The organism is Saliphagus infecundisoli (genome assembly GCF_020177375.1).
Lineage (GTDB): Archaea > Halobacteriota > Halobacteria > Halobacteriales > Natrialbaceae > Saliphagus > Saliphagus infecundisoli.
In genome coordinates this window covers 1-49889 of record NZ_JAIWHV010000026.1, presented here as the reverse complement: position 1 = coordinate 49889, position 49889 = coordinate 1, and the positions used below count along the sequence as shown (strand labels likewise).

At 56.4% G+C, this 49889-nt stretch carries 44 protein-coding genes and 3 pseudogenes; 22 read left to right on the top strand and 25 right to left on the bottom strand.

Features of this window, described 5'->3' with window-relative positions:
* Positions 1-309: 309 nt before the first annotated feature.
* Together LCF40_RS18915 and LCF40_RS18910 are read left to right on the top strand one after the other, a co-directional pair.
* Positions 310-987 (top strand): PHP domain-containing protein, encoded by a 678-nt coding sequence (locus LCF40_RS18915; RefSeq protein ID WP_224829742.1) that lies wholly within the window; start codon positions 310-312, stop codon positions 985-987.
* Positions 984-1961 (top strand): lysylphosphatidylglycerol synthase transmembrane domain-containing protein, encoded by a 978-nt coding sequence (locus LCF40_RS18910; protein ID WP_224829741.1) that lies wholly within the window; start codon positions 984-986, stop codon positions 1959-1961. The genes LCF40_RS18915 and LCF40_RS18910 overlap by 4 nt, the downstream gene beginning before the upstream one ends.
* A gap of 126 nt (positions 1962-2087) precedes the next feature.
* On the opposite strand, the gene LCF40_RS18905 is transcribed toward LCF40_RS18910, so the two are convergent.
* Complete coding sequence (locus LCF40_RS18905; RefSeq protein WP_224829740.1) at positions 2088-3347, bottom strand: RNA-guided endonuclease InsQ/TnpB family protein; 1260 nt, start codon at positions 3345-3347, stop codon at positions 2088-2090.
* A 226-nt stretch (positions 3348-3573) separates the two neighbouring features.
* Here LCF40_RS18905 and LCF40_RS18900 point away from each other — a divergent pair, with 226 nt between their 5' ends.
* Positions 3574-5076: a glycosyltransferase family 39 protein gene (locus LCF40_RS18900; protein WP_224829739.1), complete on the top strand. Its 1503-nt coding sequence runs from the start codon at positions 3574-3576 to the stop codon at positions 5074-5076.
* Between the two features lie 131 nt (positions 5077-5207).
* Here the strand turns inward: LCF40_RS18900 and LCF40_RS23330 are convergent, their stop codons facing one another.
* Complete coding sequence (locus LCF40_RS23330; protein WP_380682796.1) at positions 5208-5420, bottom strand: SDR family oxidoreductase; 213 nt, start codon at positions 5418-5420, stop codon at positions 5208-5210.
* Between the two features lie 254 nt (positions 5421-5674).
* Between LCF40_RS23330 and LCF40_RS18890 the strand changes: the two genes are divergently transcribed.
* A complete protein-coding gene (locus tag LCF40_RS18890) occupies positions 5675-6829 on the top strand; it encodes an enolase C-terminal domain-like protein (RefSeq protein WP_224829738.1) in 1155 nt (384 codons plus the stop codon).
* 169 nt (positions 6830-6998) lie between these two features.
* On the opposite strand, the gene LCF40_RS18885 is transcribed toward LCF40_RS18890, so the two are convergent.
* Both LCF40_RS18885 and LCF40_RS18880 read right to left on the bottom strand, forming a co-directional pair.
* Complete coding sequence (locus LCF40_RS18885) at positions 6999-7907, bottom strand: dihydrodipicolinate synthase family protein (protein WP_224829737.1); 909 nt, start codon at positions 7905-7907, stop codon at positions 6999-7001.
* A gap of 98 nt (positions 7908-8005) precedes the next feature.
* On the bottom strand, positions 8006-9451 hold the full coding sequence (locus LCF40_RS18880) for an MATE family efflux transporter (protein ID WP_224829745.1): 1446 nt from the start codon (positions 9449-9451) through the stop codon (positions 8006-8008).
* A 927-nt stretch (positions 9452-10378) separates the two neighbouring features.
* Between LCF40_RS18880 and LCF40_RS18875 the strand changes: the two are divergent.
* Positions 10379-10564: pseudogene (locus LCF40_RS18875) on the top strand (pyridoxamine 5'-phosphate oxidase family protein); the annotation flags it as partial.
* Between the two features lie 527 nt (positions 10565-11091).
* Here the strand turns inward: LCF40_RS18875 and LCF40_RS18870 are convergent.
* Positions 11092-11604, bottom strand: a complete 513-nt coding sequence (locus tag LCF40_RS18870; protein ID WP_224829736.1) for an SWIM zinc finger family protein — start codon at positions 11602-11604, stop codon at positions 11092-11094.
* Positions 11605-11720: 116 nt separating this feature from the next.
* Between LCF40_RS18870 and LCF40_RS18865 the strand changes: the two genes are divergently transcribed.
* Entirely contained in the window at positions 11721-11984 is a 264-nt protein-coding gene (locus tag LCF40_RS18865) for a type II toxin-antitoxin system VapC family toxin (RefSeq protein WP_343230312.1), read from the top strand.
* Positions 11985-12112: 128 nt separating this feature from the next.
* On the opposite strand, the gene LCF40_RS23840 is transcribed toward LCF40_RS18865, so the two are convergent.
* Positions 12113-13015 (bottom strand): DUF7351 domain-containing protein, encoded by a 903-nt coding sequence (locus tag LCF40_RS23840; protein WP_425504261.1) that lies wholly within the window; start codon positions 13013-13015, stop codon positions 12113-12115.
* Positions 13016-13143: 128 nt separating this feature from the next.
* Here LCF40_RS23840 and LCF40_RS18850 point away from each other — a divergent pair, with 128 nt between their 5' ends.
* From LCF40_RS18850 to LCF40_RS18830, 5 genes are all read left to right on the top strand, one after another.
* Positions 13144-13812: an HAD family hydrolase gene (locus LCF40_RS18850; protein WP_224829732.1), complete on the top strand. Its 669-nt coding sequence runs from the start codon at positions 13144-13146 to the stop codon at positions 13810-13812.
* Positions 13772-14419 (top strand): GNAT family N-acetyltransferase, encoded by a 648-nt coding sequence (locus LCF40_RS18845; protein ID WP_224829731.1) that lies wholly within the window; start codon positions 13772-13774, stop codon positions 14417-14419. Before LCF40_RS18850 ends, LCF40_RS18845 begins: the two co-directional genes overlap by 41 nt.
* The gene (locus tag LCF40_RS18840; RefSeq protein WP_224829730.1) at positions 14416-15012 is read left to right on the top strand and encodes a GNAT family N-acetyltransferase; all 597 of its coding nucleotides are present in this window, start codon (positions 14416-14418) and stop codon (positions 15010-15012) included. Before LCF40_RS18845 ends, LCF40_RS18840 begins: the two co-directional genes overlap by 4 nt.
* 61 nt (positions 15013-15073) lie before the next feature.
* Positions 15074-16105, top strand: a complete 1032-nt coding sequence (locus LCF40_RS18835; RefSeq protein ID WP_224829729.1) for an NAD(P)H-dependent flavin oxidoreductase — start codon at positions 15074-15076, stop codon at positions 16103-16105.
* Positions 16102-16509 (top strand): RidA family protein, encoded by a 408-nt coding sequence (locus LCF40_RS18830; protein WP_224829728.1) that lies wholly within the window; start codon positions 16102-16104, stop codon positions 16507-16509. The genes LCF40_RS18835 and LCF40_RS18830 overlap by 4 nt, the downstream gene beginning before the upstream one ends.
* Positions 16510-16919: 410 nt before the next feature.
* Here the strand turns inward: LCF40_RS18830 and LCF40_RS23835 are convergent, their stop codons facing one another.
* Positions 16920-17834: a winged helix-turn-helix domain-containing protein gene (locus LCF40_RS23835; protein WP_425504262.1), complete on the bottom strand. Its 915-nt coding sequence runs from the start codon at positions 17832-17834 to the stop codon at positions 16920-16922.
* A 131-nt stretch (positions 17835-17965) separates the two neighbouring features.
* Between LCF40_RS23835 and LCF40_RS18820 the strand changes: the two genes are divergently transcribed.
* Genes LCF40_RS18820 through LCF40_RS18810 form a run of 3 tightly spaced genes read left to right on the top strand, consistent with a single transcriptional unit; the run spans position 17966 to position 20087 of the window.
* Entirely contained in the window at positions 17966-18592 is a 627-nt protein-coding gene (locus LCF40_RS18820; RefSeq protein WP_224829726.1) for a GNAT family N-acetyltransferase, read from the top strand.
* The gene (locus LCF40_RS18815; RefSeq protein ID WP_224829725.1) at positions 18568-19401 is read left to right on the top strand and encodes an inositol monophosphatase family protein; all 834 of its coding nucleotides are present in this window, start codon (positions 18568-18570) and stop codon (positions 19399-19401) included. Before LCF40_RS18820 ends, LCF40_RS18815 begins: the two co-directional genes overlap by 25 nt.
* Positions 19398-20087, top strand: coding sequence for an HAD family hydrolase (locus LCF40_RS18810; RefSeq protein ID WP_224829724.1), 690 nt, complete (start codon positions 19398-19400; stop codon positions 20085-20087). Before LCF40_RS18815 ends, LCF40_RS18810 begins: the two co-directional genes overlap by 4 nt.
* Positions 20088-20358: 271 nt before the next feature.
* On the opposite strand, the gene LCF40_RS18805 is transcribed toward LCF40_RS18810, so the two are convergent.
* Positions 20359-21108 (bottom strand): SDR family NAD(P)-dependent oxidoreductase, encoded by a 750-nt coding sequence (locus LCF40_RS18805; protein ID WP_224829723.1) that lies wholly within the window; start codon positions 21106-21108, stop codon positions 20359-20361.
* Positions 21109-21227: 119 nt separating this feature from the next.
* On the opposite strand from LCF40_RS18805, the gene LCF40_RS18800 reads away from it, so the two are divergent.
* Together LCF40_RS18800 and LCF40_RS18795 are read left to right on the top strand one after the other, a co-directional pair.
* Positions 21228-21500, top strand: coding sequence for a WNWW family protein (locus tag LCF40_RS18800; RefSeq protein WP_224829722.1), 273 nt, complete (start codon positions 21228-21230; stop codon positions 21498-21500).
* A gap of 218 nt (positions 21501-21718) precedes the next feature.
* Complete coding sequence (locus LCF40_RS18795) at positions 21719-22177, top strand: hypothetical protein (RefSeq protein ID WP_224829721.1); 459 nt, start codon at positions 21719-21721, stop codon at positions 22175-22177.
* Positions 22178-22323: 146 nt separating this feature from the next.
* Here the strand turns inward: LCF40_RS18795 and LCF40_RS18790 are convergent, their stop codons facing one another.
* The gene (locus LCF40_RS18790) at positions 22324-23376 is read right to left on the bottom strand and encodes an NAD(P)-dependent alcohol dehydrogenase (protein ID WP_224829744.1); all 1053 of its coding nucleotides are present in this window, start codon (positions 23374-23376) and stop codon (positions 22324-22326) included.
* 247 nt (positions 23377-23623) lie between these two features.
* Between LCF40_RS18790 and LCF40_RS18785 the strand changes: the two genes are divergently transcribed.
* Entirely contained in the window at positions 23624-23881 is a 258-nt protein-coding gene (locus tag LCF40_RS18785; RefSeq protein WP_224829746.1) for a hypothetical protein, read from the top strand.
* Here LCF40_RS18785 and LCF40_RS23480 read toward each other — a convergent pair.
* The 10 genes and pseudogenes from LCF40_RS23480 to LCF40_RS18735 all read right to left on the bottom strand — a co-directional run bounded on the left by LCF40_RS23480 (position 23829) and on the right by LCF40_RS18735 (position 35423).
* Positions 23829-23963 (bottom strand): hypothetical protein, encoded by a 135-nt coding sequence (locus tag LCF40_RS23480; protein WP_224829720.1) that lies wholly within the window; start codon positions 23961-23963, stop codon positions 23829-23831. The two genes, LCF40_RS18785 and LCF40_RS23480, sit on opposite strands and share 53 nt — an antisense overlap.
* Before the next feature lie 20 nt (positions 23964-23983).
* Positions 23984-25258 (bottom strand): IS4 family transposase, encoded by a 1275-nt coding sequence (locus tag LCF40_RS18775; RefSeq protein WP_224829743.1) that lies wholly within the window; start codon positions 25256-25258, stop codon positions 23984-23986.
* A gap of 116 nt (positions 25259-25374) precedes the next feature.
* A pseudogene (locus LCF40_RS18770) lies at positions 25375-25602 on the bottom strand (tRNA-specific adenosine deaminase); the annotation flags it as partial.
* Between the two features lie 373 nt (positions 25603-25975).
* Positions 25976-26554 carry a PaaI family thioesterase gene (locus LCF40_RS18765; RefSeq protein WP_224829719.1) on the bottom strand — a complete coding sequence of 193 codons (579 nt, stop codon included), beginning with the start codon at positions 26552-26554 and terminating at the stop codon, positions 25976-25978.
* A 2-nt stretch (positions 26555-26556) separates the two neighbouring features.
* On the bottom strand, positions 26557-27099 hold the full coding sequence (locus LCF40_RS18760; RefSeq protein ID WP_224829718.1) for an OsmC family protein: 543 nt from the start codon (positions 27097-27099) through the stop codon (positions 26557-26559).
* Positions 27100-27347: 248 nt separating this feature from the next.
* Positions 27348-28124 (bottom strand): helix-turn-helix transcriptional regulator, encoded by a 777-nt coding sequence (locus LCF40_RS18755; RefSeq protein WP_224829717.1) that lies wholly within the window; start codon positions 28122-28124, stop codon positions 27348-27350.
* Positions 28125-28301: 177 nt separating this feature from the next.
* Positions 28302-31139, bottom strand: coding sequence for a UvrD-helicase domain-containing protein (locus LCF40_RS18750; RefSeq protein ID WP_224829716.1), 2838 nt, complete (start codon positions 31137-31139; stop codon positions 28302-28304).
* On the bottom strand, positions 31136-33769 hold the full coding sequence (locus tag LCF40_RS18745) for a PD-(D/E)XK nuclease family protein (RefSeq protein WP_224829715.1): 2634 nt from the start codon (positions 33767-33769) through the stop codon (positions 31136-31138). The genes LCF40_RS18750 and LCF40_RS18745 overlap by 4 nt, the downstream gene beginning before the upstream one ends.
* A gap of 138 nt (positions 33770-33907) precedes the next feature.
* The gene (locus LCF40_RS18740) at positions 33908-35167 is read right to left on the bottom strand and encodes an Nramp family divalent metal transporter (RefSeq protein ID WP_224829714.1); all 1260 of its coding nucleotides are present in this window, start codon (positions 35165-35167) and stop codon (positions 33908-33910) included.
* Positions 35168-35282: 115 nt separating this feature from the next.
* Positions 35283-35423 carry a hypothetical protein gene (locus LCF40_RS18735; RefSeq protein ID WP_224829713.1) on the bottom strand — a complete coding sequence of 47 codons (141 nt, stop codon included), beginning with the start codon at positions 35421-35423 and terminating at the stop codon, positions 35283-35285.
* A gap of 330 nt (positions 35424-35753) precedes the next feature.
* Here LCF40_RS18735 and LCF40_RS18730 point away from each other — a divergent pair, with 330 nt between their 5' ends.
* Positions 35754-36566, top strand: a complete 813-nt coding sequence (locus LCF40_RS18730; protein WP_224829712.1) for an aldo/keto reductase — start codon at positions 35754-35756, stop codon at positions 36564-36566.
* Positions 36567-36595: 29 nt separating this feature from the next.
* The gene (locus LCF40_RS18725; RefSeq protein ID WP_224829711.1) at positions 36596-37228 is read left to right on the top strand and encodes an HAD family hydrolase; all 633 of its coding nucleotides are present in this window, start codon (positions 36596-36598) and stop codon (positions 37226-37228) included.
* Between the two features lie 111 nt (positions 37229-37339).
* Here the strand turns inward: LCF40_RS18725 and LCF40_RS18720 are convergent, their stop codons facing one another.
* The gene (locus LCF40_RS18720; protein WP_224829710.1) at positions 37340-38725 is read right to left on the bottom strand and encodes an ATP-binding protein; all 1386 of its coding nucleotides are present in this window, start codon (positions 38723-38725) and stop codon (positions 37340-37342) included.
* A gap of 223 nt (positions 38726-38948) precedes the next feature.
* Between LCF40_RS18720 and LCF40_RS18715 the strand changes: the two genes are divergently transcribed.
* Positions 38949-40262 carry a hypothetical protein gene (locus LCF40_RS18715; RefSeq protein WP_224829709.1) on the top strand — a complete coding sequence of 438 codons (1314 nt, stop codon included), beginning with the start codon at positions 38949-38951 and terminating at the stop codon, positions 40260-40262.
* 144 nt (positions 40263-40406) lie between these two features.
* Here LCF40_RS18715 and LCF40_RS18710 read toward each other — a convergent pair.
* From LCF40_RS18710 to tnpA, 3 genes and pseudogenes are all read right to left on the bottom strand, one after another.
* Positions 40407-40772: pseudogene (locus LCF40_RS18710) on the bottom strand (hypothetical protein); the annotation flags it as partial.
* Between the two features lie 13 nt (positions 40773-40785).
* The gene (locus LCF40_RS18705; RefSeq protein WP_224829708.1) at positions 40786-41940 is read right to left on the bottom strand and encodes an RNA-guided endonuclease InsQ/TnpB family protein; all 1155 of its coding nucleotides are present in this window, start codon (positions 41938-41940) and stop codon (positions 40786-40788) included.
* 3 nt (positions 41941-41943) lie between these two features.
* Positions 41944-42333 carry an IS200/IS605 family transposase gene (gene tnpA, locus LCF40_RS18700; RefSeq protein ID WP_224829707.1) on the bottom strand — a complete coding sequence of 130 codons (390 nt, stop codon included), beginning with the start codon at positions 42331-42333 and terminating at the stop codon, positions 41944-41946.
* A 399-nt stretch (positions 42334-42732) separates the two neighbouring features.
* On the opposite strand from tnpA, the gene LCF40_RS18695 reads away from it, so the two are divergent.
* Both LCF40_RS18695 and LCF40_RS23980 read left to right on the top strand, forming a co-directional pair.
* Entirely contained in the window at positions 42733-46143 is a 3411-nt protein-coding gene (locus LCF40_RS18695) for a PAS domain S-box protein (protein WP_224829706.1), read from the top strand.
* A gap of 160 nt (positions 46144-46303) precedes the next feature.
* Positions 46304-46492: a DUF8172 family protein gene (locus tag LCF40_RS23980; RefSeq protein ID WP_484593364.1), complete on the top strand. Its 189-nt coding sequence runs from the start codon at positions 46304-46306 to the stop codon at positions 46490-46492.
* A 1311-nt stretch (positions 46493-47803) separates the two neighbouring features.
* On the opposite strand, the gene LCF40_RS18690 is transcribed toward LCF40_RS23980, so the two are convergent.
* Together LCF40_RS18690 and LCF40_RS18685 are read right to left on the bottom strand one after the other, a co-directional pair.
* Complete coding sequence (locus tag LCF40_RS18690) at positions 47804-48586, bottom strand: IclR family transcriptional regulator (protein ID WP_224829705.1); 783 nt, start codon at positions 48584-48586, stop codon at positions 47804-47806.
* 139 nt (positions 48587-48725) lie between these two features.
* A complete protein-coding gene (locus tag LCF40_RS18685) occupies positions 48726-49622 on the bottom strand; it encodes a DMT family transporter (RefSeq protein WP_224829704.1) in 897 nt (298 codons plus the stop codon).
* Positions 49623-49889: the final 267 nt, after the last annotated feature.

Genomic DNA, 49889 nt, shown 5'->3' with positions numbered 1-49889 from the left:
TACGGATCGCGGAATCTATCGATTCCGGCGATCCGCCAATCCCCAGCGCCACAGTTGGTTCACCATTGAGAGACCACTCATGAGACTGCTACGAAATCGGTCTGACGGAAGGTCGCTATCCAACTACCCATTTTCTTATTCATACCTCTCAGATGGGCTGTGATCCAAAGTTCCTCTTCAGTGACCCTCCGTTTCTCGCTAATCTCGCGATCTGGGGGCTCCTTGCTATCGCGGTCCTTTATCAAGTTCCGGTCCATTTCATCGAGATGATCACGTGACCGCTCTGTTTCGTTCCACGCCGGGATCACCATGATACGCCGATTCGATCTTCAAGTCCACACGAACGCTTCGCCTTGCTCGAGTACGCCACCCGAACGAGTCGTCGCTGCGGCGGTCGATGCCGGACTCGACGGAATCGCCATCACCGATCACGACACGGTGGCTAACGTCAAGGCCGTTCGAGAGGCTGCACCGGACGCCCTCGATGTAATCTCTGCAGTTGAAGTAACGACGACCGAAGGCCATCTCCTCGCGCTTGATATTGCGGAACCACCACCGCAGGCTGACCCATTGACGGTGGTTGATCATGTCCATGATCAGGGTGGCGCAGCTGTCCTTTCACACCCGTTCGACTCGCTGCGACAGTACTATCAGACGGATCTCAAAGCCCTAGCCGATGCCATCGATGGGGTAGAGACAGTCAATTCCCGGTGCATCCGTCGACGATTCAACGAACGCGCGGCGGCGTTTGCAACCGCCTACGACCTGCCGGCCACCGGCGGGAGCGACGCTCACTTCCCGATAGAAGTCGGGCGCGCGTACACCACGATCGAAGGCGACGGATCAATTGTGAACGCCGTGCGCGATGGACGTACACGACCAGAAGGACGTGGGCGGTACCTCTCGGGCCACGTTGCGACGAAACTCCATCAGTTCCGTACTGCTTCCAGTCACATCACGAATCTCGCGTCGGGGCGGTTCCCATGACGGCGAATGATAACGCTGTTGCCAGTCGGGGTCGAGAGATTATTCACAATCATGGACTCTGGCTGACGGCACTGCTCTCGGTCATTGTCTTTCTCGGGCTCGCCGCCTACACGGATCTGTCCGACGTGAAGAGCGCCCTTGCCGCCCTGAATCCAGAGACGTTTGGAGTTGTTCTCGGTCTGACAACAGTCGGTTACGGGTTTCGATTCGCTAAATGGCACTACTATCTTCGGTATCTTGACGTGACCGTCCCAATCGGTGCGAGTATGATTACCTTCTTCAGCGGCTTGATGATGGTCATCACGCCGGGAAAGGCCGGCGAGGTGTGGAAGGCTTGGTTCCTCCGGGACAAGCGAGGCGTTCCCGCAAGCAAGACAACCTCGGTCGTCGGTGCCGAACGCATCACGGACCTTATTGCACTCAGCGCAATGGCTGCACTCGGATTGGTCGTCTACAGCCGCTCGTCCCTTCCGATTCTCGTCATTCTCAGCATAATTGCGGCTGGGATCGGTCTGCTCCAGTGGCGACGCGGGTGTCTGGCGATCTTCCGACGGCTCGAATCAGCACCGATCATTGGCGAGTATGCGACCGAGCTAGAGCAGTTCTACGAGAATGCGTATCGCCTCTTCCAGTTTCGGCCATTGGCCGTCTCAACGCTATTCAGTCTCATGGCATGGGGATTCGAGGGTGTTGCGCTCTGGATAGTACTCGAAAGTTTCGGCGTTGAGGCCACCGTCGTGATCGGTTTGTTCGTCTTTGGCCTCGGATCGGTTATCGGTGCGGTGTCGATGCTTCCAGGAGGGCTTGCGGCGACCGAAGCATCAATGGTCGGCGTGCTTGTTACGTTCGGCTATCCCGAAGCCATCGCGGCGGCTGCAACAATTATTATTCGCGTGGGAACGCTATGGTATGCCGCAGTGCTCGGCACAGCGGTGTTCCTTACGTATAAGGCCACTCGATCAACGAAAAACTAAGCGAGGGAAGAGGTATGATTTCGTCTTGAGGGATCCTGTCGGCCCGAGCACGGAAGGGTGGAGTAGCTTACTCATTGACATCCTCCACGCCGTAAACGACGTGGAATCCCGACCGCCGTTGGGATATTACGGTTTACAGTCCACGACCTGTTCTCGCGGGGCGAAACGGCCCTCGCTCCAATCGAACAGATGGACTGAAGGCTGTGCCAACCAGCCGTTACTCCTATCCTGTGAAGGACTTGGAGTTACTTTTCGCCGAATGTTCTCCGCACCGTTCACGTCCGCGTTCGCCACCGTATCGCACTCCCCACAGACATACAACCCGCGCTCGACGCGCTGGTCGCCGTTTTTCGTCCCACAGGCGGAACACGTCTTTGAGGTATCGCGTTCGGACTCCACCGTCACGTCGATCCCCTCGACTTCCGCCTTGTAGTCGAGTATCGACGTGAAGCGGTCGAACGCCCACCCGTGAAGATCGAGGTTGCCGTGTTTGCCCCAATTGCGGGAGTCCCCGTTCTCGTCGTCTCGGATACCACCGAGGTCTCCTATGACGATCGTTCCGACACCTCTCTCGACGCACTCCGCAACGATGTGTTTTGAGAGCGTATGGAGGAAGTGCGTTCGACGTTCGGTACGCTTCCGATCCAGCCGAAGCCGCTCGTTCGATCGGCTATCGGCACATTTTGCCTTCTTTCGTCCGAAGTAGTATTCGTCCTCTTTCAGTGCGTTGCCGGGGAAGAGGATCGACTCACCGCCGAACGAAAGCGCGGCGACGTTCGAGATATCGAGGTCAATCCCGGCAGTCTCCTCACCGGGTGGTTCGGGATCAATCGACTTCCGGCAGACGAAGTGAAGCCGCCACTCATCGTACTTGTGGACGGCCCGGACCTGTTGAATGTCCCACTCGGAGAGGTCTACGTCGGGACGTAGCCCGTACTCGCACAGCACGAAGTCCGAGCGATGGTCCTTCAGGTTTCGTCCTTTCGAGAGGCGAACGCGGGTGAACTGTGCATCATGCTTGAAGCCAGCCGCTTTGAACGACACGGTAGAACGTGGGTGCGAATCGCCGCGTTTGCGGTACCCGGGCGGTCGGGCACGGCTCTCGCCGTTCCGACGCTTTCCGAACCAACCGTTGAACGCTTCAGCGAGTTCTTCGAGAACGCGCTGACTGGATTGAGAGTGAAGATCCGTATAGCGTTCGTGGCCTTTGAGCTCGGATTTGAGTTCCCCGTCATCGGGGATCTCGCCCGTCTCGTCCCACTGTTCGTGTGCGTAGTAGCGACCGACGTTCCAGAGTTTCGATGCAGCCCATCCAAGTTGACCGAGGTCGTCACTTACCTGCTGTGGGTTAGCGATCGACGCCTCGAATGTTCGGTGGATCCGCATCGATTTCTGGCTCCATAACTGGTTATGGACAACGAGAACATAATATCACCGATCCAGTATAGAATATCCGGCCACGCAATAGGCGGTGGATTGTTGCATCAATTGACGGCGCGTATCCACGCCCTGAAGGGCGTGGTATTGCGCCTGTTCAGTGTATAATCCGTGAGGCGCCCTCAAGGGCAAGCGATATGTATAGAGGAGTTTTGAACCACAGTTATTCTAACCCATGGTATTTGAGGCAGAGAGGAAACGTTTCTCGAGAGAAGACCTTGCTCAATTACTCGGAGTCTGTATAATCGGAGCGGCACTTCGGGTATACGATGTAACAGGCGAGCCGATCTGGCTTGATGAAGCATCCACGATCGAGCTTGTTGCTACTAGGTCTCTCTGGGAGATTGCAGTAGACCTCCCACAAAGCGACCCCCATCCACCACTCTACTATCTGTTCTTTGACCTCTGGATTTCAGCGTTCGGGACATCGGTAGCTGCAGTTCGGTCGCTGTCAGTACTGTTTTCTATCGGAACCTTGCCGATCGTGTATCTCCTCGGTCGTCGGCTCTTCAGCCATCGGACAGGCCTTATCGCAGTTGCTCTTCTCGCCGTCTCTCGATTCCATATTATCCACGCTCACGAAGCTCGGATGTATGCCCAACTTGCCTTCTTTGGCGCACTCTCGTTGTACTTTTTTCTCGTCTTCTCGCGTGAACAGGATAATTTGACACTCGCAGGGTATGCTGTGACGACTGCGCTGATGTGTTTTACACACGTGTATGGCCTTTTCGTTCTCGCTGCTCAGGGAATCTTTTGGACTGTAGCATTTCTTTTCCCTAATCGAACGGAGTTCTATCCAGGCTTTCGACGATGGGTAACTGCTCACGCAACCGTTGCGGTGCTGATCAGTCCCTGGATCGCGCTCTTGATACTCCGAATATTCGAGGGTTCTGCGACAACCTGGCTTACTCCTCCAGATCTTTCTCGTATATCTCGGACCTTCCGTTGGTTCATTTCCGAGCAAGGTGAGAGTTCGGGGAGGACTCTTCTCTACGTCTTTGGCAGCCTGGGTCTGTTATCTACCATACGTATAGATTGGGACCGTGACAATCTCTTGGATCGGGTATCGCTACGGTGGAGCGAGTTCGATCGGCTACTGCTCCTCTGTCTCTTAATCGGCGTTACAATCGGCGTTGCATTCGTTCTCTCTCATATATCCACTCCAATATATTACGAGAGATATATGACCGCTGCCTCTATTGGGCTCTTCATAATAGTCGCTCGAGGTATTGATAACCTCGTTGACCTCTCATGGCTCCCTGCTCTTCTCTCACTTCTCCTGGCTATGAGCCTCTTCTCAGTTCCTCTCTACGGGTATTATACGAACGACGTTCGCGAGTACTGGGATACATTGACGACTGACCTTGACGGTGAGCGAACAGGCGATGATCTCGTAGTCGTCATCGACAAATACATTATCAAACCGATGAACTACTACCGAGGCATCGAACCGGCTGATCTCAAGTCAAGTCCTGAGGGCTATCAGGCGATGCAGGCCAGTACGCCGCCTGATGAGATCATCGCACAAACAGAGGGGTATGACCGCATTTTCCTTGTGGTCGATAACACCGGCCGAGAAGATGAAAAAACGTTCGTTGAGACGCTTAGAGAAGATCGGACGCTTACTGATCAGTACAACTATAATGGACCGAGAGTCTATGTTTTCGAAGCTGATTGAATCTGCCATAGCATGTCATAGAATTCGTCTCACACCCTCTACTCGGCGATTATACGGCTTCCACATCGTGCCTGATTCCGTTGATCTCGGTAGTTGGGGGTTTCATTCAAATTATTCTCTTCGAACGGTAGCTATTGAGAACCATTGTATGACACGCTCACGTGCCAATTCTCTTCTGAGATCTCTTCGGTCGCTTCGAAAGTTCCCCCGATACCGGCGTTGTTGAACGCAATATCTAGTCCACCATATTCTGATGTTGCGGTCTCAACCAGTTCCTCAACGTCGTCGTCACTTGTGACGTCCGTCTTGAACGTTCCTACGTAGGAACCCCCAGCGCGAGGAATCCTCGTCCTTCAGGATGGGGAGGATGTCAATCGGCAGGAACTCCGCTTTTGATTGGTTCATGCTGTAAATTGGCCGTCATCGTCATCGTTGCGTATTCAGACGACACTGAACCGCTTCGTATCCAGCGATCGCGTTCGCTCGTACGGATCCTTTGCGCCCGCAGACTTAAGTCGGAGACTGCGAATCCCGATAGCGTGAATTATCGATTTCTGAACGTCGGCTCGTTCCACGAAGAAGAGTCGAGGGCGCCCCAATGAGAATTACGGAGGTGGAGGTCATCCCCTTCACACTCGAGCGCGAAGAATTCGAGGGTGGCGGGTCGACGACCACGGCGACTACGACCCAAACGCTGACGCGGATCGGCACGGAAGAAGGCGTCGACGGGTACTGCCTCGGTGGTGGCGTCCACGGTGATCGCGACGGGCTCTCCCCAACACAGCGGAAACGGGTAGAGCAAATCGTCGAGTCCCGACTCGTTGGCGAGAACCCGTTCGACCGCGAGAAATTCTGGCGATGGATGTGGGGGTTCAACCGTGACGAGACCACACTCAGCGTGATCGACATCGCACTGTGGGACCTACAGGGCCGCGCTCTCGACACCCCTGTCCACAAGCTGGCCGGCGGCTGCCGGGAGCGGGTCAGAGCCTACGCGAGTACGTTTCCCAATATGGGGTCACCCTCCGATTACGCCGACCACGCGGAAGCGTGCCAGCAGCAGGGATACACCGCGTACAAGATCCACCCGTACTATGGATGGGATCCCAAGACTGGGAGGTCCGCTCCTAGCCGGCCCTCTCACGTCGAACACGACCTCGAAGCCTGCCGGCGAGTCAATGAACGGGTCGGCGACGAAATGGATCTCCTCTATGACCCGTGGGGGACGTACGGGAGTTATGAGGAGGCATTGCAGGTCGGTCGAGAACTACAGGAGATGGGGTTCGCCTGGTACGAACACCCAATGAACGAGTACCAGGTCAGTTCTTACGAAAAACTCTCCGATGAACTCGACATCCCGATCCTCGCACCAGAGATTGCCGACGGAAGCATCTTCACCCGGGCCGATTGGATCACACGGGAAGCAGCCGACAGGGTCCGGATAGACGCGTTACGCGGCGGGATTACCGGCTGTCTCAAGATGGCCGCGATTTGTGAAGCGTACAACGTGCGATGTGAAATCCATATGAGTGGGTTCGCCAACCTCCAGGTTCTGGCGGCAACGAGTGCTGACACGTGTACGTATTACGAGCGGGGACTTCTCGCACCCACGATAGACTACGAAACCCCGCCGCCGTACTTAGAGGCGATACCGGACCCCCTTGATGACGACGGCTACGTGCATGTTCCACAGGAGTCTGGAATAGGATACGAACTTGATATGGAGTACATCAACGCCCACAGGACAGACTAGGGCCCTCACGAGACTGGAGCTCGGCCCGCTCGACTTTCAATCTACTCTCCGCGTTTTGGAGATAGTGCACTGGTAGATCAGAGCGATAATGATGAATATTTTGACAGAGGGTGCTGCGTCAACATCATCTGACCACGTTCTCAGTTGATCGTCGATTGGGTGGCTTAAGCTACGCCTCTAGCGACTTGAGTCGCTCATGCAGACGCGCGTACTGTTCCCGGAAAAGCGATTCGACGTGGTCATCAGGCTCGCTAGTCGGTTCGCGCACGTAGGCCCCCTCCTCAGAGATGAAACCGCGCTCGGCCTGAATCCACTTATCAAAGTGAACGAACGACTCGCCGCCGACGAACTGGTTCAATACAGGCAGCAGAGCGTTATGGACGTCGATTGCCGCTTCGCGGTCACCAGCTTCGTATCGGTCTTGAATAGAGACATATATCTCGTGCATCCCTCCGCTGGGGACGACACCAATCGCACCCCGATCGAGGGCCTCAATATACTTCTGTCCTGCCGACCCGACTAACACATCTACCTCTGCGTCGGTCGCTTCAAGTAATGCAGTGATGTACGGTCCCGGCGGCTGTGATTCGATTTTGTAGTACTCGATCGTGGGTACTTCGTCGCTCAGCCGTGCGAACGTCTCTGGACTGATCGAAACTCCCACGTTTTGGGGTGCGTACTGGACCATCACCGGTAACGACGTCGCAGAGCCTACTCGCTGGAGATGCTCCAATAGCGCTTCCTCATCCGGGTCTGCCATGTGGGGTGGCAGCACCATCAGCCCTTTTACTCCCGCATCGGCGAACCACTTGGCCCACTTGACGGCCGTGATCGTCGCTTGGTCGGTGATCGACGCGTATATCGGAATCCCGTGTTCCTCACCGCTCTCAACGGAGACACGCGTGAGTTCGCGGCGCTCTTCCTCGGACAGTTTGTAGAATTCCGTCCCGAATCCAAAAAGAATGATGCCATCACAGCCCCCCTCAGCTAACGCGGCGACCTGGGTACGGACGCTGTCGTACTCGATGTTTCCAGACTTGGTAAATGGGGCGGAGAGGATTGGAAGGACGCCTTTCATCGTATTTCGGACTCACAGTGAGTGAGCTTGTACTTCAATATTCGGATGCCCACTATCATGAAGAAGGGAGTCGGAGCGGCTCGGACCAGGAGACGCTGTTAATCGTCGGCGGGGGTTGTCTCGGGCCGGTAGCTCTCGCTGATTGCCTTCCATTTGCCGGTCCGAAATCGAAGGTAGTTGATCGCCGCGGGGACGGTCGTTTCTGCGAGGAACGCGAGGTAGAGCCCCCAGTAGCCCAGGTCGGTCGTCGCGCCGAGATAGGCAAGGGGAATCGAGCCACCGAACATCCCAATGAACTGGCTGACGAACGGAACTCGCGTGTCACCGCTTGCATCAAGGGGGCCAGCCGCTGCGCCTGCAACACCCTGAAAGATAACCGCGACGCAGGCCGCGTAGACGAGACTGACCGCGATCGGGACCTCGGGACTAGTCGGATCGTCAGCGAATAAGCCGACGATCTCGGGTGCGAGAGCAGCGACGATCAAGGCTGAGATGAGATATGTCGCGACCGCAAACCGAATGATTTCCCTGCCGTAGGCCTCCGCGACTGCATCCTCGTTAGCGCCGAGATGCTGACCAACAAGGCTTGAGGCTGCGAGGCCAAAACCCCAGCCGGGTGTATTCATTAGTCCCCAGATGCGCCGCGCGATGACGAACGCTGCGACGGTAGTCTCACCGAAGATGTCGAGAATCCCAAGCATTGGGAACTCGGCAGCGATCCACACGAGGTTGCGTGCGCCGACCGGTGCCCCGATCTCAACCAAGTCCCTTAGTGTAGCGGAGTCAACGTAGCTCCCGAACGGATCGATCCGAACCGGGAAGTCGCCGATCCCGGGAAACCGCCCTCGCGAGAGTCCGGCGGCGAAGGCGGCCGTTACGACAACGTTCGAGAGGACTGTTCCCAACGCGGCACCAGCGACTCCCCAGCCGAATCCGAAGATGAACACGGCGTTCAAGACGATGTTTGAGACAGCGCCACCGGCTCGGAGCTGCATCGCGGTGTAGGCGTCGTCAGCACCGATCAGGACGCGCCCACCCATGATGTTCAACCCGGCGAAGGGAACCGCAAGCGCGACGATCCCCAGATACCGCGCTCCTAATTCGATTGCGCGCTCGTTGCTACTCAACAGCGAGATCAACTCGTGGGGATAGAGCCAAAAGATCGCAGTTACCGGGAGGCTGATGAGCACGACGAGCAGCGCGCTCGATCTGACCGCCAGCCCGAGTTCCTCGCGGGCATCGGCACCATACCGTTGAGAGACTAAAGCGATTGTCCCGCCGGCGACGCCACCGCCAACGACAAACGCAAGCCCGTAGAACGGGCCCGCAAAACCCACACCTGCAACCGCCGACGTGCCGACGGCGACGCCGACCATCGCGACGTCGATTGCGCTCTTTGACATCCGGGCAAGTCCGGTAACAATCCGTGGCCAGGCGAGGTCGGTTGTTCGAACCGCGCGCTCACGGTCAATCAGATCGAGACGGGCGAGCCCGAAACCGATCGCGAGGATTACGAGTCGAAGCGGGTTTGGATAACGTGACACTACGTACTCTCTTCGCTCGGCTACCCCCGCGAAAGGCTCTTCGCGACCCGGCAAGAGCCACCGGGTCACCATGGATGAGCGTTCCAGCGTCGGATTCGTCTCGTCTTCGTGAACTCAGAACTCACCAATACATCGTCCTATAGGGAACCAGCTTTTCTTCAGGGGCTCACCTCCGAGACTAATGGCATTGTGAGAGAAACGGACGGGGTGCAGGATCCGCCCGTCTCGAGGTGCCTCTGACAGGCAGCACGACCAGTGTATGGCTGATCAGCGACGGCCGTGCGAGTGGCTATCAGGGCCCGGAAGTGCATAAGTAGATAGGTGCCGGAGACACTCGCGGCGAAGTGACAGGCCGGGCGGACGAAGGATCCGCCCGGGTCGAGTCCATGCAGGGTCGGTTCCCCAATCCCATGGTAGATGGTTACCCTGCACCTCGGGAACACACGAGGTGACAATAAATAACCGCAGTGAGCCCGAGACGGACCTTCGGAGATTGTGGACCTTTTGAAGTCCCTGTTAATGAGATGCGGACGTGACCGCAGGCAGCCGCCGCTGGCGTTCTGACCTTGTGCAACAATCGGTCGATTTTCAAAAAATTGAGGTTTTCATTGAAAATGTGATCTGCACTACCCCTACAAATGTTGAAACCTCAATGTGGACAATCGGTCCGTCCGGCGTGTCTCATTAGTGGCTGAAAACCCCAAAAAGTGTTGCACAAGGTTCGTGGACGTCTGCGAGGCACCGGGCGGAGATGCAAAGCGCCGAATTTAGAGGAGATTAGGTAGATCTTGTTGGACGTGATCGATCACCTCTCCGAGGTGGTTGCGAACGCGGGGCATACTTCTCAGCGCAGGTCTTGTGTATGGGGGTATGGCATCGATTCCGGACGACTTCCAGGATTTATTTGAGAAGTAGACGTTTGCTCACGTGACGACCATCCTCTCCGACGAGGCACTGCACTCGACAGCCGTGTGGATTGATTACGACGCGGAGGCGGACCAGTTGTTGATCAATACTGAGCGCAAGCGCCGAAAGACGAAAAACGCCCGAAACGAACCCCGTATTGCGGTCAGTATGACTGATCTAGATAATCCCTATCGGATGCTTTCAATCATCTGTGCCCTCCAGTGGCCGTTCCAGTTGTCGATTCGGGAAGCCGGAGTGTAAGAAGGATTACGACGGCGAGTACCGCAGCTAACAGGATGTAGCCTTCATCGAAGTTCCAGTCATCTTAGAAATAAAATCCTCGCCCAAAGATCAACGATCCACTTCGTCCTCGTCATGAGGTTCGTCACACGCCACATTGCATCGCAGGGTCATCGGTGCTCTTGAAACCCGTCGTGAGCGAAACGGGCGGGGTACAGGGTCCGCCCGTCTCGATATGCCACAGACAGGCAGCACGACCGATGTATGGCTGAGAGGCGACGGTCGTGCAAGTGTGTATCAGGGCCCGAGGGACAATACGGGAATGGGTATGGTGAGATGCACGAAGCGCGCAGAGTGGCCGGGCGGGCGGCACGAGATCCCACCCCGACCGAATCGATGCAGGGCAGACCCCCAATCCATGATCACCGCGAACCCTGCAACATGATAGCACACATTGAGAAGATAAATAACCGTAGTGAGTCCACAATTGACTCTCAGTGATTGTGACCGGTTTCGGCTCCTGAGAACGGGGTTGGATGCGACTGCCGGCTGGCGTCGGCTTCGCTTGCCTTGTGCAACATCTTTCTGAGTGGATGGCCGAATATTGCACAAGGTAAAGACACGGCCGAACCCTCACCCGTTCCGCCTTTAATCTCGAGGACTGCCCCTTCGTCGCTGGCGACGACGAGCTCCCCACCGTCGGTGGCGACGCGATCCTGGGAGCCGTCCACGGTCGCCGCCTCGAGAACGGGCTTGCGGATCGCGACGGCAACGTGGTGTTTGCAGGCGCCATCCTGGTAGGTGTTGGAGGGACACTCACATGTAGTGGGAACGCCGTTCTCGATGTTCACGCGGTAGGTGTGCTCGTGTTTTTCGTCGTCGCCGTAGCTCCCGTTCGTCACCCGGAGCAAGCTGGGTGCTTCGAGATCGAGCTCGAAGGCTTCGTACTGGGCGCGTTTGGCGGTCGGTGCGTCACCGTCAAGGTCCGCTAGTGCGTTGGTCGTCATGGCTGTTGGTTTCCACAAGACAGCCCCGCTCGGGTGCTACAACACCCGGGCATTCCTCCGATCAGAATGCCCCACGGAGCGGGTCTGTCTCTACCTGTTAGTACGTACTCGACGAGATCGTGTCCCTACTCCTCTCACACGCCGGGACTCGAGTCGCTCACGATGTCGTCGATCGACTACTCGAAACCGACAGGTTCCGCGTGCTCAACGTCGAGCCGTCGCTCGCCGAACGGGCGGTCGAACAGTTTCACCAATACGACGACCAAGCGATCTCCCTCACCGACCACGTGATCGGTCTGCAGGCACGGGATTACAGGATCGAGCATATCCTCACTTACGGGTTTCAGACACTCGGATTCACCGCGCTTCCTCGGGAGTGACCGCCATGTATCCAGAAATTTCCCGTCTAATACTCGTCTCAGCTTTATTCAGCTGCTGGTCAATGGAATCCGTTATTTATCCTCAGTGGGGGGTGGAGACGCCAAGGGAGAGCGGTTCGTGTAGAATATCAGTGATTAATACGATCGGTCGGGACATACCGTGTTTTGACTACTTCTCCGGTCGTGTCCAGCGAAAGGTCGAGTACCTCATCCCCACAGGGGACGAAAACTCGGCCTCGAAGTGGATTCTGGGAAGTGACTTCAATATAGTCATCATCGAAACAAAAGCTGAGCTGCCATCTCGGTACCGATCGAATATCGGTACCATGGTCGTGAAACAAAGATACAACAGCTGGATGGCCAAGCACGGCCTCACCGAGGCTTGCGCGAGGATGAAACTCACAGCGGTTGCACTCGTATCTCACATGCAGTGGATGTCCAAAATACTCATCCGAGCCAGAGACGAGAGCAGCACTCATCTGACTCCCACATGCAGGGCACATTCCCTGTTGGGCCAGAGACAGTTCGTGACGTCCCCAGACGTCACCGGCCACAGCAAGATCGGTCTCATCCCAATTCGGCAGACCGCCAGGTGGAAAGGCATATTCGTCCCAGAGCTGCTCACAGTCCGGGCAGAAGACGTTGGTCATACCGTCTACGTAGCGAAACCGGAGCTGAGACCGACAGTCAGGACATGTCCCATCAATTGATTCGCTCTCCAACTTGGAGCGGTCGGTAAACGTACCAGCATGGATGGCACGGATAACGTTGAGGCCGGCTTGTTGGAGAGTGTATCCCTCATTGTCAGCTGCCGGCTCGATGAAGTGGCCAGTGAGTTGGTCTCGATGGTAGTTCAGACGGCCATTATCGTCGATTCTGACCTCCTCACGAAGTGTGGAGAAGGTGGCAGTATGATCAGGGGCTGTCCAGAGTGCCCAGAGGATTTCGATCCGAATTTCGTGACCGAGCAACTGGAAAGCTGACTGTGGTGTAAGTCGGTCGTTTCTCTCGTTCTCAATCGATGAACCCATCAGTTGGGAAACCTGCCGTGACAGATCGCCTAAAGCTTTTCTTCGACAAACCTCATGAGACAAGTCGACCAACCAATAGAAATTGAGTTCTCAGAATCCCTATGCCATCGGCCTGCGCAGTAGGGCGTATGTCGATCCACGCGGTGATGTTTGATATGGATGGAGTTCTTGTTGACTCCGAACGGCACTGGGCGCCGCTCGAAAACGAGCACATCCTTCCACGAACAACGGCCTCAGGTGAGGTCACTGCGAGTGAAATATCAGGATTAAACGTTGCTGATCTGTATGCATATCTGATCGAAGAGTATGAAACTACAATAGACAAACGCGAGTTCGTTGCATTGTACGACGAGGTGGCTGAGGACCTCTATTCCGAACGAGCTACTCTAGTGGATGGTTTCGACGATCTGGTAGAGATGCTACGCGAACGCGAAGTGAAAATCTCGCTCGTTACTTCATCACCGAGGCGGTGGGTCCAACTCGTCCTCGATCGCTTCGGTCTCGACGGGGTTTTTGACACGATCGTTTGCGCCGACGATATCGACGGAGCAAGCAAGCCTGCACCCGATATTTACGAGTATGCGGCCGATACACTCACTGTTGCTCCCCAACGATGCATCGCAATTGAGGACTCATCTCATGGCGTCCAAGCGGCTCGATCAGCGGGAATGTACTGTCTCGGGTATCGGACCGAAGCGAACCACGGGCAAGATCTAACAAACGCGGATCAGGTTGCGGCTGGAGCAACGGAACTCCATGATCAGCTCCATGCATTGTTTTCAAGCGATCAATCGTGAGGAGTGCATGATGCTATTTTCACCCCAAATTGGGACTGATCGGCTCGAACTCGAACGGCTTTGCCATGAAAATATCGATTCGAGAACCCTCTATGCCATCGAAACGGATGAGAAGCGGACTGTAGGTGTCTACGAACATATACCACAGTCACCCTATTCGACTCTCAAAGACGCGCAGGATGCACTTGATCGGCTAGAAACGCGTTGGGAGGACGGTGAAGGCGCGCAGTATATCGTCCGTCTGGAGTCATCCAGCGATGAGACTGGAGAAGTCATCGGAATCGCGGATTTGTACTGCGAGTGGGAGCGTCGCACCGGCTATCTGGGATTCATCTTCTATCGACCGTTCTGGGGGCGTGGTTATGCCGGCGAGTGTGCTGAGGCACTTCTTCCGCTCGCGTTCGGCCGTCTCGATCTTGAACTCATCGCATTACACCATCAAGATGGTAACGACCGATCTCGGCGTGCTGTTGAACGGATCGTCGATCGCTTCGGTGGCCAGCACGACTGTCTTCTCAGAAATTGGACCCCGATTGACGATTACATTGCAGATGAGCAGCGGTATACGATTAGTTGCGACCAGTATCAGGAGGCAACTGACGAATGAGTCTGTTCCCACCAACGATCGAGACCGAACGACTCGTGTTCAAACGATTGTCTTCGGATACTGTCGATCTACAGAAACTCTTTCATATCTGTTCGGCTGATCCAGCGATTAACCAGATCACGCGCTATATGCCGTGGGACCCCCATCAGACGCTCCACGAAACACAGGAGTTCGTTGAATGGTGTGAATCTGGGTGGGACAACTGTGACCAAGCAGCCTACGTGATTCGCCCTGCAGACGGCGAGGATGGTGCCGGGCAGATAGCTGGCATTACGCGCCTTGAATGTGAATGGGAGCGGCAATCTGCCATGTTCGAACTCTGGCTGCGAAAACGATTCTGGGGTCGAGGCTATTCGAGCGAACGCGCAGCCGTTCTCATGGGCCTCGCGTTCGAACGGCTTGACCTTGACCTCATCCACGTCAATCACGAAGACGGGAACGAACGCTCGAAAATGGCGATTAGGAAGTATGTCAAGGCACATGGAGGACAGTACGACGGGTTGTTGAAAAATTGGGGGCCAAGAGACAGGAAAGTAGTTGATGCACACCGCTATACCGTCACTCAGAGACAATATCGCGAGGCAACCACATGACCAATATGGATAGTAACCGGGGGAGAATCGCTTTTCAGGTCTCAGATTCGATGAATTACGAATGAGTGTTCTTGAGACCACTCTCTGTTCGCAACTAAGCATTGAATCCCCGATCGTCCAAGCGCCGATTGGAAGCGTGACGTGTCCGGAACTGGCTGCGGCCGTCTCGAACGCTGGTGGGTTGGGTATGCTGGCCGTAACGTGGCGCGATATAGACGAAACACGAGCCGTTGTCCGGGAAACAAGAAATCGAACTGACGAACCCTTCGGCGTAAATCTCGTACTCGATCCAGAGACAGCAGAAATACCGACGGAAGAACACCTGAACGTGTGTTTAGATGCAGGCGTACCGATTGTCTCGCTTTCGTTCGGCGCTGCGAAACCATATGTTGAGCGTATTCATGAAGCCGAAGCGACGGTCATGCAGTCAGTCGGGAGCGCCGCTGCGGCGCGCGCCGCCGTGGATGCTGGCGTCGACGTAATCGTCGCACAGGGCTGGGAAGCAGGTGGACACATCCAAAGCGAGGTGGCCACGTTGCCGCTGGTGCCGCGAGTCGTCGACGCCGTACCGGAGACACCGGTTATCGCTGCTGGCGAGATCGCCGACGGACGTGGGATTGCAGCAGTACTTACATTAGGTGCTGCCGGAGCGTGGCTGGGTACACGATTCGTCGCTACCAACGAAGCTGCGGCCCACGAGCAGTACAAACAACGAATCACGGAGGCTACTGAGACGGAGACAGCACACACTGAACTGTTCGACAAAGGCTGGCCAGGGACACCCCACCGGACGTTACGAAATAGCACCATTGCACAGTGGGAACAGGCCGAACGGCCACCCCCGGGCCAGCGCCCGAACGAAACCGAAAAGATCGCCGAATCGGCTTCGGGAAAGCCTCTCGAACGATATGGAGACGACCCACCGCTACCCGATACACAAGGAAACGTCGAGGCGATGGCGCTCTATACGGGCCAGAGTGCTGGATTGGTGAACGGACTCCCTGCTGCCGATACCGTGGTCAATGGACTCACTGCCGAGGCGATCAACGCGATAGAAACAATGGCGGAGACGGCACCAGGAAGTCAATCATGAACCGTCAGATCGTTTCGACCGGAACAGAGTGGGAATCGCGCGTCGGATATTCACGTGCCGTCCGTCTCGGCTCCCACGTTCACGTCTCAGGGACGACTGCGACTAACGAGGAAGGTGAGTTCACTGGCGATGACGACCCCTATGAGCAGGCCGTACAGGCCCTTGCTAACATAGAAAACGCATTGCATCGCATGAATGCCACGATGAATGACGTCGTCCGAACTCGGATGTACGTCACAAACGTCGACAACTGGGAAGAAGTCCGTCGTGCCCATGGGGAGATGTTCGGCGATATTCCTCCCACAACAAGCATGGTTGAGGTCACCCGACTCATCGAACCGGAGATGCTCGTTGAGATCGAAGCTGAAGCACTCATTGTTGCACAGGGAACGGATTCCGCCTGAGCGTGGTTCTTCGTCTAATTGTGGAGAGGAGTAGATTTGCCGTATCTCATGGCGATAGATGTATGACGCCGTAATTATCATCCAGCGATCTGAGTAGCGGGTACGTTAACTGAATTGCCCGGTTTTCAGCGTGATCTGTTGATCATCCTCAGCAGGATGGAGACGCCGAGTGGAAGCGATCTCATGGAAGAAATCGAGAACACACAGAATCAGTCAGTTCCTTCGGACAGCTCTACTCGAACTTGGGCGATTTTGTCGAAGCAGGCTACATTGAGAAGGACGAAGTCGACGGCCGAACAAATTCCTACGCGATCACCGATCAGGGATGTGTTAAGCTCCAGGATTGCCACAAGCGGAAATGGAAACTCCTCGAACCGTAATTGACTGACAACGCCGAATGGTCCACTCGGTTACGAGCCGGATTCGTTAGGCTGACTCGATGTGGGAACAGGATGGAGTCGCTTGATGGTGAGATCTGAATCAACTTCTACCGAGAGGTATAAATCGTCCATCTCTATCTCGAGTTCAACGACGAGTGGATCGGTTCGTTGAATCTCCGAGCTACCGAAGGTACACCACTCTAACTCCCAGAAAGGGATCCTCGAAATCTTTTCCTGTGAGTCCGACAGTGCAGACTGGATTCTAGGTCTGGTTGATAGTAAGAGTCCTACTGGCGCACGAATTCCAGCAGGACATTCCGAACATGTACCGACTGCCGGAACGCTGTCCGAATCTGTCGCTGCTGATGGCCGTATTTCGAACGTAATCGAGTGTGCGCAAAATGGGCAAATACCCTCGTCTGCAAGGTCGAAATACGTCCACGTTCGCTGTGCAAACGCGTCCTTGAACTCTTCAATTGAATAAGCGGTCGCCGCCGCGGGAGGGAAATCGAAGTTCGTCAGTTGACGATCGCAATTGAGACACCGAACGATGGCCTCGCCGTCTCGATATCCAAGTTCGACGGAGTCGGATCCGCATACCCCGCACTGAGAATCGATTCGTTGAAACGATCGTTTCGCTCCGTCTCGGAGAGAGCTTGTCGCGAGAAGGTTCGCTGCTCGCTTTCCGGACTGCGTAAGTTCGTATCCCTCGTCGGATTTGTGAACGTACTCCGCAACCAACTGCCGAAGGTGATAGTTGAGCTTCCCACGATCAGCCACCGAGACTTCCTGGAATACCTCCGAATAACTGAGGGGCGTCTCGCTAGAAGCGAGGGTCTGCAGGATTTCTAAACGTGTAGTGTTCGCAAGCCGACTGAACGTATCCCCTCGCTCGGTCTCATCGCAAGGGGTGTCACCATTCGAATTGGACCCCTGTCGAACCATATCGGTGGTCGATGAGAGGATCATAGTATAGTGTATCGGAAGGAAGAATCTGATTGTTTCACGGCTGACGAGAAATCAATTTCTCCAAATAGATTTGTTGACCCTCGGTCGACTCTACGGCAAGACCATAGATGCCAGGCCATGTCTTTCTGGAAGGGGCGAAGGTCGCACTTCGCCCCATCGAGCGAACCGACCCCGATCTCGAAGTACTCGGTCGCGTTAGAAACAATCCTTCGCTCCGCCGCAAGTTGGGATTTGAGGCGCCGTGGTCGAAGTCCAGGATTGAGGAGTTCGTCGACTCGGTCATACCTGACGACTCGAGCATCAATCTCTTCCTCTGTCCAGTAGAGGACCGGGAGTTACCCCGTGGGGACCAGAGGGACCCATCTTCAGTCACCCAACAATCTGGCCAGAGTAACACCGAAGATGTGGGCACTATCGCGGGAGCAATCAATTTATTCGACATTAACGGTACCTCTGGAACGGTTAGTTACTGGCTCTTTGAAGAACACAGAGGACACGGACTAGCGACCGAATCGATGTCGCTACTGCTCGACTACGCCTTCGACGAACGTCGCCTTCACAGGGTCGAAGCGGAAGTCTTCGAGGGGAATGAATCATCACGAACCCTTCTTTCCCGTCTCGGGTTCGTCCACGAAGGAACGTCACGCGACGCCCGATTCACAGAGGGAGCGTTCAGAGACGCTCACCAGTACGGGTTGTTGGCCCCCGAATGGACCAACCGGGAGCGAGCATGATCTCGGAGGGGAAGGGGGCCCCGCCCATCGGCGACGACGAGTTGGAATCTCTCGAATCGATCGCCGTCGAAGCGTGTCTAACCGGGGGAGGCCGCCTCTCTCGTCTCTTTGGAACTGATACCGGAGAGACCTACCTATCACATGACGTCAAATCGGGCGCCGATCGTGCGTCGGAGGCAGCGGTGCTCGACATCGTTCGGGAGGCGTTTCCAGAGCACGAGATATACGCCGAAGAGTCGGGCGTTCATGGGGGTCGGTCGGAGATCGAGTGGATCGTCGACCCGCTCGACGGGACGAACAACTTCGTTGCCGGGCTTCCGACGTTCACGACGGCGATAACGGTCCTCGCTCGGGGACGCCCAGTGATCGGCGTCGTCTACGTTCCGCCGTTGGATGACCTCTACGTGGCTGTTGCAGGCAACGGTATCCAGTACGAAGGGGTGCCAGTGGAGGCAAGCGGACGACCACGCACACCGGAGACTGCCACGGTCGTCTCCGTGATCGGCCATGACGTAAAACGAATCCCCGAACGGCTCGAGAGAGCGGACTCGCTCGCCCGAGCGGTCGAATCCCGATGCAAACGCCGGGTCGAAAGCTGGTGCCCGACGCTTCACTGGGCGTTGCTCTCCCGGGGGACCCTCGACGGCATCTACTGCTATCGACCTGATCGCGAAGAACAACACCTCGGAGAGCTCTTTGCGGCCGAAGGCGAATTACTGACCGCGGAACGACCGGACGTATTCGTCGCGGCAACGACGCCCGAATTGCGAAACAGCCTCCTCGAAATCGTCTCGGAGGACCGGCAATGACGGTACCGTCGTCGCGATCTCGGTACGACACGGTGATCTTCGACCTGGATCGGACCCTCGTCGAACACGACCAGGACGGCGCCGATCTGTTCGCTGATGCATGCGCTACGGTAGGCGTCGAACCCTTCTGTGAACCGGAGCTGCTGGAGCTCGCAGGGGATATCGTTCGGGACGAGAGCCTGACCGCCCGGGAATACGAGCAACGTGTATTCGAGACCGTAGCAGCCGCTACCGGAGCCGAAGTGAACGCAAGCGAACTGGTCCAGGCATACAACGAAGCATTGGACAATCAAGCCGTGTCCCTCCGGTCGGGGGCCCAGACGGCCCTCGACGCAGTCAGAAATCATTCGACCGCGATCGTAACGAACGGTCCAGCAGAGACGCACGTCGACAAAATATCGGCGACCGGGCTTGCCGCCTCCGTCGATACGATCGTGTACGGAACGGACGTCGCCCAGGTCAAACCCGCTCGAGAACCGTTCGAACTCGCCCTCGATAGACTTGAATCAAATACAGACGCGGTTCTGAAAGTCGGTGACTCCCTCCACAAAGACGTCAAAGGAGGAATTGAACTGGGAATCGATACGGCGTGGATCCCCGACGAGCGCCATCGGGAAGCGACCGGAATCGAGCCGACGTATACGCTGTCCTCACTGGCTGAACTCCCCGAAATACTTTCTGATTGAATTTTTCTCAAGAAGAATGGATATCATGATTACGATACAATATGACAGGAACACTCACTTTTAAACATGCTATCCATGCGTTATCAAACACCAGACATACCGTTCACGTATTCGCTCAAGAACAGGAAGTAGTCGGCGACCTCCTCTCTGCCTATCGCATTCCTCACGAATTGCTGTGTGAGGAGCCGAACAGTTTGTTCGGATTAGGATGGGCGCAGCTTAACTATGAAACGACACTACTCAAGCGAGCAGGGTAGTTACGAGACAGTACTCAGTCGGTTACTCGACCGCCATCAACCGAGAGCGGGTGGCCCGTTACGAAGGAGGCTTCGTCCGAACACAGCCAGACGGCTGCATTTGCGATTTCTTCTGGCTCTCCCATTCGACTCATTGGAATGTCGGCGATCTCTGCCTCTCTCTGGTCATCTTCTAACCCCGCAGTCATCGGGGTCTCAATTGGCCCGGGACAGACCGCATTAATACGGATCCCATCGTCGGCATACTCCAGTGCCGCCGTTCGGGTGAGGCCAACCACACCATGCTTGCTCGCGACGTACCCCGCAGCCATTGGGAATCCCACAAGTCCCGCCTCTGAGGCAGTATTGACGATTGATCCGCCGCCGTTATCGGCCATTGCGGGGATTTCGTGTTTCATCCCAAGCCAGATCCCTTTGGTATTCACGTCGAGCAAGGCATCCCAGTCCGATTCATCCAACTCGGTTAGTGGCCCCATCTCGGTGAGAATTCCCGCATTATTGTGGGCAGCGTCAAGGCTACCGTAGATTTCGACGGTCTCATCCACCATCGAAGCAACATCATCATCACTGGAAACGTCCGTTTGGATGAACGTTGCTTCTCCGTCGTCCTCTTCGATGAGGTCGACAGTCTCCTGGCCTTCTTCCTCAGCAACATCGGCAACGACTACGTTTGCCCCTTCAGCAGCGAACCGACGCGCTGATTCACGTCCGATCCCTCCGCTTGCCCCGGTCACGATCACGGTCTTGTTATCCATCGAATACATAGCAATAGAAAGTACCAGAGACCATCATAAATAATTATGGACCAGCTTCGCTGTGCAATAGATACGCGAAACCCAGTATTACCGTGAGACCCTTAGTAGGTGAGTCCCTCTGGGGCAACGTGGATACGAGCCGCCTCGAAGAGGAGTTCGGTGGGAGCGAGGCCGAACTCCGGATCGTCACTCGCCAGCTCCGCGATCTCCTCGATTCCGGCCAGTTGGCGGTCGATCGAGGTCACGAACTAACGGTTGACGAGGCAGTCGACCATCTCTCTGACGCCCCCGCCGACTCCACGCTGATCGAACGCTGGAATTGGTGGATGGGCGCGCTCGAGATCGCCTACGGTGGCTACGAGCAGTTCACGATCCGCTCCGTTGATGACCAGCCATTGTAAATTCCTATCGTCCCGTCTCCGAGGCGACAGGATACCGGACGAGAGAGTGGCTTACCAGCCCGAGCACCACTTCCTGGTCACTGAGCTAGCAAGACCAGCTTCGCACGGAGGGGATAAGAGTCCTCATCGGTGTTTTCTGAGTTGGAAAACACCGTCCATCCACTGTGCGAAGTTGACATGGCCAGCACCTCTTTTTATTCTCTCCCGTAGAGAGTCCCATGACCGAGATAGAGATCGACGAGTACGGCGACTACGGTCAGTTCGCTGAGGACTGGAAGGATGACGACGTCGCGACACAGCAGGTCTGGCAGCTCTTGGGCCAACTCGAGGATGACGAACTCTTAGTGCAACTCCCTGAGTGGCTTGCCGAACAGAAGGTCGGGTTCGTCGATGGCGCAACCCCGACAGCGTTCATCGGGCGGATCACTCGTGACACGGACGACGCCATCCAATTCAGTGATGCAGCGGCCGTTCCACCGCTGCTGAAGCTCGCCCATCGAATCCACCAACTCGAGGAAGGGATCGAGAACGCTGGCGATGATGACTCTCGTCGGGAGTGGCTCGAAGACCGGCTAGCGGACAACCGCGAACCGTTCGAGCAGCGGGAGGGTGTGGTTGGGCTTGCCGAGGAGTGGCTCCCGAAGAGTCAGATCGAGCGTGCAGTGCGACGTACGTGAAGTTCAGACCATTTGGTGATGAGCGACCGGTCCACAATGAGAACTCTGGTGTTCGGTGAATCCTGAATATGGATACAGTATCCAGATCCTGTATACATACCACGTAGCGCCTCGCGCCAGGTATCGACAATCAACAATGGGTGCCCCTACTCGAAATGGATGAGTGGTTTGATGATACCGTCCTCTTTTTCATCCATCATCCGGAACGCCTCTTCAATCTCATCAAACTCGAACTCGTGGGTCGTCATTTTCGTCGGGTCGAAACGATCGTTGGCCAGCATTTGTAGCAGCCGTTCGATCCGTAGTCGACCACCGGGACAGAGCTCAGTGACGATATCGATCTCAGCCATCCCGACACCCCACTCCTCTCGAGGGATATGCCGGAACTCCCCGTCCCCATGATACCCTACGTTAGAGACAGTGCCTCCCGGCTTCACAGCCTTGATGCAGTCTTGGAGAGTTCGATCAGTACCAAGAGCTTCGATAGCAGCATCTACCCCTTCACCATTCGTTCGATCTAATATTTCCTCGACTGGATCTGTTTCCTGGAAGTCGATAACGTGGTCTGCGCCATACTCTTGTGCCAGGTCCTGTCGCTTATCGACCGTTTCAACGGCAATGATCTCTCCTGCACCTTGGAGCGACGCCCCCTTTGTTGCCATTAATCCGACTGGGCCCTGAGCGAATATCGCAACGGTCCCTCCCATTGGAATATCGGCGTTCTCTGCTGCCGCAAATCCGGTCGTCATCATATCCGTCGTGTACAACGCCTCGTGATCGGTAACCCCATCAGGAATATGTGCGAGGTTACCATCCGCATCGTTCACGTGAACGGATTCGGCAAATGTTCCATCCTTCACGTTGGCGAACTTCCACCCACCTAACGCACCATTGGATTGGGACGGATGACCGTTCTGGGCGTTCTTGGAACTCCAGTCAGGTGTGATCGCGCCGACGGCGACTCGATCGCCGGCTGTAAAATCGGTAACCGAATCGCCGACCTCATCGACGACACCGACCACTTCGTGTCCGAGTGTAAGGTTTTCTCGCTCTCCGATTGCGCCATGAACTGTATGACAATCCGAGGTGCAGATCAGCCCTTGTGTCGGCTTGAGAATCGCGTCCATCGATCCGATCTCCGGCGATTCCTTTTCCGTAATCTCAGTCTCGCCGACACCTTTCATTACAAACGATTTCATCGACATAGGTTGACAACCACTACCACCACCTATATTCCTTTTTGCCAATCATCGAAAAGTCCGAAAGACTAGCTGTTGAATCGATGAATAAGCATGCCTGAGCGATCTCACCACTCTACAAGGCTGCGGTCTTCGTGCTGCTAATCCGGCGGCGACCAGCCAGTATCACCATCAGCATCCCGGAGTGTTTCCTCATCGAGATCAACGCCAAGGGCAAGCCCCCAGGGAGGTCCACGTAACTGTTGTCATGGTCGAGGAGGGACTCATCAGCGAGATATGTTGGAGTTTCTTCGCGGTGGAGAATCTGTTTTTGAATGACTGCGTTGTGCGCGACGGCATCGACGTGCAGCAAGGCCGTCTAGTTGTAGAACTCCTCGTGGATGCGTATTCCTTCGGTTTCGAGAACGGGGCCGTCAATCTCCGTGGTCCCCCCTTTGCGTCGGATTACGTCTCTACAGGAAATTCCGCTTGCTTCCTCCTGTACATCGGCAAGTGCCTCTCCTGAGACGGCTGTAGACGACCCGATTCAACCCAGCATAGTGAATCACAGTCGCACACATCTCGCATGGTTCGGTGCTGGTATACATCGTACAGCATCCGTCTTTAGTTAGCACTCACACCTCGGTTGTGTAGCGGTAGCGAGCGTCTCTTGGAGTATCGATCGTTCTTGGTGAATCTTCTGTGCGTCTTCGATCAGACGATCCAACAGCGGCGGTGGCGAATAGCCGAGGTGGTCGCCGAGTTCGTGGAGGATGAGCTGGGCGTGCGACCGGAAGGTCGCCGCCCAGCGTTCGGGCGGGAACACGATCTCGTCGTCAGCCTCCTCGGTGACCAGATCCAGCAGATCACGGCTTACCAGCAGTGACAGCAACGCCGCGTACAACAGAATCTCGACAACCGCCGGGTTGCTCGTGTCGAACTCATCAAGTTCGTACTGCGTCTTCAGCTCACGGAACAACAACTCCACCTCCCACCGACACCGGTACAGCGTTGCAAGATCAGCCGGCAGGAACTCCTCTCTGGGCAGATTCGTGATGTAGAGATGGTAGTCGTCGGCGTCCTCGTTGCGGACGCCGACGACGCGAAACCGCTTCGTATCCAGCGACCGCGTTCCGTCGTACGGCCCTCGCTTGAATTCCGCTTCGACCTCCACGTCGATGTACTCGCGGTGGAGATCGTCCACGATATCGTGGATCTGCTCGCCTTCCAGAGGGATGGCGCGGCCGCGCCATCCCCGTAACTCCGCCGTTATCACCGGGTTTGCGCTCTTTTTCAACCGACTCACGAAGTAGCCGTCGTTCTCATCGATCAACGCAAAGCGGCGGTACTTGAAGTACGCGAGGTCAAGGAGAACGAGTCGCTCCTGCAGCCACGAGCCTGTCTTGAACAACGTGCTGTCGTGCGTTTTTTCGTCGGTCACGTCGAGCCGTTCGATCGTCTGATCGGTGGCATTGTGGAGCAGGTGGAGCGTCGCTCCAGCCTGCTCCTCATGGCGGGCCTGGTACTCATCGGAGAGAAATTCGTGCAACCGCAGGATGGTTCCATCAGCGATCATCACGTCCCTGAATCGGTCGATATCAGCGTCGACAGCGTTGGGAACAGCGACCTCGTCGAGACCGCGCTCGACGAGGTCGCGGAGGTACTCCGCGAGCGAGGGCGTCAACCGCTGATAGAAACCACCAGGCGAGATCGGTTCGTCGGCTGTGGAGTTGTAGCTGCGTCGGAAGCCAGCGAGTGTTCGGCTCTCGCCTGCGGCGAAGCCGAACACGAGCGCCCAGACGAACGCTGGAATCTGGAGCCTGCGGTCGCGTTCGACCACGCCGAGTTCCTCGGCGTGCTCTTCGAGGAACTCGGAGGGAAACAGTGTAGTGAGCCGACGCATAAGCCGGGATGAGGAGGCGTCTTGGTGCACACTTGCCGCCTCCTCGTTCCTCTCGAAAAGTATCCTCGATAAGCCGTCGCTGTCACGCGGTTTGTCTCCTAACTAAAGACGGATGACATCGTACAGTTGGCGAGGTCGTCGGGATCGAGTTCGCGGGCTGCCCATCGTGCCAGTTTCAACTCAGGATGGGCGGTAATGTCGTTATCAGTCATCGTGGTGTTCTTCGACCGCCTGACGACGGTATCACCGACAACGAGCAACGATCCGAACGGAGTGTTCCCGTCAGAAGCCGCCTCGCGTGCCAGTCCGATCGCGTCACGAATATACTCCTCGTCCGTGTTCATACAGTTACTTTCTGTGTCAGCACTTAGTATTCAGTGCCGGTATCTGACGTAAATTTGAGCCCAGGCCTCGCCCTGGTACGGACCGTGTGCCTCAGATGGAGCGCCCATCGATGGTCAGCGTCACCACGCGCCCACTGTTCCAATGAGGACCCCACAGATCCGCAAGTTATCGCTGGGATATCGGCGTACCCGAACCCCCACGGTGCATGATTTTCTGTGAAATCCCTTCACTCTATGAAATCGAACCCGATGGCGAGTGAGTTTACAATGCGAGTGCGAAGGGACGTCCTCGCCAGCCGTGAACGGTGGGATTCACCCGGTTTCGAGAGACAGGAATTCTCGGAAGGGTTCACAGGGTCTGGCCAGATGCGATCTATCCATCACCGAGTGTCATACAGGTACCCGAGAGTTTCGCAACGAGTTCGTCGTCCTCGTTCGTCACCTCGCTTTCGGCCATCCCGATGGTATGACCCCGGTGAATGACGCGACCGTTGGCCACGAGCCGGCCGGTCCGCACCGGCCGCAAAAAGTTGACTCGCAGATCGACCGTCGTGAACAGCTGGCTGTCCTCGAGCGTGCTCATGAAAGCCGTGCTGAGGGCGGCATCCCCGATGTCGCACAGTACGCCACCGTGCATGGTTCCCATCGGATTAGCGTGCTCCGCCCCGACCTCCATCCGCCACCGCGATTCGCCGTCTCCCATCGATTCGAGTTCGATCCCCAGCACGCTGCCCAGCGGCCAATTCGGGTACGTGTCGTCGGCCAGCTTCGCAAATCCCTTCGGGCCATGAAATCCCTCGTCTCGAGTGTAGGCGATTGCCTCCGCCAACTCGACGCGATCCATAGCTGCTTCGTGGAGGAAATCGGCGGGCGTGTCGGTAACGGCCGACAGACGCTCGTACGCTTTCTGGTCGAATTTGACTTCGACAGTGGGGTCAGCTTTGGTCGACATGATCAGTGGCCCATGTCGACCGTCGTCTCCACCGGGACGCCGGAGGTCAAGGTCTGGAGGTTCACGCAGCTGTATTCCGCGGCTTCGATCAGCTGCTCCACGAGTTCGGGATCCGTCCCGTCTTCAGCCCGGATGTCGACGTGGCACTCCATCAATTGGAAGCCCACGGGCACGTCCTCTTCGATGACCAGCGTGCCGCGGACGTCGACGTCGGCAGTGACTTCGACTTCGAGGTGGTCCAGCGTCACGCCGAGTCGGCCGGCGATGATACGTATCGTCGAATCCAGGCAGGCTGCGAGGGCAGCACAGAGGACGTCTCCCGGATTCGGAGCGTCGTGAAAGCCGCCGACCGCCTGGTGGATGCCGAACTCCCAGGCGACGCCGTAATCTTGACTTCCCGGTTCGAGGGTTCCGTGGAACGGGTCCACGTCGACGCCGCCGGTCGCGACCGCCCGGTCAGTGATCTTGGCCTCGTCGGGCGCCTCCTCATACCGGTCGTACAGCGGCAGGTGGCGCTCGCGTACGTCGACCGTTTCCCGAATCACGAAGATTCACCCCGGGTTTGTTTGCTGGTTTTCATAACCAGTGTATTGGACGGTGCAAGGATCTAAATACCTATTCGGTGAATCTTACACGACCCCAGTGGACGATACAGGCCGTGCCGTGGTTTCACGCCGTGGATCCGCTTGGCCCGGCCTCGTACGCAGCGTCGGACGGTGAGAAGTATTGATCAAGGAAATGGAACGACTCGGTCCGGCCGGGTGAACGAGTGGTTCGACTCGGAACAGTATTGTTACGAGGTAATGCACCTCGCCTCCCGACGGTACGACTCGAACGTAGATTCCGCCCACGCGCATGCTTCGGGTGCGTCGGTGTCCACGTACACCTGCAAGACTCCGCTGTCGGCGTCGTAGCCGCCGATTCCAATGCAGTCGTCGAATATCAAGACTCTGTACAGAGGTATGTCATCGTGTAGCCAGAGCGTGAACGAATCGCTCTCGAGCACTTCGCTGGCTTTCTGCGGGTACGTCGACGCGATGTTCTCTGAAACCGTCGGTGGAAAGATGATTTTGGTGTCCATTCCGTCGATGACCTGATGGTAGAGCTCCTCGAAGTGGTGTGGCGCCGTCAGTGCGGCGTCGAACCCGCGGAGCTGATCGGTCTCCCGGTACAGCGAGGCACAACGGTTCGCCGGTCCATAGGGGTCGCCGGGTTCAACGACTGTCACAACACCCTCGGCGACCATCTCAAGCGTAAAACCGTTCATCTCGCTCGGCAGCCACTGCCAGATATCACGGAGACGTCGCTCCGTGTGCATCCGGTCGAAGAAGGTCATGAAGTGTTCCGCGACATAGGCACCGGGTTTCGTCAACTCATATTCGTGCCCGTCGCGGCGGACCCATCCGCGCTCCTCGAAGTCTCCCAAGATGCGCCCGACAGTCGGTGCGGAGGCGCCGGTCGTCGCTTGTAGCTCGTCCCGGTCACAGGGCCCCTCACGTAACGCGGTCAGCGCGTCGACTCGATTTTCTGAATCCACGAGAAATCTAATGTCGTCGAGGGTGGATTCCATGCTATTATTTCACACTCTCCCGTATTAGGTCCCAGGGTGCGCCGCTGAAGGACACACGATGGTCAATTACGATAGTGTCGAGGGCGGGCTCGCGTTCAGTCGGCTGATCTACAAAACATCGAACCGATTAGTCGACGGACCTGTAGGAGGACGCATACACGTCAGAAGACCACGTGACTATACAACTACTTCCCGTCGAGCGAGCAGCTCCACTTTCGAACGAGGATTGACCGTGATCTGCTCGTCCACTGCGGTGTAGTACACCGACGCCGTTACCTCCCGGTCATCGAACCAGTCGTCGAGCGCATGATAGTAGACGCTCAACTGGGTTTGGTACTCCTCGTGGGCATGGCGGCCACGATCGGTCTTGTAGTCGATAATCTCGACGCGATCGGGTAGCACGTGAACCAGATCGATAATTCCCGAGAACGTGATCCGTCCATCGTCCGTTTCGAGGGGAAGATACACGGGCTCCTCGGCGAGGAGCTCTCCCTTGAGGGAATCGAGCAGCGCTTTGACGTTGTACTCGTCGTCGAATTCGGGCTCGACGTCCTCGCCGAGTGCGTATCGTTCCGCGAAGTCATGGACCGATGACCCGAAATCGATTCCCCTACCGTCGGTCACGTCAGCGTAAACCTCGTCATCCATCAATGAGTGTGGCGAGTACCCCTCCGGGCCGTCCGGTTCCGGAATCGAGACCGACAGTCGGGACTGGATCGTTTCGGGTTCGTCCGCCGGTTCGAACTCCGGTTCGAGTGTCTCGACGTCGACCGGGAGCTCCTCGAGGAACGTGTTCGGTTCCTCGCCAGCCGCGAACAGGAGGTGGTCTTTCGCCCGTGTCATCGCCACGTAGAGCAGCCGTCGCTCCTCGTCGTGTTCCATCGGCTGGCAGTACCGGAGGACGTCGGTTCGCCAGTTGTCGTAGATGTGAGGGACACCGTGGGCCTCGGCGTAGCACTTCTTCTGGCGAAGCCCCGTGAGTTCCGAATAGGAGATCGTGCTGCCGTGGCCACCCGTCGATGGGAATTTTCCGTCGTTCATGTTCGCGAGGATGACGATCGGATGCTCGAGGCCCTTCACCGAGTGGATCGTCTGGACCGTCACCGAGTTCGCCCCTGCGGCGGCGTGAACCTCCTCGGTCGCTCCCGACTCGATCCCCTTCGCGATGAACCGACTCAGATCCCCAAGGGTCATCGTCGTCTCGCCGTGAACGGACTGGATCGACGTCAAAAGCGCGTCCGCCGTCGAGTCGTCGTATCCGTACCGGTCGAACACGCGACGGGCGATGGTCCCTGCCGTCTCGCACGTCTCGAGTCCGGTACGGAACGCGATCATCTCGTCCGGGTACGTCTCGTGTTCGAGGATGTGATCGGTTTCGTCGAGCGTATAGCCGGCACGTTCGAGGACCACCGCCCACCCCCGATCAGCATCCGATTCGAGAATACGAAGCCAGGCGAGTAGTAGCTTCGCCTGATCGGTTCGGAAGATTTCGATCCCGCCCTCGTAGGCGATCGGCAGCGCTCGCTCGTCGGCAGCCGAGAGGAGGTCACGACCGTAATCCCGAGTCCGAGTTAGGACGGCGATGTCGCCGTACTCGGGGGGACGGAGCTCTCCGTCTTCTTCGATCGCGTACTCGTTGTTGCCGACGATCCGCTGGATCTTCGTGAGGACCGCCTCGTGTTCGTCCTCGTGGAGGAACCCTTCGATACGGGAGTGTTCGTGAGTCGTGTTCGAGAACAGCGAGACGATTCGATCACGGATCGATTCCCGGTCGAGGGATTCCTTATCGTTTCCGGGGACGACGAGTGCCTCTTCGGCGAAGTCGAGGATCCGTTGTGTCGATCGGTAGTTCTGTTCGAGTTCGATCCTCGTGACGGGTTCGAGCGGAAACTCGACACGTGTCGTCTCGTCGTTTAGATCGCTCGCGAACCGATCGAGCCGGTCTTCGAACCGGGTGATATTCTCGATCGCGGCATACTGGAACGAGTAGATGCTCTGTTTCCAGTCCCCGACCACGCAGATGTTGTCCGTGCCCGCGAGCAACAGCGCCAGCTTGAACTGGATTTCGCTGGAGTCCTGGAACTCGTCGATCATCACGTACTCGAACTCCAGTGAGTTCCGGACTTCATCGTCCTCACAGAGGAGCACGAACGCGAACAGCTGGAGGAACGAGAAGTTCAGGTAGTTCCGGCGGAGGACGAACTCAAGGTACTCGATATAGACATCGTGGACGAACGCCGTGAGTTGCTCGCGGTCCTCAAAGAAGGCACGCTCGGCGACTTCCTCCGGAACGCTCTTCGAACCGCGTGGTCCCCGAAGCTCATCCTTGTCGGGAGCCTCCGGAAGATAGCACTTGTTGTCCCCATATCCGTTGAGCTTTGACCGTAGGACTGATTGTTTGCTTCCCTCATTTCTCGGCTCGTTCACCTCCTCGAACGCCTCCCGAAACGCCTCCCAGTCCCCCTCGAGATGTGGTTTGGAGTTCCGGTACCAGCCGTCGGCGGTCGGGAAGATCCCTTTCGAGGCGAGGTTCGTCAGAAGTCCCAGTAACTCGGTCGGATCCGAGAGACACCGAAACAAATCGTCGTACTCGGGATGGTCGTCGCTGAACTGCGCGATGAACTCCTGGAAGTATTCCGCCTCGATCGTTTCGTTCTCGAGCAGGCGGGTTGAGTCGGTGATCGCGTCGTCGATCCCGAGGTGTGTCGGCGCGTCGAAGCCGTGTTCGGTGAGGATGTCGTGACAGAGGCTGTGGAACGTCTGGATCGGGGCGTCCCGCAACGATCGCATACCGTAGTCACAGTAGGAGACGACCCGGTCTTTCATCTCTGTGGCGGCGTTCCGGGTGAACGTGATCATGAGGACGTCCTCCGGTTCGACGTCCTCCTGGTCGATGATCTCGGCGTAGCGGCGGGTGACGGTGAACGTCTTTCCCGTTCCGGCGCCGGCGTCAACGAGATACAACCCGTCGGTACTCTCGATGAGTTCGCGCTGGCGATCGTTCGGCGTCGTCATCGGTCCACCCCCTCTACCGTCTCGCTGGATTCGTTCGGGGTTCGCTCGTCAGTCAACAGCAAGTCACGATTGTTGACGTACCGGTAGTTCGGTTCTCCGGCACGACCTTCCACTGGGAACCGGGCCTCTCCCGTTCGATACCGGTTGAGATCGTCGAGTTGTTCCTCGACGAATGCCTCGAACTCGTCGATATCCTCGATGAAGTAGTTCTCCTTGCGGTAGCTGCACAGATGTCTGAACGCCTGCGTACAGCCGTTTTTCACGTACTTGTAGTCGCCGACGTCATCGATCGTCCGATCGAGCAACGCCTTCCCGAACGGCGACTCGGCCATCTCGTCGGTATCGCGCGTTCGAGGTATCTGATGAACGTCGAATACCTCGAGGTATGTTTCGTAGCTGGTCTTGGAAAACGTCTTGTTGCAGTCATTGGCCGCCTCCTCACAGAGTTCATCGAAGACGACCCTCGACTGAACGAATTCGTCGAAGGTGATCGGACGATAGCTGATCGTCGTTAGGCAGTCCTCGAGAGCACCGTCGCCCGTGACGACGTCGTCAAGCGTTTCGAGGAAGTGAAAGAACGTGAACTCGAGGCGTTCGTCCGGACGCTGGCTCCGATAGTAGGTGAGGTACAGCAGGGCCTGGAAGTTCGGCTCATCAGACGGGGGGTCGAGGGCGGCGTGTTTGGTCACCTGCGAGGCGGACTTCCGGGTCCCGCTTTTGAAATCGACGAGGTGAGCGGGTGACTGCACGAGGTCGATCTTGCCCTTCATCCCAAGGGCCCCGTCCTCGAACCACCGTTCGGTGACAGGGGAATCGACGGGTCGGTCGAAGTACTCGGCGAAGGTATTGGTCCCCCAGCCACTCGTGGAGGTAAGGAAATCAGTCTCTGTGGGGGCGTTCTCCCGGAGGTACTCGACGATCGTATCGAGGCCGACGCGGTACTCCGTCCGCTGAATATCAATGTCGACCTCACGGTGGAACGGGCGGGTCTCCTCAAGCATGACAGAGACGCTCTCCTTGATGACGTCTTCATCGATGAACTCCGGGTGGGTGACGACGAACTCGGCGAAGTCGTGGAAGAGGTTCCCCTCCGCGAAGTAGTCCTTGTCTGGGCCATCGACCAACCGGCCGAAAAAGTAGTCCCGTGGCGAGTTCGCGTAGGTGTTGAGACTCGACTGGCTGAGCGTCGTGATCGTCTCCGCTGGGACGTCGGTCAGCTCTTTGTCGAATCCGTCGCTCACCTCCCGGAAGGTTCGCGTGTGGTGGAGTGCATCGAGATCGCTGAATCGATCGAACTCCTCGTCAAGAAGTTCCTCGAAATAGAGACAGGGCGTGACCGGCGACCCGCCTGCGGTGTCCTGGACGAGATAGTACTGGTTACGACCGCTCTGGAGCAGCGACTGGAATCCGTCGAGGTTGCGATCGAACACTTCGTCACGGTCCACCCACGGACGTCGGGGCGAGTCGTGCGTCCACGCGTCGTCAAGGCCGAGATAGAAGACTACCGGCCGGTCGACGAACGAGGCCGATTTCGCATCTGCGAGGAGCACACCCTCGTTCTCGCGGTCGATCGGGACCTCGTACGTATCGAGGTAGAACGTGAGCCGATCGATAGCCGCCTCGGTGATCGGTTCATCTGCCAGTCCGATCCGCTCGAGTTCCGCACGGAACGTCCCGAGCGTGCATCCAGCTCGTTCCTCGTACGCGTCGAGCGCGTCACTGATCGTGAGTTCGGGCGCCCGCGAACAGAAGTCACAAAGCCAGTCGAATTCGGGCTCATCGACCTCGTAGAGTCGTTTCTCGTCGTGCTCGATCTCGACCGCTGTATCGAGACAGGTGAGCAGCGGCTGAACGGTCTCGATTCGTGTATCCGATCCGGCGACCGTACACCGGAGCAACTGGATGACGGCACGGTGGTCTTGGTCGTCAGTGAATCCAGGACCGCCATAGAACGGAATCCCCGCCGATTCGAGGGCCGACTCGATAAGCGGTGAGTATTGGCTCCCCGAATCGAGAACGATAGCGACGTCGTCGGCGGTCTCGGACGAGAGCGGATCAAGCACGGCATCGATGATTGCGGTAGGGGAGTCGAAGATGCGTACGGGCGGGAGAGTGAACGTCTCCTCGCAGAATCGGTCGACTGATTCGTATTCGTCGGGCAGAATCGAGCGCTCGAGTGCTGTTAGCTGTGACTCGCCGACGACGGCGATTGACTCGTACGCTGTGGGATCGATCCGATACTCTGTGAGTTTGCGTGACGTCGTCTCGAGGGAACCAACGCAGTCGACGACTGCCCTGGTGGCCGGCGTATCGAACCTCTCGTAGTCGAGAATGGCGTTCGAGTGTCCCTGGTACTCCCAACATTGGAGGAGATCACCGATCGTGTACGCGGCTTGTTTCCACGGGAGGTCGGTCTGTTCGATTACTTCGAGGAAGGCGAGTCGGTCCTCAGCGGTCTCGCGGCGCCGGGCAGCGAGACGTCGCGGTGTGATTGCGAACGGACCGAAATGCGGACGATCGAGACGACGGTTGATCGCGCTTGCGAGCGGGGCGTCGGGGACGACGACGAGATCGGCGTCGGCGACATCGTCGTAGAGACGATCGATCGGTTTCGACCGTTTGATAGACATGAGTTTCAGACTATCATATTGGACAATAAGTCTGTTCGTCCGGAAGGCGGTCTAACTGGACGGGGAACTCACAAGCAGGGTGTGTAGTTCCCTGGAATTGAGAATCTACTCACGTCGAATCTAAGCGATTGTTCGTGCTCAGAAAAGTCCGTATCCGAAGTACGACAGGACCTCATTAAGATAGTTGAGAACGATCCCGATGATGGCGAGATAGCCAAGGACAGCAAAGACGTTGACTATTGTCGGGTTCGCGTACTCACCCATTATCGCTTCATCGCGAGCAATATCGACCACCAGGAATGCCAAGAGCGGGAACGCGACAACTGCAAGCGCCTGTGCGGCTCGTAGCAGTTCGATCGGATCCCCGGAGCCAGGAGAGACGAGAAGGGAGACGGTTCCGATCGCCATCGCAGCCATCGCCCAATACTTCACCTGGTTTGAGTCCATTCTGGCATCGCCACCGAATCCGTCGACGAGGAGTGTCGCACCGATGAGCGCATTGACGACGAGGGAGGAAAGCGCAGCGAAGAAAAAGCCGATCGTAAACAGATAGAACGCCGCCGGGCCAGCAAGCGGCTCGAGCTGTTCGGCCATCCCTGATGCGCTAAAAGCTGGCTCACCCTCGCCTGTGCCGATAACAGCCGCACTCGTCAATAGAATCACTAAGACGATGAGCCCGAGCAGTGCGATCCCGACGAGACTGTCGAATCCCTGTTCAGTAAGCCTGTCAGGGCCCCACCGCTTTTCTTTCATGAGATGACTCTGATAGACAGCAGCCGCAATCGAGAAATTCGTTGCAGCAAGTCCGAGCGACGTGAGGACAGCGTTCGTATCCGGAAACGCTGGAACAAGCCCTTGGGAAGCGCTTGGGATATCAATGCCGACGATCGCGAGCGTCCCAACGAACGCGACCAGCATTACCCCGACGACGATCTGGACCAATAATTCCACCTTCTCGTAGAGGTTGGGTAACCAGAGGAAGCCGATGGCGAGCAGGGTGAAGATGATGGCCCAGAGTTCCGGGGCCAACAGATCGAACAGGGCAGCCGATGCGAACCCGATGCCAGCATTGTTCCCGGCCTGGAATGCAAGGATGGTGAGAAAGCCAAAGACACCTGCAAGCTTCGCGACGGTATCACCGTATTTCGTTCGCGCGGCTTCGAAAATCGTCTCGCCGGTCACGAGTCCGACCCGTGCCGACATCCAGACGTAGGTGATCATGAACGCTGTTGCTGCGACAGGCACCCACAGTAACTGATAGCCGTAGGTTCCCCCGGCAATCGTCGAGAGGGCGATACTCCCTGGTCCGACGACGACTGCAGCGAGTACCAGTGCTGGCCCCAGCGCCCGAACTTGACTCATGAGCGTGGACGATGAATGTGTGTCTGATTCTGCCACGGCACCGATGATTTATCGAGCCATCCTATAGCTTTCCATCAGTCTATTGATCAGACTCATAGACGCCCCCGTATTGAAGTATGGATCTTGAGCAACCCGTTGCTCATCCCGGGTACTACTCCCAGTGAAAGTCGCTGACCTCTTGGAGTGCGCTCTTGATCTCGTCCCACCCATCGATACTCTCTGCTGGATTCGGCCAGATATCTCCGACCGTCGCCCCGATCAGGTAGGCTGGATCATCGTCGATAGTAATCACATCGGGGTCCCGACTATGCTGGGAGCATAGGCCGTCTGCATCCAGTGAGTTACCCTCTCGACACCGCTGACCGCTCGATGTGAGCGCTCGACAGCGATTCCCATCGACTGCTTGGCTCTCACCACCCTCGCCCCCCACTAAACCAGCGTCAGAGTCGGCTTCAGCGTTATCGATCCCACCGCCCCAGTTGGAGAGGTCAGTCATCGTCCCTATCGTATGGTTTTGCGAGCAGCTGGTTACACGTCTCGATTCCATTCGTCTCTGAGCGGGCGATCGTGCCAGCAGCTATCTGCCCCAGGTACTCTTTGCGATTGGGAACGTCCTCCTACTATGAATTACGTTACCGCCCAAGGGGTTGATGTACCCGCGATTGGTCTCGGTACGTATCAGCTTCGAGGGAACGAGTGCACTTCTGTCGTCGAAACCGCCCTCGAAATGGGGTACCGGCACATTGACACGGCCGAGTTTTATTCCAATCAGGCCGCAGTCGGGGACGCGATCGCTGGAGCTCCCGTTGATCGCGAGGAACTGTTCGTGACGACCAAAATCTGGAAGACCAATCTCAAATACGACCAAGCGGTCGCCTCGGCGACCGAGAGCCTCGAGAAACTCGATATCGGCTACATCGATCTTCTGTTGATCCACTGGCCAAACACCAGCGTCCCGACGGCCGAGACCGTTCAGGCGTTGAATCACCTTCAGGAAGAGGGAGTTGGCCGCCACATCGGAGTCAGCAATTTCTCGGTTGCCCAGCTGGAAGACGCGGTCGAAGCCTCAGAGACACCGATCCTGGCGAATCAGATCCCCTACAACCCGATGACTGATCAGTCGGATCTCCTCGAGTGGTGTGTCAGTGAGGACGTGCTGCTCACCGCCTATAGCCCACTCGGGAAGGGGTCAGTCGTCGGAAATGAGACGCTCGCTACGATCGGTCAGCGGTACGAAAAATCCGCCCCACAGGTCGCACTCCGGTGGCTCATCCAGCAACCGATGGTTGCAGCGATTCCGAAGGCGTCCTCACGCGATCATCTCGCAGCCAATCTCGACGTTTTCGATTTCGAACTGACATCCACCGAGATGGAGCAGATATTCGATCTTCAAGGCGGGCTCCTCTCACAACTCCGGCGAAAGCTTGAATTCTGAGCGTCCTCCTTTCGTGAAACACTGATCCAATGTATCTCGTCTTAGATTACGGCGGTGTTATCGTCGAACATTGTGACGAACGCGAACAGGCGCACGTTCTAGACGTCGATCCCGAAACGGATCCCTATCCTGGATGGCTTGCCTACTTCGCATTTCGTGATGGATTCGTCCAGAACACAGCGGACTACGTCGATCTCCTTTCGACGCTCACGGAAGCCTCCCACGAGGCGTGTCACGAATACCTCGAGAAGACATGGCTCGATCCCGAGTTTCCCGAGGAACACGTTGGCATCCTTCGGGAGCTCGCGACCGACCACACGCTCGTCCTCTTTTCGAACATGGCTCGTCCGTGGATTGAGACGGTTCTCTCGGAGCATGGCGTCCTCGACTGTTTTCACGACCTCGTCGTCTCCTCGGATCTGAGACGGCCGAAACCCCATCCAAAGGGGTACTACGAGTGTCTTCCCGAAGATGATGAACGAGTTGCCTTCGTCAGCGACGAGTACAACGAGGACCTCATGATGGGCGAAACGTTCGATATGACGTCGGTATGGATCGAAAACGATGAAGAGACGCCGTACCGAGAGCCCGACGTTCGGGTTTCGACGTTCAGTGATCTACCAGACGTTCTCTCTGGTAACGGACATACGCCCTTTCGATGATCTCCATCCGAAACGGTGCCCTTTGTAGTATATACTGCTCTACCTGGCTATATGTCTCATGAGTTGGGAGGGGATATCCGTTCACCGGAATGTGAGTGTTAGATGCATCCTCTACGAAAGCACGTGATTAATCTCCTCGAGACTAATGAGTGACCACTTGGAACCGAGATCGCGATCTATCCCATCGACAAAGCCGCTTTTGGAAAACACTGCGAAGTGTTCTTTACGGTCACTGGGCCCCCACCGAACGTTCGCTACCTTTTCTCGAAGATCCCGGATGAGTGACCGTCCAACTGGCTCCGAGGTCCATTTACACTCAGCAAACAGGATGCGGTCATCGTTCGGTGCGAGTCCGACGATATCGATCTCGTTCTCGCCGTACCACCATCGTCCGACTTCCGAGTAGGGCTCAACGTCGCCACGTCGGACTAACTCCCAGACGACCTCTTGGCAAATATCCTCGAATGTGGCTGCAACGTGGTCTGAAAGATCCGGTGCAATGGTTCCTTGGTAAACGACATCCGGAGCTTCTTCGATACTGGAGCGGTTCGGCTCGACGTATCCGAACCAGAAGCGCAGAAACTCGTCTGCAACGCGGTACCGCGAGCGTTTCGATTTCGTACCGGACGCTGTCACAGGTACTTCCCGATCAATGAGTCGCAAACGGCGGAGTGTTTGCAGATATTTCGACAGCGGTCCCGAATTGATCCCTGTCGCACCTGAGATTTCGTTCGGTGTTGTATGGCCTAATGCGACGGCTTCGAGAATACTCATGTACCGAGCGGGGTTCCGGAGTTCGGTTCGAAGCAGGAATTCCGGTTCATTGTACAGGATAGCAGCTGGTGACAAGATCTGTGATTGGACGTTCTCAGCAAGAGACTGATCGTAATCGAAGAGAGTGAGATACATCGGCGTTCCACCGGTTATCGCGTATGAACAGATCGCCTCCTCGATATCGTATGAAATGACCTCTCGTGCCTGTGTGAACGAAAACGGTTTGACGTCGAGTTGTCCGGTCCGGCGGCCGTACAACGGGCTTTCGTGACCGAGCACCTCTGACTCCATCGTGCTCACGCTCGAGCCACACAGAATCAACATCGAATCCGTCTCGTGGAGGTGCTCGTCAACGAACCCCTGAACGTATGATGGCACCGAGTCGTTCTCCTCAACGAGATAGGGGAATTCGTCGATGGCGACGACTACGTCTTCGGTGTCGAGTTTCTCCCCAAGGTAAGCAAACGCATCGTCCCATCCGTCGATACGCGGAACACGATCGCCAAAATGCTCGGCGATCTGTTCAACGAACTTCTCCCGTTGGCGGTCCTCGGCTTCTTGTGCTGCCAAGAAGTAGATATGCGGCTGATCAGCACAAAACTCCTTGATCAGCCCCGTCTTCCCGACTCGACGACGGCCGTAGATGACGAAAAACGCGTAGCCAGGCGACTCGTGCGCTGACCGGAGTGCGTTGATCTCGTCGCCCCGGTTGTAGAAGGTCATACTCTGGGTAATGATTATCTAGATAATGACTTAGACGTTTCGGGCAAAGCCCTGACGACCGGTTCTGCATCTATCCGCTAGTCGCGTTATTGGACGAGGAGTCCCCACTCTTAGCGCGCGAAACGCGTAGGGCGGACGTAGTTCAGGCTAACACTCACGATATGAGGACTCACCATCATGCTCGAAAGGGGGTATTTCAATATCGAGAACGTCATTAAGTAGCATGGATCGCCGACAGTATCTGGTGGGCGTAAGCGCGGTTGGAGCGGCACTGCCAGCAGGGATAAACACGAGTGCCACCACTCGTGTTTCGCCCTCAATTTCCGTCATCGAGACAAACGAGCCAGTCGAAGGCGGAGGTCTCCTCGAGGTCACCACGATGATTGAGTCGGGATCGGCTTCGCGGACCCGGCCGGAGATCGAGATCTATGTCGGCGACGAACTACAGGTCACCAGACGCCATTCCCTTGATCCCGGTGGCAGCGATACGTTCGACTTTCAGCATCGGACCTACCCGGTTCAGCGCGATGTCGAATTCCCCATCAGATTCGAAATCGAGGGAAAGTCGACTGCCCACCGGGTTGAGGTGCAAGGGATTGTCAAACTCGAGTCCTCAGCGGCTCGACCTGGGCGAGAACTGACTATCCACCCAGAGACGCAAGTCATGTTCGAGGTTGATGACGTCTTCCCGGACGGACAAGCGTCGACTCATTGGTATCGAGATGGGAAGAATACCGGCTTCTCGATGGGGCCCTGGTCGGCTACATATCACGCTCATGTAGGTGCTGACTACTGGTGGGAATCCTTCGAGTCCGAGGGAAGCTACGAGGTAGCGACAGCACTCGTCAGTGAGGAGCAGCCAAACCGCACGGCCCGATGGAACATTACTGTAGACGAAGACGGTGCCGCACCTCCAACAGTTGAGGCTGCTCGCCCAGACACTGGCAAGTTGGTTCTCGATGGAACTCAGTATCTCGAGCTTGACGTCGCTGCCCCCGATGGTGATCTCGACCGTGTTATCTGGTGGCTTCATCAAGTCGATGATCTGCTTGGCATCTCCTCGGTTTCGGGAACTTCGGATACTGCAGCGATCGAAGTCGATGGACACTGCCTCGGCTGTGACATCTATGCGTGGGTGCTCACCGAATCCAACATCGGGATTGAAGCGAACCCGTGGGTGCTGATGCCCCCCGAGCAGGACGATTCATCTGCGGACGATGAGACCGGCGGAAAAGAGGCCAGCCATACCGTTTCGATTCGCGAGACGTCCGATCCCGTCGAGGGGGGCGAATTCCTCTCAGTGACAACAACCATTGAGAACACGGGTGGGGAGACGGCCACAATTGAGGCCGAACTCGTCGTTAGTGGAGAAATCGTTGACTCCAGCACTGTAACTGTCGGTCCCGGTGAGAGAAAACCTGTGACGCTGGGTTACAAAACCTATCCAGTCGCCCAAGACGTCGAATTCCCTGTCCGGGTCGAAACAGCAGATGATGCGGACGAACGGATTGTCTCTGTGGACGGGACCGATTCATGACCCATCTCGAGACGAACAATAGTGGGTCTTCAGCCATTAACGGCTAGATTTGACCGGTAGATGGACCAAGGTAGTATCTAGCGATTCACGACTGAAGCGACAATAGTTCGGCCACTCGAGGTTCCTGTATATCCCATCCAAGTATCAGAGAGGTTCACACAATTCCCAGATGTCAGTCGTCGGATCGAGTCGATGTGGTTCTGCCCCCCGCTCGGTGAGGATGCCCGCGTGGTACAGCATCGCCTTCAGCTGAAAGACTGTCGGGGAGTGAAAATCACTCCCGTCATTTAACACCTCTGTCAGTAACACACCGTTCTCGTCCAATACTCGACGGCGGGCATCCTCAGTTCCTCGGAGGAACAGTTCGATCGTGAACGTCGGGTGTTGACTGTGCAACCAGACGACGAGGTCGACAAGCGATGGGCTTGTGATCCCTTCGTCATGCATCGCTTGCAACGCTTCGACGAGTCGAGTCGTTGCCGGATACGCCCAGATGACACGTCTCCTGATATCCTCCGCACGGCTAAAGCCGTGGGGTTCCCCCACTGGGGGTTGAGTCCACAGTTAGCGGGAGGTTCGCAGGTTCGTCGTCACGGTGGACGATGACCTGCGTTTCGGGCTGTGCCAGTACAGCCCCCGCCTTGGACAGCGGTTTCGAGAACTTGCCCAAGGCTCGTTTACCGATGTTCAGCGCACCGTTCTTGTCTGCGTTGTCGTCCAGCCCACACTCGGAACACTCGAAGCGTCCCTGTGTTTCACGGACGTCTTCACACCCACAGCGGTTGCACGTCTTCGACGTGTCGTATTCGTCGATCAACTGTACGTCGATGCCTGCGTCGTGGGCCTTGTACTCGATGGAGTTCAAGAGGCGGGCGAACGGCATCTTGTGGGTCTTGTCGTTGACGTACCGTCCCTTGTCGTTGTCCTTGCGAATCCCGCCAAGATCGCCCACGACTATAACCGCGTTCCGTCCCTCGGCGTCCGCCACGATCTGCCGAGCAATCTTGTGGAGGCGATCGTCAACTTTCCGCGCTTCCGCGTCACCGATACGCTCGACCACCTGTTGACCCTGCCGGGGTTTCGCCTTCCCGATGGACTTCCGCAACTGCTTGTAGTGCTCGCGGATGCGACGCACGTCCTCGCCGTAGAAGGTGGTCTTGCGGTCGGAGAGGAACGCGCAGGTGGCGACCCACCGTGCGCCCATGTCGATGGCGAGTACGTCGTCGTACTCGTCTTGGACGGTCACAGACCGTTTGATGACGAGATGCACGTACCAGTCACCGTCACGGCGCACCAGCTCGCTGTCCCGAATATCGCCCTCGCGGACGAGTTGTTCATCCTTGTGGGGAACGTGGGCAGGACACCAGAGAGAGTTGCCCCGTCCCCGTTCGGGGTCGTAGACAGGGACTTTTACCCACCACGACGACAGCACCGTGTCTTCGTCGTGGGCCACGTCGAACACGTCGTTGCGGAGAACGACAGGCTGTTCGGTGTCTCGGTTCGGGTTTTTCTGTCGCTGGACTTTTGACGCCTGCTGTTTGGTCGCGGAGTAGAGGTCGGCGTCTCCGCCGTGAACCTCGGTTTGGAACGCCTCGTACTCACGGGCGAGTAGATCAGCCTTCCTGTTGGTCAGCAAGTGGAGTTTGACCCGCACCGTGGTCGAGACGTTCCGTTGCATAGCCTATTCACCTGCCTGGGCGTCGATGTACTCCTCGATGACCTCGCTGGATACGTCACCCGCGCTGGAGACGAAGTACGAGCGCGTCCATAGCGATGGCAAGTCGAAGTCGAACTCGTCGCGGAGGTGGCGCGAGGAGTATCCCTTGACCTGTTGCATTATCTTGTTCGGAGCGAGCGTCGGGTCGCCCGTGATGAACAGGTGTACGTGGTCGGGGCGAATCGCCACCTCCAGTATCTCCAAGTCGAGTTCGTCGGCTTTCTCCTCAATGAGTTCGTCCAACCGGTCGCGTACTTCGCCTTCGAGTACCGACTTGCGGTATTTCGGACACCAGATGAAGTGGTACCGGAGTTTGTGGATGCTAGTACGCTCCCGGTCGAACCCACGAGGCATCGTCAGTATATAGAAGAGTCTCACCTAAAGATGTTATGCTAACATCTAACCCCAGCCGTGGCTACGTACGTGGATAGCTTCCCAGTTGTCGGCTTCATCCCACGGCTAAAGCCGATGGGCTTTCGCCTTGCTACCGTTGTAAGCGACGCCGTGGCCATGCTTCGTGGTTCGGACCAGCTCCCATGAAAGTGTCGCGAGAGCGGAGATCAGGTGAGCACTCACCCGGGTCATCTCCCACGAGAGGCTCAGCGATTCTACAGTGATTCACAATATACGCCCACATACCGCACGTGTCTAGTCCTGTCATTGCATTCCCCGCCCCATTTCTCGGTCGTCCGACGGGGGTATTTATGTCACTCCGAAGGAGATTCCAGGCAACTCATAGCGGTGACTCCCTTCATGAACGATACGGCAACCGTCCTTTTCGTCAACGACGATCCCGGCGTAGCCGACACTACAGCCGCATGCGTCGAGCGCGCAAGCGATGCCCTCGTGACTACGACTGCAACGACGACGGAAGCGGCACTTGAACTGGTCGAGGAGAGCGACATCGACTGCGTCGTCAGTGGTCACAACGCGCCTGTGATGAACGGACTGGCATTGTACAAAGCGGTGGCCGAGCGCGAGTCCGGAATCCCCTTTATTTTGTTCACCGACGAAGAACACATGGGGATCGCTAGCGAGGCTTTTTCGCTGGGCATCACCGACTATCTCCACAGGGCGGCCGGCAGTGAGCAGTACGAGGTACTTGCAAACCGAGTCGAACACGCAATCGAAGCTCGCCGCACCGAGCAGCGCCTCGAACGCTACGAACGACTGGTCGAGACCATCGATGACGCTCTTTATACGGTCGATAGCGAGGGGGAGTTCACCTTCGTCAACGATTCGTTTGTGACCCTGACCGGCTACGATCGAGACGAACTGCTCGACAGCGACGTCTCAATTCTCAAGGACGCCGAGACCGTTGAATTGTTCGAGAACAGCGTCCGTGAGCTATTGGGAGACAATCACGACGAGACCTATCTCGAGTTCGACCTCTGGACGGCCGATGGTGAGCGTATCCCCTGTGAGGATCATATGGTACTCCGAACCGACAACGGGGCCTACACAGGCGTATCGGGTGTGATCCGGGATATTACTGACCGCACGGAGCACGAACGCGACCTCGAACGGTACGAGACGGCCGTTGAGGCCGCCCCGGTTGGCGTATACGTACTCGACGCCGAAGGGACGATCAGTTGGTGTAACGAGCGCGCAGGCGAGCTCGTCGGTCACAGCGTTGCGGACCTCACCGGAGACCCGTTCGTCTCGTTGATCGAAGAAGGGATCGTCCCCGAGACTGCCATCGCCAACTACGAAGCGGTGTTGAGCGACCTGTTATCTGAGGAGTCAGACCGGACCACTGGCCAATATGACATCACAATCACGCCTCCCGAAACGAGTGAACGAACTTTGCGGATTCACATCTCCCTTCTTCCCTACGACGAGGAGTTCCGAGGGGCCGTCCTCGTTTCCGAAGACATCACCGAGCGCAGGCAGCGCGAACGCGAACGCGAGCGTCAGCACGATCGGCTGAGTGCGCTGTTCGAGAACATCTCGGATGCAGTATACCGATACGAATACGACGGCGAAGAAGGACGGATCCAGGCTGTCAACCCGGCGTTCGAATCGATCTTCGGGTATGACGAGGCGGAGGTCGTCGGCGATCGGATCTCCGAGGCGATCGTTCCTGCTGACTCTATGGCGGAGTATCGCGATATTGCGGCACAAGCAGAGGCGGGTGATCCCGTCAACGTGGAGATCGAGCGCGAGACTGCGACCGGAAGGCGTACCTTCCTCCTGCGGAACGCCTCGATAACTGAGGCGGGTGAAGATGACCCGATCGCCGGCTACGCGATCTACACGGACATCACCGAGCGCAAGCAACGCGAGGAGCGGTTGGCAACCCAGGCTGCGGCGATGGACACCTCGATCGATGGGATCGTTATCATCGACGACGAGGGCGAGTTCACGTACGTCAACGAGGCCTATGCCGCGATGCACGACTACGACGAGCCCGACGACCTCATCGGCCGGCCGTGGCGGACGTTGTACCCCGAGAAGGAACGCGAACGCATCGAAAACGAAATCCTGCCGGCGTTCGGGCCGAACGACTTCTGGCGTGGGGAGGCAATCGGGCGGCGCGCCGACGGCACGACGTTTCCTCACGAACTCTCGATTACGAGAGTCGATGAGAACCGGCTGGTGGGCGTCGTTCGGGACATCACCGACCGAAAGGAACGAAAGCGTGCCCTCGAACGCGAACGTGAGCGCTTTGCCACCCTCTTCAGGAACATCCCCGATCCGACGGTCCTCGTCGACCATGCGGAAGGTGAACTGATTGTCGAGTCGATCAACGACGCGTTCGAAGCCACCTTCGGCTATCCCGCGGAGACAGCGGTCGGCGAGCCACTGAACGATCTGGTGGTGCCACCCGAGAAGCACGAGGAGGCGGCGGCCATTGACGGCGCCGTGATCGGGGGCGAACAGATCGTCCGGGAGCTCACCCGTCGGACGGCCGATGGGGAGAACCGCGAGTTCCTCTTCCGGAACGCGACGCTGGACGGCGAGGCGTCCGAGTCCTTCGGGGTGTACACGGATATCACGACACAGAAGCGTCGCGAGCGTGTGCTCGCCGACCTCCACGAGTGGACCCGGAAGATGATGGACGCCACGGAGCCCGCTGCCGTCGCCTCGATCGCGGTCGAGACCGCCGAACGCGTGCTTGACCTCTCAGTGTGTGCGCTCTGGTTGTACGACGAGGACACCGGGACTCTCCGTCCGACGGCGATGACCGACGACAGCGACGCGACGATCGGAAACTTACCGACCTATGAGCCGGGCAACAGCCTCTCGTGGGACGCGTTCGTCAACGGCGACGCACGCACGTACGACGACGTCAGCGAGGCGGACGTCTACAACCCCGAAACGTCGATCCGGTCGGAAATGATCCTCCCGCTTGGCGAGTACGGTGTGATGAACGTTGGCACCACCACCATCGGTGAGTTCGACGACACCGACGAGGCACTCGCGCGACTACTTGCGACCAATGTGGAGGCTGCACTCGAGCGTGCCGAACGCGAACGCGAGCGAGCGGCCCAGCGTCAGCTCCTCGAACAACAAAACGACCGATTGGAGGAGTTCGCGAGTACGGTCAGCCACGACCTGCGCAACCCGCTGAACGTGGCAAGCGGCCGGCTGGAACTTCTGAGAGAGGACACTGACAGCCAGCACGCCCAGCCCATCGTCGATGCCCTCGAGCGCATGGACGACCTGATCGAGGAGTGTCTCATGTTCGCCCGTCAGGGTCAACTAGTGACCGATCCGATCCAGGTCGATATCGAGACCATCGCCGAACGCGCATGGCAGACCGTCGATACCGAGGACACTACTCTGACCGTCGATGATCTCCGAACCGTCAAGGCCGACGAAGAGCGGCTTCGAACGCTCTTCGAGAACCTCTTTCACAATGCGATTTTACACGGTGACGCCACGGCGGTCCAGATTGGTCCACTCGAGGACGGGCCAGGATTTTATGTCGCCGACGACGGGTCGGGGATTCCCGAGTCCGAACACGAGACGGTGTTCGACCGCGGATACTCTACAAGTGAAACCGGAACCGGGCTTGGACTGTCGATCGTCGAGGCGATCGCAGACGCTCACGGGTGGGAAATAGTGCTCGCTGAGGGGAATGAAACTGGATCCCGGTTCGAAGTCCGTATCACACCGCCCCGGAGTGGGTACAACCAACTCGGCTACCAGACTGAGTGACTTCCACCCTACCCTACTCGATAATGGCTTGTGCCGTTCGCTCCATGAGGGCGGGGCTTCCTGTTTGGTTTGGCGGAATCAGTTGTTCACTGAGTCCCCGAACTCCTTCTGAAACCCTTCGAGGAGCCGGCCGAACCCCGACTGAAGGAAGAACTTCGAAATCCCGATCGAGGAGTACGAGTTAGATCTGCAGCAAAGTGAGCAGTGGAGAATGTATGCAAGACAGCACGAAGAACTGTGGATCAACTTCATCGAGAACGCTGTCGGTCGAGCGGGAATGACCGAGTTGCTTGGTGCTAACGGACTGACGAAACACGAATTTGTAGACGAACTCAAAGACCTCGAGTAAGATTAGTCCTGGAGGCGAGCGACAGTCCGCCCGGTCTCTTGGACTTCCTCGCTCCGGCTCATTCCGAGACGGTCCTCTAATTCTCGGATGTTTTCCTCGAGAGTCATATCTCTAGGTCACCCAATCTGAGTGATAAAGCTGTCGCAGATACAGGAGTCGATTCACTCGTTTGATTTTATCGATGAAACATGAATGCACCGAGAATTGGATACCACACAGCCGCCATAAACCGCCTCCGGGTCAAGCCTCAAGCCACTCGGACTGCTCCGCCTGTACATTGGACAAGCTGGACAAACAATTGGGGGAGGAAGACGTTGAGGAGTGGAGAGGTCATGCTGCCGACGGTAGGGATGAATGACCCTGAAGTGCGGTGACGTTGTGTTCGCGGCGGACCCGTTCAAAGACGGGGACGAGAGAGAAATATTAATTATACTTCATATATATTTTTGTGTTAGGAGAATCTTTCAGTTTCGAAGGTGCTACTGATTTGGCACTCTGAACTGTATTATTTGTAATTCAGCACATCACCTCTTAACATTGTGTATTGTCATAACACAGTCAGTCAAGTGAAAAACTATATTTTATTATATGATGTGATCGAGTAATTTATTATTTTGCAAAAACTTATTATTGTAAGCGATATTCAAAATCGCAAAATAAAACATTCTTCCAATTACAGTTGTACGAGTGTAATAGGCTCTTTTGCTTACGGCACAATCTATTGGCAATGGAGACATCAGCAAGTGGTCGAAATTCCGCATCATTTCATATTCCCAATTGGTTGAGCCCTTACTAAACCAGAATATATTAACTAAAGTGTATTATATGTAAGGGTAGGTGGCGTCCACTCACACCAAACGGTGCTTCGAACGAGAGAGGATGAACTTTGAGAGAACAAATGAATTGAAAAGTAACTCATTCAGAAAATAGTATATGATAAACGCCTATCGAGGACGAAAAGTTAATCATTTTCGTCTCACCAAAGAGGCGACACTATCCTAACTGTATGGGATGACCTATCTAACCCAGCCAGCGAAGGAAGGTGTAATGAGCAGGACTGCTCCACTGTCTACTATGAGTGAACGAAATCTAAGATGTGAGACGACCATACCGGAACCCGATTAGCGTCTTGAATACGTGTGATTTGACGGCGCTATACTCGGGATCGTGAATTAGCGGCGCCCCTACTACAGGCGAACTGTTCACTCGTCACCACGATGAGGCCACCGGCGAGAGCGTACTCAGCTAGAAGGTTAAGAACCTTTTCGGACACTAGTTTTTTTGTCCACCTTTAGTGGATTGATAGGTCAATTAGTAATATTCGAGTTCAAGATTCACCACGTCTACTGCGCTCTGGACGGCATCAATTAGTTCGCCGTCCGCGTTTTTCCGTTGAAGCCGGCGCGTGGGCCCCGAAATCCCGATCGATGCAGGACCGCCTTCGGTCTTCTCCGAATCAAGCGTCGCTGCGATGGTTCCAAGTCCCTCACGGTGTTCATCAAATTCGGTTGCATACCCTTGGTTTCGAACTTCGGCAAGCTCCTCAAAGAGCTGTTCGCGATCGGTTATCGTTTGCTGGGTCGCCTCTGGGAGGCCGTGCTCATCAACGATGTTGCCGATGCGGTCGTCGGAGAGTTCTGCCAACAGAGCTTTTCCCATGGCCGTCCAGTGGAGGTGGGTATAGTAGCCGTCGGGTGAGTTATCGTAGACACCATCACCGCGAGCCGACGAGTAAAGTAGTACCCGTTGCCCTCGCTCCTCGACTCCGAAGTGAGCAGCTTCCTCGATCTCCAGCGGAAGATTATCCACCTCAGCACGGGACACTCGGTAGGTGTCGAGTTGGTGTCTCGTTTCTCCACCGAGTTCGAGAAACCGGAAGCTGAAGCGGTATTTTCCGGACTCATTGACCAGGTATCCTTCTTCCTCAAGTGTCTTCAAATGGACGTGTACAGTGCTTTTCGGCATGTCGAGTTCTTCCGCGAGCTGGGACACTCCAGCTGTCCTGAGGTCCCTCAGCGCATCAATAATAGTAAACAGCGTCAATGTGGACTTAACCCGCTTGCCGGCGTTATCCCGTGGTGAGTCCTTGCCCATGAACCCGTATTCGACTGCAGAACTATGACAGTTTTGTCACATACTTGTCCACTATTAATGGACAGGGAGTTAATTGGAATATCTTCCGATAGATATTGAAGGGTGAATTCGGGAAAACAACAGCTATTCTATATGACAATCAATGCAGTAGGGTTTGGATTTGATCCCGCTTCATGAGAGCAAATCCAGCGAGTATTACGAAGAATCCAAAAATGGTTATTGTGTCAAGCTGTTCGCTTAGAACAAACCACCCAATAATAGCTGCCGATATAGGCTGTAGATAGTTGACTAAACTCACTTCAAATGCTCCACGGCGTTTAAGCAACGTAAAGAATATTATATAACCGATCACGTTCACCAGGACCGCTATGTACGCCACAGCGAGGACAGAATGGAGAGTAATTATAATATTTTCATATAATTCTCTCACAATAAAAAGACTCACCAAGTGGAGGGCTACGCCCCCAGGTAGAATCGCCCAGGCAAGAATAACTGAAGTTGGTTCCGGTGGATCAATACGCTGGACGAGAACTGCGCCAAGCGCATTGCTGGCTGCTGCCACAAGAATCAATAGCCGACCGACATCGCCAGTTGCCAATGTCTCGGGTGACGGCCGGATAATGAGTCCAACCCCAACCAATCCTACAAGTATGCCACCGATATCCACAGCGGTGAACCGCTCATCAGGTACGAGACCCCGGGCGAGGATAGCAGTGAGGACAGGAATGAAACTTAGAAGGATTGCTCCGACTGCGCTGGGCGCACTACGCTGTCCAATGAAGAAAAATGTATTATAGATCGTGATCGTGAATAGGCCAATGCTTACGATAGCGAACCAGGATTGGCGGGTCTTAGGTCGCCACTGATTCTCCTGAATCCGGACGTATAAGAACAGACCGATTGCCGTAACGTCAAAACAAAGTGCAGCATAGAACACGGGAGGAAAGTATTGCTGGCCGGTCTTAACAATGACAAATCCCGACCCCCAAATAACGCTCAATAGCACAAATAGTAACAGGTCTTTCTGGGAGGACATGCAGATAGCATCTAGCTTGGTTATCAAGGCAAAATACTACCGATGCCAAATTACGGTAGAATTCCGGTAAAATGGCTTTGAGATCTACGAACCCCCATGGCAGCAAGAGTTTTATACTACCTATAGAGAATACAATATATCTGTTGCGTTCTGAGTTGATAAAGCTGGGGAGAGCGAGACCACTGCGAGGGGCACTGGAAAGGGGTGTGTAGACTGCGCAAGCTCAACCTGATGCGAGCAAATAGACCCAGAACCAAGAGATACGTC

What these genes read in the sequence shown, in the direction of transcription:
- LCF40_RS18915 (WP_224829742.1), top strand. Translation starts at nt 310, where the DNA reads ATGATACGCCGATTCGATCTTCAAGTCCACACGAACGCTTCGCCTTGC.
- LCF40_RS18910 (WP_224829741.1), top strand. Translation starts at nt 984, where the DNA reads ATGACGGCGAATGATAACGCTGTTGCCAGTCGGGGTCGAGAGATTATT.
- LCF40_RS18905 (WP_224829740.1), bottom strand. Translation starts at nt 3,347, where the DNA reads ATGCGGATCCACCGAACATTCGAGGCGTCGATCGCTAACCCACAGCAG.
- LCF40_RS18900 (WP_224829739.1), top strand. Translation starts at nt 3,574, where the DNA reads ATGGTATTTGAGGCAGAGAGGAAACGTTTCTCGAGAGAAGACCTTGCT.
- LCF40_RS18890 (WP_224829738.1), top strand. Translation starts at nt 5,675, where the DNA reads ATGAGAATTACGGAGGTGGAGGTCATCCCCTTCACACTCGAGCGCGAA.
- LCF40_RS18885 (WP_224829737.1), bottom strand. Translation starts at nt 7,907, where the DNA reads ATGAAAGGCGTCCTTCCAATCCTCTCCGCCCCATTTACCAAGTCTGGA.
- LCF40_RS18870 (WP_224829736.1), bottom strand. Translation starts at nt 11,604, where the DNA reads ATGACGACCAACGCACTAGCGGACCTTGACGGTGACGCACCGACCGCC.
- LCF40_RS23840 (WP_425504261.1), bottom strand. Translation starts at nt 13,015, where the DNA reads ATGGGTTCATCGATTGAGAACGAGAGAAACGACCGACTTACACCACAG.
- LCF40_RS18850 (WP_224829732.1), top strand. Translation starts at nt 13,144, where the DNA reads ATGTCGATCCACGCGGTGATGTTTGATATGGATGGAGTTCTTGTTGAC.
- LCF40_RS18845 (WP_224829731.1), top strand. Translation starts at nt 13,772, where the DNA reads ATGATCAGCTCCATGCATTGTTTTCAAGCGATCAATCGTGAGGAGTGC.
- LCF40_RS18840 (WP_224829730.1), top strand. Translation starts at nt 14,416, where the DNA reads ATGAGTCTGTTCCCACCAACGATCGAGACCGAACGACTCGTGTTCAAA.
- LCF40_RS18835 (WP_224829729.1), top strand. Translation starts at nt 15,074, where the DNA reads ATGAGTGTTCTTGAGACCACTCTCTGTTCGCAACTAAGCATTGAATCC.
- LCF40_RS18830 (WP_224829728.1), top strand. Translation starts at nt 16,102, where the DNA reads ATGAACCGTCAGATCGTTTCGACCGGAACAGAGTGGGAATCGCGCGTC.
- LCF40_RS23835 (WP_425504262.1), bottom strand. Translation starts at nt 17,834, where the DNA reads ATGGTTCGACAGGGGTCCAATTCGAATGGTGACACCCCTTGCGATGAG.
- LCF40_RS18820 (WP_224829726.1), top strand. Translation starts at nt 17,966, where the DNA reads ATGCCAGGCCATGTCTTTCTGGAAGGGGCGAAGGTCGCACTTCGCCCC.
- LCF40_RS18815 (WP_224829725.1), top strand. Translation starts at nt 18,568, where the DNA reads ATGGACCAACCGGGAGCGAGCATGATCTCGGAGGGGAAGGGGGCCCCG.
- LCF40_RS18810 (WP_224829724.1), top strand. Translation starts at nt 19,398, where the DNA reads ATGACGGTACCGTCGTCGCGATCTCGGTACGACACGGTGATCTTCGAC.
- LCF40_RS18805 (WP_224829723.1), bottom strand. Translation starts at nt 21,108, where the DNA reads ATGTATTCGATGGATAACAAGACCGTGATCGTGACCGGGGCAAGCGGA.
- LCF40_RS18795 (WP_224829721.1), top strand. Translation starts at nt 21,719, where the DNA reads ATGACCGAGATAGAGATCGACGAGTACGGCGACTACGGTCAGTTCGCT.
- LCF40_RS18790 (WP_224829744.1), bottom strand. Translation starts at nt 23,376, where the DNA reads ATGAAATCGTTTGTAATGAAAGGTGTCGGCGAGACTGAGATTACGGAA.
- LCF40_RS18785 (WP_224829746.1), top strand. Translation starts at nt 23,624, where the DNA reads ATGGTCGAGGAGGGACTCATCAGCGAGATATGTTGGAGTTTCTTCGCG.
- LCF40_RS23480 (WP_224829720.1), bottom strand. Translation starts at nt 23,963, where the DNA reads ATGTATACCAGCACCGAACCATGCGAGATGTGTGCGACTGTGATTCAC.
- LCF40_RS18775 (WP_224829743.1), bottom strand. Translation starts at nt 25,258, where the DNA reads ATGCGTCGGCTCACTACACTGTTTCCCTCCGAGTTCCTCGAAGAGCAC.
- LCF40_RS18765 (WP_224829719.1), bottom strand. Translation starts at nt 26,554, where the DNA reads ATGTCGACCAAAGCTGACCCCACTGTCGAAGTCAAATTCGACCAGAAA.
- LCF40_RS18755 (WP_224829717.1), bottom strand. Translation starts at nt 28,124, where the DNA reads ATGGAATCCACCCTCGACGACATTAGATTTCTCGTGGATTCAGAAAAT.
- LCF40_RS18750 (WP_224829716.1), bottom strand. Translation starts at nt 31,139, where the DNA reads ATGACGACGCCGAACGATCGCCAGCGCGAACTCATCGAGAGTACCGAC.
- LCF40_RS18745 (WP_224829715.1), bottom strand. Translation starts at nt 33,769, where the DNA reads ATGTCTATCAAACGGTCGAAACCGATCGATCGTCTCTACGACGATGTC.
- LCF40_RS18730 (WP_224829712.1), top strand. Translation starts at nt 35,754, where the DNA reads ATGAATTACGTTACCGCCCAAGGGGTTGATGTACCCGCGATTGGTCTC.
- LCF40_RS18725 (WP_224829711.1), top strand. Translation starts at nt 36,596, where the DNA reads ATGTATCTCGTCTTAGATTACGGCGGTGTTATCGTCGAACATTGTGAC.
- LCF40_RS18720 (WP_224829710.1), bottom strand. Translation starts at nt 38,725, where the DNA reads ATGACCTTCTACAACCGGGGCGACGAGATCAACGCACTCCGGTCAGCG.
- LCF40_RS18715 (WP_224829709.1), top strand. Translation starts at nt 38,949, where the DNA reads ATGGATCGCCGACAGTATCTGGTGGGCGTAAGCGCGGTTGGAGCGGCA.
- LCF40_RS18705 (WP_224829708.1), bottom strand. Translation starts at nt 41,940, where the DNA reads ATGCAACGGAACGTCTCGACCACGGTGCGGGTCAAACTCCACTTGCTG.
- tnpA (WP_224829707.1), bottom strand. Translation starts at nt 42,333, where the DNA reads ATGCCTCGTGGGTTCGACCGGGAGCGTACTAGCATCCACAAACTCCGG.
- LCF40_RS18695 (WP_224829706.1), top strand. Translation starts at nt 42,733, where the DNA reads ATGAACGATACGGCAACCGTCCTTTTCGTCAACGACGATCCCGGCGTA.
- LCF40_RS18690 (WP_224829705.1), bottom strand. Translation starts at nt 48,586, where the DNA reads ATGGGCAAGGACTCACCACGGGATAACGCCGGCAAGCGGGTTAAGTCC.
- LCF40_RS18685 (WP_224829704.1), bottom strand. Translation starts at nt 49,622, where the DNA reads ATGTCCTCCCAGAAAGACCTGTTACTATTTGTGCTATTGAGCGTTATT.